This is a genomic window from Devosia submarina, from assembly GCF_003056345.1.
In the GTDB taxonomy this organism is placed as follows: Bacteria; Pseudomonadota; Alphaproteobacteria; order Rhizobiales; family Devosiaceae; genus Devosia; species Devosia submarina.
In genome coordinates this window covers 115,344-172,849 of record NZ_PYWB01000001.1, presented here as the reverse complement: position 1 = coordinate 172,849, position 57,506 = coordinate 115,344, and the positions used below count along the sequence as shown (strand labels likewise).

52 protein-coding genes (1 of these 52 only partly in view) are annotated in these 57,506 nt (G+C 59.3%); 29 read left to right on the top strand and 23 right to left on the bottom strand.

Annotation, left to right across the window (positions count from 1 at the left end; translation table 11 throughout):
- Nucleotides 1-183: 183 nt before the first annotated feature.
- From DDE77_RS00705 to DDE77_RS00695, 3 genes are read left to right on the top strand one after another with little or no spacing between them, the layout of a single operon-like run.
- Nucleotides 184-723, top strand: coding sequence for a putative pterin-binding protein (locus DDE77_RS00705; RefSeq protein ID WP_157959584.1), 540 nt, complete (start codon nt 184-186; stop codon nt 721-723).
- Nucleotides 720-2,093, top strand: coding sequence for a sensor histidine kinase (locus DDE77_RS00700; RefSeq protein WP_108395509.1), 1,374 nt, complete (start codon nt 720-722; stop codon nt 2,091-2,093). Before DDE77_RS00705 ends, DDE77_RS00700 begins: the two co-directional genes overlap by 4 nt.
- A gap of 2 nt (nt 2,094-2,095) precedes the next feature.
- Nucleotides 2,096-3,133, top strand: a complete 1,038-nt coding sequence (locus tag DDE77_RS00695) for a response regulator (RefSeq protein WP_108395508.1) — start codon at nt 2,096-2,098, stop codon at nt 3,131-3,133.
- On the opposite strand, the gene DDE77_RS00690 is transcribed toward DDE77_RS00695, so the two are convergent.
- Together DDE77_RS00690 and DDE77_RS00685 are read right to left on the bottom strand one after the other, a co-directional pair.
- Complete coding sequence (locus DDE77_RS00690) at nt 3,134-3,346, bottom strand: hypothetical protein (RefSeq protein WP_108395507.1); 213 nt, start codon at nt 3,344-3,346, stop codon at nt 3,134-3,136.
- Nucleotides 3,347-3,650: 304 nt separating this feature from the next.
- Nucleotides 3,651-5,051, bottom strand: coding sequence for an FAD-binding oxidoreductase (locus DDE77_RS00685; protein ID WP_210204315.1), 1,401 nt, complete (start codon nt 5,049-5,051; stop codon nt 3,651-3,653).
- Nucleotides 5,052-5,248: 197 nt separating this feature from the next.
- On the opposite strand from DDE77_RS00685, the gene DDE77_RS00680 reads away from it, so the two are divergent.
- Nucleotides 5,249-5,422, top strand: a complete 174-nt coding sequence (locus tag DDE77_RS00680; protein WP_157959583.1) for a hypothetical protein — start codon at nt 5,249-5,251, stop codon at nt 5,420-5,422.
- Between the two features lie 138 nt (nt 5,423-5,560).
- Here the strand turns inward: DDE77_RS00680 and DDE77_RS19320 are convergent, their stop codons facing one another.
- The 3 genes from DDE77_RS19320 to DDE77_RS00670 form a co-directional block, all read right to left on the bottom strand.
- Nucleotides 5,561-5,728, bottom strand: coding sequence for a hypothetical protein (locus DDE77_RS19320; protein WP_157959582.1), 168 nt, complete (start codon nt 5,726-5,728; stop codon nt 5,561-5,563).
- Nucleotides 5,729-5,742: 14 nt separating this feature from the next.
- Nucleotides 5,743-5,898 carry a YjiS-like domain-containing protein gene (locus DDE77_RS00675; protein WP_108395505.1) on the bottom strand — a complete coding sequence of 52 codons (156 nt, stop codon included), beginning with the start codon at nt 5,896-5,898 and terminating at the stop codon, nt 5,743-5,745.
- A 116-nt stretch (nt 5,899-6,014) separates the two neighbouring features.
- Nucleotides 6,015-7,673: a Na/Pi cotransporter family protein gene (locus DDE77_RS00670; RefSeq protein WP_170116453.1), complete on the bottom strand. Its 1,659-nt coding sequence runs from the start codon at nt 7,671-7,673 to the stop codon at nt 6,015-6,017.
- Nucleotides 7,674-7,957: 284 nt separating this feature from the next.
- On the opposite strand from DDE77_RS00670, the gene ugpB reads away from it, so the two are divergent.
- From ugpB to DDE77_RS00640, 6 genes are all read left to right on the top strand, one after another.
- Entirely contained in the window at nt 7,958-9,283 is a 1,326-nt protein-coding gene (gene ugpB, locus DDE77_RS00665; RefSeq protein ID WP_108395860.1) for a sn-glycerol-3-phosphate ABC transporter substrate-binding protein UgpB, read from the top strand.
- Nucleotides 9,284-9,354: 71 nt separating this feature from the next.
- On the top strand, nt 9,355-10,239 hold the full coding sequence (ugpA, locus tag DDE77_RS00660; protein ID WP_108395503.1) for a sn-glycerol-3-phosphate ABC transporter permease UgpA: 885 nt from the start codon (nt 9,355-9,357) through the stop codon (nt 10,237-10,239).
- A gap of 12 nt (nt 10,240-10,251) precedes the next feature.
- Nucleotides 10,252-11,100 carry a sn-glycerol-3-phosphate ABC transporter permease UgpE gene (ugpE, locus tag DDE77_RS00655; RefSeq protein WP_108395502.1) on the top strand — a complete coding sequence of 283 codons (849 nt, stop codon included), beginning with the start codon at nt 10,252-10,254 and terminating at the stop codon, nt 11,098-11,100.
- Nucleotides 11,101-11,103: 3 nt separating this feature from the next.
- On the top strand, nt 11,104-12,162 hold the full coding sequence (locus tag DDE77_RS00650) for a sn-glycerol-3-phosphate import ATP-binding protein UgpC (RefSeq protein ID WP_108395501.1): 1,059 nt from the start codon (nt 11,104-11,106) through the stop codon (nt 12,160-12,162).
- 42 nt (nt 12,163-12,204) lie between these two features.
- A complete protein-coding gene (locus DDE77_RS00645; RefSeq protein ID WP_108395500.1) occupies nt 12,205-12,951 on the top strand; it encodes a glycerophosphoryl diester phosphodiesterase in 747 nt (248 codons plus the stop codon).
- A 7-nt stretch (nt 12,952-12,958) separates the two neighbouring features.
- Nucleotides 12,959-13,741, top strand: a complete 783-nt coding sequence (locus tag DDE77_RS00640; protein ID WP_108395499.1) for a DeoR/GlpR family DNA-binding transcription regulator — start codon at nt 12,959-12,961, stop codon at nt 13,739-13,741.
- Nucleotides 13,742-13,756: 15 nt separating this feature from the next.
- Here DDE77_RS00640 and DDE77_RS00635 read toward each other — a convergent pair whose 3' ends face one another.
- From DDE77_RS00635 to DDE77_RS00615, 5 genes are all read right to left on the bottom strand, one after another.
- On the bottom strand, nt 13,757-13,999 hold the full coding sequence (locus DDE77_RS00635) for a hypothetical protein (RefSeq protein WP_157959581.1): 243 nt from the start codon (nt 13,997-13,999) through the stop codon (nt 13,757-13,759).
- Nucleotides 14,000-14,064: 65 nt separating this feature from the next.
- Nucleotides 14,065-14,538 (bottom strand): DUF2231 domain-containing protein, encoded by a 474-nt coding sequence (locus DDE77_RS00630; RefSeq protein WP_108395497.1) that lies wholly within the window; start codon nt 14,536-14,538, stop codon nt 14,065-14,067.
- A gap of 98 nt (nt 14,539-14,636) precedes the next feature.
- Nucleotides 14,637-15,245: a uracil-DNA glycosylase family protein gene (locus DDE77_RS00625; RefSeq protein WP_245895034.1), complete on the bottom strand. Its 609-nt coding sequence runs from the start codon at nt 15,243-15,245 to the stop codon at nt 14,637-14,639.
- 8 nt (nt 15,246-15,253) lie between these two features.
- Entirely contained in the window at nt 15,254-16,609 is a 1,356-nt protein-coding gene (gene gdhA / locus DDE77_RS00620) for an NADP-specific glutamate dehydrogenase (protein WP_108395496.1), read from the bottom strand.
- 131 nt (nt 16,610-16,740) lie between these two features.
- Nucleotides 16,741-17,088 (bottom strand): response regulator, encoded by a 348-nt coding sequence (locus tag DDE77_RS00615; RefSeq protein ID WP_108395495.1) that lies wholly within the window; start codon nt 17,086-17,088, stop codon nt 16,741-16,743.
- A gap of 147 nt (nt 17,089-17,235) precedes the next feature.
- Here DDE77_RS00615 and ligD point away from each other — a divergent pair, with 147 nt between their 5' ends.
- Complete coding sequence (ligD, locus tag DDE77_RS00610; RefSeq protein WP_108395494.1) at nt 17,236-19,167, top strand: DNA ligase D; 1,932 nt, start codon at nt 17,236-17,238, stop codon at nt 19,165-19,167.
- Between the two features lie 58 nt (nt 19,168-19,225).
- Nucleotides 19,226-20,044, top strand: a complete 819-nt coding sequence (gene ku / locus DDE77_RS00605; protein WP_108395858.1) for a non-homologous end joining protein Ku — start codon at nt 19,226-19,228, stop codon at nt 20,042-20,044.
- Here ku (DDE77_RS00605) and ku (DDE77_RS00600) read toward each other — a convergent pair.
- Genes ku (DDE77_RS00600) through DDE77_RS00585 form a run of 4 tightly spaced genes read right to left on the bottom strand, consistent with a single transcriptional unit; the run spans nt 20,041 to nt 25,767 of the window.
- Complete coding sequence (gene ku, locus DDE77_RS00600; RefSeq protein WP_108395493.1) at nt 20,041-20,916, bottom strand: non-homologous end joining protein Ku; 876 nt, start codon at nt 20,914-20,916, stop codon at nt 20,041-20,043. The genes ku (DDE77_RS00605) and ku (DDE77_RS00600) overlap by 4 nt on opposite strands.
- A gap of 55 nt (nt 20,917-20,971) precedes the next feature.
- Nucleotides 20,972-24,100: an efflux RND transporter permease subunit gene (locus DDE77_RS00595; protein ID WP_108395492.1), complete on the bottom strand. Its 3,129-nt coding sequence runs from the start codon at nt 24,098-24,100 to the stop codon at nt 20,972-20,974.
- Between the two features lie 3 nt (nt 24,101-24,103).
- Complete coding sequence (locus DDE77_RS00590; protein ID WP_108395491.1) at nt 24,104-25,303, bottom strand: efflux RND transporter periplasmic adaptor subunit; 1,200 nt, start codon at nt 25,301-25,303, stop codon at nt 24,104-24,106.
- Nucleotides 25,300-25,767, bottom strand: a complete 468-nt coding sequence (locus tag DDE77_RS00585; RefSeq protein ID WP_157959580.1) for a GbsR/MarR family transcriptional regulator — start codon at nt 25,765-25,767, stop codon at nt 25,300-25,302. Before DDE77_RS00585 ends, DDE77_RS00590 begins: the two co-directional genes overlap by 4 nt.
- Before the next feature lie 173 nt (nt 25,768-25,940).
- Between DDE77_RS00585 and DDE77_RS00580 the strand changes: the two genes are divergently transcribed.
- Both DDE77_RS00580 and DDE77_RS00575 read left to right on the top strand, forming a co-directional pair.
- On the top strand, nt 25,941-26,672 hold the full coding sequence (locus tag DDE77_RS00580; RefSeq protein ID WP_157959579.1) for an extensin-like domain-containing protein: 732 nt from the start codon (nt 25,941-25,943) through the stop codon (nt 26,670-26,672).
- 19 nt (nt 26,673-26,691) lie between these two features.
- Nucleotides 26,692-27,717, top strand: a complete 1,026-nt coding sequence (locus DDE77_RS00575) for a L,D-transpeptidase family protein (protein WP_425430721.1) — start codon at nt 26,692-26,694, stop codon at nt 27,715-27,717.
- 22 nt (nt 27,718-27,739) lie between these two features.
- Here the strand turns inward: DDE77_RS00575 and DDE77_RS00570 are convergent, their stop codons facing one another.
- The gene (locus tag DDE77_RS00570) at nt 27,740-28,429 is read right to left on the bottom strand and encodes a DUF2270 domain-containing protein (protein WP_108395487.1); all 690 of its coding nucleotides are present in this window, start codon (nt 28,427-28,429) and stop codon (nt 27,740-27,742) included.
- A gap of 208 nt (nt 28,430-28,637) precedes the next feature.
- On the opposite strand from DDE77_RS00570, the gene DDE77_RS00565 reads away from it, so the two are divergent.
- The 4 genes from DDE77_RS00565 (at nt 28,638) to DDE77_RS00550 (ending at nt 33,165) form a co-directional block, all read left to right on the top strand.
- On the top strand, nt 28,638-29,693 hold the full coding sequence (locus tag DDE77_RS00565) for an AI-2E family transporter (protein ID WP_108395486.1): 1,056 nt from the start codon (nt 28,638-28,640) through the stop codon (nt 29,691-29,693).
- A gap of 84 nt (nt 29,694-29,777) precedes the next feature.
- Nucleotides 29,778-30,611: an alpha/beta hydrolase gene (locus DDE77_RS00560; protein ID WP_108395485.1), complete on the top strand. Its 834-nt coding sequence runs from the start codon at nt 29,778-29,780 to the stop codon at nt 30,609-30,611.
- A 129-nt stretch (nt 30,612-30,740) separates the two neighbouring features.
- The gene (locus DDE77_RS00555) at nt 30,741-32,369 is read left to right on the top strand and encodes an alpha/beta hydrolase (RefSeq protein WP_108395484.1); all 1,629 of its coding nucleotides are present in this window, start codon (nt 30,741-30,743) and stop codon (nt 32,367-32,369) included.
- 85 nt (nt 32,370-32,454) lie between these two features.
- On the top strand, nt 32,455-33,165 hold the full coding sequence (locus DDE77_RS00550) for a DUF421 domain-containing protein (protein WP_108395483.1): 711 nt from the start codon (nt 32,455-32,457) through the stop codon (nt 33,163-33,165).
- A 4-nt stretch (nt 33,166-33,169) separates the two neighbouring features.
- Here the strand turns inward: DDE77_RS00550 and gntR are convergent, their stop codons facing one another.
- A complete protein-coding gene (gene gntR, locus DDE77_RS00545) occupies nt 33,170-34,183 on the bottom strand; it encodes an HTH-type transcriptional regulator GntR (RefSeq protein ID WP_108395857.1) in 1,014 nt (337 codons plus the stop codon).
- A 283-nt stretch (nt 34,184-34,466) separates the two neighbouring features.
- Between gntR and DDE77_RS00540 the strand changes: the two genes are divergently transcribed.
- From DDE77_RS00540 to DDE77_RS00530, 3 genes are read left to right on the top strand one after another with little or no spacing between them, the layout of a single operon-like run.
- Nucleotides 34,467-34,937 (top strand): TRAP transporter small permease, encoded by a 471-nt coding sequence (locus DDE77_RS00540; RefSeq protein WP_170116460.1) that lies wholly within the window; start codon nt 34,467-34,469, stop codon nt 34,935-34,937.
- Nucleotides 34,934-36,214, top strand: a complete 1,281-nt coding sequence (locus DDE77_RS00535; protein WP_108395481.1) for a TRAP transporter large permease — start codon at nt 34,934-34,936, stop codon at nt 36,212-36,214. Before DDE77_RS00540 ends, DDE77_RS00535 begins: the two co-directional genes overlap by 4 nt.
- Nucleotides 36,215-36,263: 49 nt before the next feature.
- A complete protein-coding gene (locus DDE77_RS00530; protein ID WP_108395856.1) occupies nt 36,264-37,277 on the top strand; it encodes a TRAP transporter substrate-binding protein in 1,014 nt (337 codons plus the stop codon).
- 74 nt (nt 37,278-37,351) lie between these two features.
- Here the strand turns inward: DDE77_RS00530 and dld are convergent, their stop codons facing one another.
- Nucleotides 37,352-39,034, bottom strand: a complete 1,683-nt coding sequence (gene dld, locus DDE77_RS00525) for a D-lactate dehydrogenase (protein ID WP_108395480.1) — start codon at nt 39,032-39,034, stop codon at nt 37,352-37,354.
- A 181-nt stretch (nt 39,035-39,215) separates the two neighbouring features.
- On the opposite strand from dld, the gene DDE77_RS00520 reads away from it, so the two are divergent.
- The 3 genes from DDE77_RS00520 to DDE77_RS00510 all read left to right on the top strand — a co-directional run bounded on the left by DDE77_RS00520 (nt 39,216) and on the right by DDE77_RS00510 (nt 42,659).
- The gene (locus DDE77_RS00520) at nt 39,216-39,599 is read left to right on the top strand and encodes a response regulator (protein ID WP_108395479.1); all 384 of its coding nucleotides are present in this window, start codon (nt 39,216-39,218) and stop codon (nt 39,597-39,599) included.
- 173 nt (nt 39,600-39,772) lie between these two features.
- Complete coding sequence (gene malQ, locus DDE77_RS00515; protein ID WP_108395478.1) at nt 39,773-41,623, top strand: 4-alpha-glucanotransferase; 1,851 nt, start codon at nt 39,773-39,775, stop codon at nt 41,621-41,623.
- A gap of 445 nt (nt 41,624-42,068) precedes the next feature.
- Nucleotides 42,069-42,659 carry a PilZ domain-containing protein gene (locus tag DDE77_RS00510; RefSeq protein ID WP_108395477.1) on the top strand — a complete coding sequence of 197 codons (591 nt, stop codon included), beginning with the start codon at nt 42,069-42,071 and terminating at the stop codon, nt 42,657-42,659.
- Nucleotides 42,660-42,723: 64 nt separating this feature from the next.
- Here DDE77_RS00510 and glgB read toward each other — a convergent pair whose 3' ends face one another.
- The 3 genes from glgB to DDE77_RS00495 are packed head-to-tail and all read right to left on the bottom strand — an operon-like array spanning nt 42,724 to nt 48,612.
- Nucleotides 42,724-44,931: a 1,4-alpha-glucan branching protein GlgB gene (gene glgB / locus DDE77_RS00505; RefSeq protein ID WP_108395476.1), complete on the bottom strand. Its 2,208-nt coding sequence runs from the start codon at nt 44,929-44,931 to the stop codon at nt 42,724-42,726.
- A 16-nt stretch (nt 44,932-44,947) separates the two neighbouring features.
- Nucleotides 44,948-46,555, bottom strand: a complete 1,608-nt coding sequence (locus DDE77_RS00500) for a putative maltokinase (protein WP_157959578.1) — start codon at nt 46,553-46,555, stop codon at nt 44,948-44,950.
- Entirely contained in the window at nt 46,552-48,612 is a 2,061-nt protein-coding gene (locus tag DDE77_RS00495; RefSeq protein WP_210204313.1) for an alpha-1,4-glucan--maltose-1-phosphate maltosyltransferase, read from the bottom strand. Before DDE77_RS00495 ends, DDE77_RS00500 begins: the two co-directional genes overlap by 4 nt.
- A gap of 187 nt (nt 48,613-48,799) precedes the next feature.
- Between DDE77_RS00495 and treS the strand changes: the two genes are divergently transcribed.
- The 5 genes from treS (at nt 48,800) to nadE (ending at nt 54,732) form a co-directional block, all read left to right on the top strand.
- Nucleotides 48,800-50,866, top strand: coding sequence for a maltose alpha-D-glucosyltransferase (treS, locus tag DDE77_RS00490; protein WP_108395475.1), 2,067 nt, complete (start codon nt 48,800-48,802; stop codon nt 50,864-50,866).
- Nucleotides 50,867-51,006: 140 nt separating this feature from the next.
- On the top strand, nt 51,007-52,812 hold the full coding sequence (treZ, locus tag DDE77_RS00485; RefSeq protein ID WP_108395474.1) for a malto-oligosyltrehalose trehalohydrolase: 1,806 nt from the start codon (nt 51,007-51,009) through the stop codon (nt 52,810-52,812).
- 76 nt (nt 52,813-52,888) lie between these two features.
- Nucleotides 52,889-53,074 carry a DUF2934 domain-containing protein gene (locus DDE77_RS00480; protein ID WP_108395473.1) on the top strand — a complete coding sequence of 62 codons (186 nt, stop codon included), beginning with the start codon at nt 52,889-52,891 and terminating at the stop codon, nt 53,072-53,074.
- 181 nt (nt 53,075-53,255) lie between these two features.
- Nucleotides 53,256-53,897, top strand: coding sequence for a cysteine hydrolase family protein (locus DDE77_RS00475; protein ID WP_245895031.1), 642 nt, complete (start codon nt 53,256-53,258; stop codon nt 53,895-53,897).
- 16 nt (nt 53,898-53,913) lie between these two features.
- On the top strand, nt 53,914-54,732 hold the full coding sequence (nadE, locus tag DDE77_RS00470; protein WP_108395471.1) for an ammonia-dependent NAD(+) synthetase: 819 nt from the start codon (nt 53,914-53,916) through the stop codon (nt 54,730-54,732).
- 32 nt (nt 54,733-54,764) lie between these two features.
- Here nadE and DDE77_RS00465 read toward each other — a convergent pair whose 3' ends face one another.
- The 3 genes from DDE77_RS00465 to DDE77_RS00455 all read right to left on the bottom strand — a co-directional run.
- Entirely contained in the window at nt 54,765-55,436 is a 672-nt protein-coding gene (locus tag DDE77_RS00465; RefSeq protein ID WP_108395470.1) for a sugar transferase, read from the bottom strand.
- A gap of 175 nt (nt 55,437-55,611) precedes the next feature.
- Nucleotides 55,612-56,814: a DegT/DnrJ/EryC1/StrS family aminotransferase gene (locus DDE77_RS00460; protein ID WP_108395469.1), complete on the bottom strand. Its 1,203-nt coding sequence runs from the start codon at nt 56,812-56,814 to the stop codon at nt 55,612-55,614.
- Between the two features lie 91 nt (nt 56,815-56,905).
- A protein-coding gene (locus DDE77_RS00455) for a DegT/DnrJ/EryC1/StrS family aminotransferase (RefSeq protein ID WP_108395468.1) crosses the window boundary here: on the bottom strand, nt 56,906-57,506 show its 3' portion. The gene runs 584 nt beyond the window's last position; the window shows 601 of its 1,185 coding nt (coding positions 585-1,185); its start codon lies off the right edge, out of view — the gene reads right to left on this strand; its stop codon occupies nt 56,906-56,908.

The window sequence follows — 57,506 nt, the reverse complement described above, 5'->3', positions numbered from 1 at the left end:
TCAGAAGGGCAAGCTAAGCGGCCGCCTAACATCGATGGAGCGTTCGGAAACTTTCACCAAAACACCCAAGCAGGTGTGAGCACCGCAGAATCTTGGTGCAGTTTGCGCAGGACCTGCGTAATAATGTTCGTGTCTTTTCTTGCTGCAGCAATGTTGAGCCGGAAAAAGATGGGGCCAACAACGATGACCACAAGCAGACTGCGGATAAAGGGCCGTGTATGGAGCGCTAGACTTGCCGGGGTCTTGCTTGCCCTGCTGAGCTGGACTGCTGCCCATTCGCTCGAGCCCCTGCCAGCTCCGAAAGGTCCGGTAATTCTTGTGGTCAGCGGCAATATCGAGGTCACCAATTCACCTCAGGGCGCGCTGTTTGACCGCGAGATGCTGTATTCCCTTGGCAAGAGCGTGGTGGAAACAACAACGTCCTGGACCGATGGCAAGCAGCATTTCGAAGGCGTGCTCGCCCGGGCTGTGATGGAACGCGTGGGGGCCTCGGGTACAACTTTGATCGCTTCGGCGCTTAATGATTTTGTTGCGCCCGTGCCCATGGCCGAAATTCGGGAATATGACGTGCTGCTCGCTACCGAAATGAATGGCAAGCAGATGGAGGTCAGCGACAAGGGTCCGATCTGGATCGTTTACCCCCGGAATGATCATAGGGAATTGCAGGACGCCAAGTTCAATGACCGCTGGGTCTGGCAACTCAAGGAATTACGGGTGGAATGAGCCTGGGGCCGTATCTGTCGCGACGTTTCCTTGTCGCCTTTACGGCCGTGATCATCCTGTTTGTCCTGCTGGTCGGCGCGTCGGTGCGCCTCCTCATGAGCGAAGCCGAAATAAAGGACGACATCGCCGAGGATATGGTTTGGCTCGCGAGCCAGGGCCAGTATGAGGCGATCCGCTTTGCCGAAGCGCTTTCGGGTTTTGCAGTGGGGACAGTGAACAATTCGGATCTGCAGCTGCGCTTTGATCTTCTTGTGAGCCGGGTCCTGGTGCTCGAACAAGGCGAGCCGCACCGGCAGATGCAGGCGCTCGGCCGTGACGACGATCTGGACGCTTATCGTGCGACGCTTGGCACAGTGCGGGAGCGGCTGCCGAGCCTGACGCCAGCAGATGCGGTGGATATTGCCAATTTCCGGCAGGCCGCGGCCGCCCTGGCGCAATCGTTGCGTGATGTGTCCAACAATGCGCTGCTAGCCAAGCGTGAACGCGAAGCTCTGCGGCGCGATACGCGTCGGCACACCTTGTTCGAGATCCTGACCATTATCGTGGCGACCATGGTTGCGGGGCTGTTTTTGGCGGGTGTGGTGATCCGTGATCAGCGGAACATGGCCAATGCGGAGGCAGCATTGGAGCGCGAACGCCAGATTTCCAAGCTGCACCGTGCCTTCACTTCCGTGGTGTCGCACCAGTTCCGCACGCCCCTGGCGATCATCGATGCGAGTGCGCAGCGCATGATCCGGCGCGGGTATGCAATGGATTACGAGGAGATTGCCGGGCGGGCAGAAAAGATACGCAATGCCTGCCTGCGCCTGACCCGGTTGATGGAAAGTACGCTCAATGCTGCGCGCCTTGAGGAAGGCGAGGTGAACTTCAATCCACGTCCGTGCAATTTGCGCACGCTGTTGCACGATATCTGCGACAACCAGTCCGAAGAGGACCAGGGCCGCATCGAGCTGTCATTCGGTGATCTTCCGCAATGGCTCGAGGCTGACACCACGCTGCTGGAGCAGGCCGTTCAGAACCTTTTGTCCAATGCGCTCAAATATTCGCCCCAAAGCACCAAGGTCAAAGTCATGGCCCATCGCAGTGGGCAGGAAATCCGCATCAACGTGACCGACCAAGGTGTCGGCATTCCGGCCGACGAAATGACGTCGCTGTTCCGGCGGTTCTACCGCGCGCGGACGGCCGAGGGCATACCCGGAACAGGGATCGGGCTAAGCTTTGTGTCGCAGATCATGGCGATGCACCACGGCGCCGTGGACGTATCGAGCGAAGAAGGAAAAGGCTCGACCTTCACGCTGCGCTTTCCCTATCTGGAGACCGAAATGCCCCGCACCGTCTCCCCCTTTGCCGCGCCACAGGCGACGAGTTGAACATGCCAGCTACGATTTTATGCGTTGAAGACGAACAGGATTTGCGCAGCGACATCTGCGAGGAGCTCGAAACGGCCGGGTATGCCGTCATGGAGGCAGACAATGGACGCGAAGCGCTCGAGTTGATGCGGGAAAGGCGGCCCGACCTGGTGCTGTGCGACATCACCATGCCGCTGATGTCGGGGCTCGACCTTTTAGGTCTTGTGCGCAAGGAGCCTGCGCTTGCCGATCTGCCGTTCGTGTTTTTGACGGCGCTGGCGGGGCGGCGCGACATCATCGCCGGCAAGGCGGCGGGTGTGGATGATTATCTGACCAAGCCGATCGATTTCGACCTCATGCTGATCACCATTGCGGCGCGGTTGGAACAGGTGGCGCGGGTGAAAGGCGCCGTCGTTCGGCAGGATAGCGACGGTGTGGGCGGCGGGGTGCGCTCGGCGCTTCTGGGGGCGAACGAGGCGCTGCATCATGTGGCGGTGGGCATTTTCCTGTTGGATGACCAGCGTAAGGTCGTGTTTCGCAACCGGCGGGCGGATGAATTGCTGGCCGAGGCCGATGGCATTTCCCTGTCGCGAGACGGAGTATTGCGCGGAGAAAAGCCGCAGCAAACCCAGGCCATGCGCAACATCATCGATGTGGCCATTAGTAGCGCCACCAGCGGAACACGGCAGGGGACAGAGGCAGTTGCCCTCTCGCGCAGTTCCGGGAGGCGGTCCCTTTTTGCGGTGGCCTGTCCGCTGGGACGCGGCCCGGCCCGGCCGGGGGAGCCTGTCGTGGGGCTTTTCGTGACCGATCCGGAGCGGCGGCTAAGTGCAGCGGCCGAAGCAGTTGCCCAGCTTTATGGCTTGTCCCCGGCGGAAACGCGTCTGGCCTTGGCGCTGGCACGGGGGCTGCGGCTGGACGAGATTGCCGATGAGTTCGGCATCTCGCGCAATACGGTCAGCTACACCATGAAAAATCTGTTTCGGAAAACCGAAACGGACCGGCAGGCGGACCTCATCAGTCTTTTCATCGCCAGCCCCGTGGCGCTGGAAAACGACTGATCAAGCTGCGGCGCGCTTGCTGTTGCGCGGGCGCCTGGAGGCCGGCGCACTTGCAGCATTGGTGCGGCTCCGGCGTTTGAGCGCTGGCTTGGGGCGGAAGGCTGGGTCGCTCGCAACGATAGCGGCGATGGCGGTGTCGATGTCTCGGAAGATTTCTCCGAGGCCAGGGAATTGAGCTTCATCGAAATGGATGTTGCGGGGCAGTTTGAGCATGGGAGAACTCCGTTCTAGAGCGAGAGCCCATAGGGCAGTGCGAGCATGGTGATGGCGATGGCGTAGAGGCCCGACAGAAGGATTGTGCGGTGCATTGGTCGTCCTGGAGAATGAAATGAGGCCGCGGAGCGAAGTGTCGAGCGGTCTTGATGGAGGGGCATAAACCACGCTGCGCTAAGGGATTCGCCCCCTAAACAGGTGGGCATTAACGCCTTGGTAATTTTTTCGGGACGCGGTGAACCCTCAAAACAAGAAAGCGCCGGAAGCATGTGGCTTCCGGCGCTTTGATGGATAACCGTACAGCTCAAGCGGGCGGGATGTTCTGGTTGAGCCGAAAGAGGTTTTCGGGGTCGTATTGCCGCTTGATCTGCCGCAAGCGCTCCCAAGTGGCGGCGGGATAGGCGGCCGAAAGCCGATCGCTTTCGGCGGCAAGAAAGTTCACATAGGCGCCGTCGATTGCCTGGGGTAACGCTTTGATGCAGCTGCTCACCCATGCGTCATGCCGAATGGCGGCGGCGGGACTGCCATCCATGGCAAGAAAGGCTGTCATTATCCGTTTGTCTCGGTGGGCATAGGCCGTTGCGTCATTGGGGATGCGGGCGGCGGCACCGCCAAGGACGCGGACCTGGGCCATACGCATCGGGGCTTCGCAATGCTCCAGCACGTCGAGCACCTTGCCGGCTTCTGCAACGCTCATCCCATCCATGAACAAGGTACGCACCGATACGGCCGGCTTGGGACCGGGAGGTTCGGGCAGGTACATGCTGCTGAAAGGCGCGGGGCCGACAAGATCGGCAAGCGGGGTGGCAAGGGCACGGAAAGGCGCTAGAGCCGCTTGCGCCGATGCGGCAGGGCCGGCATAGGCCATCATGGCCAGGATGATAGTTTTGCCGACAATTTCCGGCGGCAGGAAGGGCATGGGCAGGGCGGGCATGACCATGAGAATGGTCGAAAGTTCCTCGGGCGCCCATTCGGCAGCTGCCACAAAGCCGGCGAGGACTTCGGGTGTCGCCGGCATGATCATGGGTCCTCCGGTGAACTCAGGCAGCTGGTGGACACGATATTTGAAGCGGGTGACCACGCCGAAATTGCCGCCGCCACCGCGCAGGGCCCAGAAAAGCTCGGTGTTTTGCTTGTTGTCGGCAATCAGGATGTCGCCATTGGCGGTCACCAGTTCAGCCGCAAGGAGGGAGTCGATGGTGAGGCCATGCTTGCGCACGAAATAGCCGACGCCGCCGCCAAGGGTGAGACCGCCGACTCCGACCGTGGGGGAATCGCCGAAGCCGATGATGAGCTTGTGTTTCTCCAGAGCATTGGTGACCTCGCCGGCGCTAAGCCCAGTGCCGATCCAGGCGGTCATCTCGTCGCAATTGATGTCCAGCGTATTGAGTGCGCGCAGGTCGATGACGACCCCGCCTTCGCAGCCGCCGTGGCCGCAGGTGGAGTGACCGCCGCTGCGCACTGCAATCGGCAGATTGTTGGAGCGGGCGAAATCAAGCAAATCGGCAATGTCGGGCGCGTTGGCGACCCTTGCGACGAGGAGCGGACGGTGGTCGAACTGCCCAAGAGCCAGCGCGCGGCAATCGTCGTAGTCGGAATGGGTAGGCAGGGTGATTTTGCCCTTGAGGCGATTGGCGAGGGCGTCGATCTGCGCGGCGAAAGCGCCTTTGGCTCCCGCTGCGGGGTTCTGCATCATCAAATTCATTGGGTTTGCTCCATTCACGTCTGGCGCAATTGGCGCCGTGATGGCGGAGCGAAATAGGCCAGCCGATGCCCCCTGCCCCCACCCGTTAAGGTGGTGGACGCAGATCTCCCTTTGGGCGATCGCCCGCGCGTATGGGTGGGGCTGGGGTGGCAGAGCTTCGTTACCTCCTCGCTCCTCAAACAGAAGAGGAGCACATCATGTTGAAGGCAATCAGCGCCTGGCGACGCAAGCATCGTAGCCGACGTTCGAGTGAACCCGTGGCGATGTTCGACGAGCAATTGCTGGCCGATCTGGGCCTTACTTGGGAGGATGTGCGCGAGGCGCAGGCCAAGCGCAGTAACGCAAGCAGCGAGGGCGCTGTTTTCCCTTGAGGGAAACGGCGCTCCGCCAGGCTCTTCCATTCGCCCTTCCCGAAACGAAGATCCGCCCGTCGCGATCAGCATCGCCTTCCCAAGGGAAGGTTTTGCAGTCGCGAGAGGCGGATTTTTGCTGGGGCGGTTAGGCCGGGGCTAATGCGCGCCGAGGCTTTCGAGCGGCGCGAACAGCGTCACGACAAGCTGCGGGCTGGTGGGCCAGCTGTCGAGCTTGGGCGTGAACAGGACGGCGCTCGCAAGAACGAGCGCCAGGGCATTGAACACATGCGGCAAGCGCCGCCGGTAGCGGGAACGCATGATCATTGGCGTAGCCCCGATCAGCGGCTGCCACGCCGACGTCCGCGGCGAAGAGCTTCCATGTCCTCAGGCGTGACACCGATATCGGCCAGCAGATTTGGGCCGAGGCTGGACAGCTGATGGTAGGTGGCGCGCTGATGACGTTTTTCACGCCAGCTATCGAGAACCCTGAGCATTTTTCGATCTCCTTGTTTGACGGCGATCGAATTAGTGCTTCGGCTTCGGCACTTCCCCACTCATATGCGTGGGATCGGAAGGGAATAAAACGGCCGCCGTTCGCCGAGCTCTGCTTCTAGTTTGACTGCACCAATCGCGAGCTCAGCAGCTCGCCGCTGTCGCTCAGGATCGAATAAGCGATGCCGGTCATCAGCGAATTGATGCGGCGCAGGGCGTGGATAGTTTCAAGGTGCAGATCGCTCGATTCGATGCTGGTGGAATTGCCACCGCGAAGGCGCCCGAAATGCTGGTCCATGCTGCGGCGTTCAAGGATGCCGATCTCGTCCTTTTCGGCGATCAGTTGGCGGGCCGACTCAACGTCCTCGGAGACCAGGACATTGAAGGCCAGCTGCATGTTGGCCAGCACGCGGGAATGAAGATCGGTCAGTTCCTCCCAACCCTGGGGCGAGAAGGTGAGCCGCCGCTCCATCTTGTTTTCGGCCAAACGGAGCAATTGCTTGGAGATCACATCGCCCGCCTGCTCGAGGCTGATGGCGAAATTGGTGAGGTCCGAGACGCGGCGGGTTTGCTGTGCGTCCATGTCCTTCCAGTCAAGGCGCGTAAGGAAGAGCTTGATCTCGCGATTGGCCTGATCGACCTCCGCCTCGAGCGCCTTGATGCGCCGGATGGCGGCCTTGTCGCCGCTCTGGAAGATGGCCATCACCGGCTGCAGCATGACTTCAACCATTTCGCTCATGCGCAGCAGTTCGCGGGTGGCGCTGGCCAAGGCCGCATCGGCATTGCCGTAGGCGCTGGGCAAAAGCGCTGGTGTGCGCAGGCGTGCGACGTTGAGTTCGCCTTCAGAAACCTGCTCGGCAACAAACCGGTCGGTGAGCCGTGCCACCAAACCTGTGAGCGGCAGGCCAACCAGCAGGACCGCAAAATTGAAGACGATGTGGAGAAGGCTTGCCTGCACGCCGACACCAAAGGGCAGAGCCTCGGTGCGCAGCGGCACGAACTGAAGCAGCAGGAGGCACAGGATCGCGGCACCGCCACGGAACACCAGGGCACCAGCAGCAATGCGGCGCGCGCGCACATCAGCACCTCGCGTCATGCTCCAGGCTATCATCGTGCCCCCCAGGTTGGCGCCCAGCACGAAGGCTGCCGCTACTGGAAAAGGCACAAGGCCCGCGGCGCCAAAGGTGATGATGACAAGGACGCTCGCAACGGAGGAATAGGACATCCATGTGATGGCGGCAGCCGCAAGGAAACTGGTCCAGAGATCGCCCTGCAGATAGGTGATGACGCTGCCCAGAAGGTTGCTGTCGCGCCAGGGCGCAGTGGCCTCGCCAACCATTTCAAGCGAGAGGAGGACAAAGGCGATGCCTAATACCATCCGGCCCAATTGCTTGGTCTGCCGGCTGGTGCCACGCAGGAAAAGCACGCCGCCGGCGATGATCAGGGGCGGGGTCAATAGGCTGAGGTCAAAGGAAAGGATGCTCGCAACCATGGCCGAGCCGAGATAGGCGCCCAGCATAAGGGTGAGGCCCGTTGCGCCGCTCATCAAACCGCCTGCCGCAAAGCTCGAGGCTAATGCCGCCACGGCGGTGGAGCTTTGCAGCGCGATGGCCATGGCCGTGCCCACGGCTGCAGCGCCGAGGCGGCTTCTTTCAGCGTGTCCGAGCATGCGCTTGAGCTGGGCCGAATAGGCGCGCTCGACGGCCGTGCGCACCATGCGGACAGCCCAGAGCAGCAGCACAATGGCGGCCACAAGATGCACGGCGATGAAGTACAAGCACAGACTCCCTTGCGCGGCGCAGATGCGCCGGAGCACCATGATGTTCACATGAACCAAAGCGTTGCAACACGCTAGATTCATCGCTTGACCGGCCAAACGCCGGCACTGTCACAAAACTGCTAAGTGACTGACATAGAAGCCCCCTGGCTTGCGGCTATCGCAGCTTCCCTCAACAAAAATGTTCAAATGAACATTTGTTGTTTGCAAAGGAAAACATGGTGGTATCAACTGGAGCTAAGCTGGAGGCCAAAAGGTCCCAGCGCAAAAACAAGGGAGTGAGCATGTTCAAGAATGCATTGTTGCTATCGGCAGGACTGACCGCTGTGCTGGCGGCGACGCCTGTCCAGGCGCAGACCGAAATCACCTGGTGGCATGCCATGAGCGCGGAACTCGGCGAGAAGCTCGAGGAAGTGGCGCAGGGCTTCAACGACAGCCAGACCGAATACAAGGTCACCCCCGTCTTCAAGGGCACCTATCCCGAGACGCTGACGGCCGCTATTGCCGCGTTCCGCGCCAACGAGCAGCCCGCGATCGTGCAGGTCTATGAAGTGGGCACCGGGACCATGATGGCCGCACAGGGCGCCCATTATCCCGTGCACCAGCTGATGACCGACAAGGGCGAGCCTTGGGATCCGAGCGGGTTCCTGCAGCCAGTGGTCGGCTATTATTCGGACACGGAAGGCAACATCCTGTCCATGCCGTTCAACTCGTCCACGCCAATCTTCTACTACAACAAGGACGTGTTCGAAAAAGCCGGCCTTGATCCGGAAGTCGCGCCCAAGACCTGGGCCGAAGTGGAAGAATTCTCCCGCAAGATCGTTGACTCCGGCGCAGCCCGCTGCGGCTTCACTACAGCCTGGATCACCTGGATCCACACCGAAAACATGGCCGCGCTGCACGACCAGCCCTTTGGCACGCTGGAAAACGGCTTTGGTGGCATGGGTGCCGAGTTCACCTTCAACAATGAAGTGAACGTCAAGCATTGGGACAATCTCAAGCGGTGGTCCGACGAAGGCCTGTTCCAGTATGGCGGCCCGGTTGGAGGCAATGACGCACAGCCCAAGTTCGTGTCGCAGGAATGCGCCATGTTCATGAACTCTTCGGCTGGCCGCGCCGGCGTGATCCGCAACGCGACCGATTTCGAAGTCGGGTTTGCCCCCCTGCCCTATTATGACGATGTGATCGACGAGCCCAAGAACTCCATCATCGGTGGGGCAACGCTCTGGGTGCTGAACGGCAAGTCCGACGAAGTTTATGACGGCGTCGCCAAGTTCTTCACCTATCTCAGCTCTCCTGAAGTACAGGCCGACTGGCATCAGTTCACCGGCTATCTGCCGATCACCAATGCTGCCTATGAACTAGGCCAGGAACAGGGCTATTATGCCGAGAACCCAGGTTCCGACATTGCCATCGAGCAGATCATGCGTGGCACACCGAGCGAGAACTCCAAGGGCGTACGCTTCGGCAATCTGACCCAGGCCCGCGATGTGGTGGATTCGGAGTTCGAGGCCCTGCTCGCGGGCCAGAAGACTGCCCAGGAAGCGCTGGATAGTGCCGTTGAACGCGGCAACCAGATCCTGCGCGATTTCGAGGCTTCCAACAGCTAAGCCAATCCTCCCCGGGGATCCGCGCCATTGCGTGCGGGTCCTCTTTTCAGCTGTAGCCTCACGAGTCGGCGATGCAAACCAAACGCACGATCTTTCCAAACAAGTTGCTGCCCTATGCCCTGCTGGCGCCGCAGCTGATCATCACGATCATCTTCTTTCTCTGGCCAGCCGCGCAGGCGGTGAAAAGCTCGTTTGAGCGTGAGGACCCGTTTGGCTTCCGGACCACTTTCATCTGGTTCCAGAATTACACCCGGCTGTTCAACGATCCGGGTTATCTGAACGCCGCTGGGCGCACGGCCGTGTTTGCGGTGGGTGTGACGCTGCTGTCGATGGGCGTTTCCCTGTTGCTCGCAATCTGCGTCAACCGGCTTTTGCGCTCGGGACGGCTCTACACGACGCTCTTGGTCTGGCCCTATGCCGTGGCCCCGGTGGTGGCGGGCATTTTGTGGTGGTTCATGTTCAACCCCACCATCGGCATTGTTCCCTATCTGCTGGATGCATTCGGCTATCGCTGGAACCATCGCGTCAATGGCAATGACGCCATGATTCTTGTGATCATTGCGGCGAGCTGGAAGCAGATTTCCTATAATTTCCTGTTTTTCGTGGCGGGTCTGCAGTCCGTGCCCAAATCGCTGGTGGAAGCGGCAGCCATGGATGGCGCCGGCCCCTTCAAGCGGTTCTGGACCATCGTGTTCCCGCTGCTGTCACCGACGACGTTTTTCCTTTTGATCGTCAACATCAACTACGCCATGTTCGACACCTTCGGCATCATCGACGGCACCACAGGGGGCGGCCCAGCGGGGGCGACCAATACGCTGGTGTACAAGGTTTATGCCGACGGCTTCCTCGGGCTCAACATCGGCTCGTCCTCAGCCCAATCCGTGCTGCTGATGCTGATTGTTATCGTCCTTACGGTCGTCCAGTTCCGCTGGGTCGAGCGGCGCGTGCAGTACTAAGGGGGCCTTGCTATGGTTGAAAACAGGCCTGTCCTGAACATTCTGACCCATGTGGTTTTGATCGTGGGCGTCGCCATCGTGGCCTTCCCGGTCTACCTGGCGTTTATCGCGTCTACCCACGACGCCAATGCCTTTGCGCGGGGGCTCGCCCCCATGCTGCCGGGGCCACACATGATCGACAATTATGCGCAAATGCTGACCAGCGGCTTGTCTTCCGCCGGGGCGCCGCCGGTGTGGCTGATGCTGATCAACTCGACGATCATGGCGCTGACCATTGCCATCGGCAAGATCGCCATCTCGATCATCTCGGCCTACGCCATCGTTTATTTCAGGTTCCCCTTCCGCCTGCTGGCCTTCTGGATGATTTTCATCACCCTGATGCTGCCGGTGGAAGTGCGCATCATGCCGACCTTCAAGGTGGTGGCGGATTTGGGAATGCTGAACTCCTATGCTGGCCTGACCATTCCCTTGATCGCCTCGGCAACGGCGACCTTCTTGTTCCGTCAGTTCTTCCTCACCATCCCCGATGAGCTGATGGAAGCCGCGCGGGTGGACGGCGCAGGACCGCTCAAATTTTTCCGAGACATCCTCTTGCCGCTCAGTCGCACCAATATCGCGGCGCTGTTCGTGATCCTCTTTATCTATGGCTGGGTGCAGTACCTCTGGCCCCTGCTGGTGACCACCGATAGCCGCTATTACACCATTGTCATGGGCATCAAGCGGCTCGCCGCCAGCGCGGACGCTGATCCTTACTGGAACCTCGTCATGGCGGCGGTAATGCTGGCCATGCTGCCGCCGGTGCTCGTCATCATCCTCATGCAACGCCTTTTCGTCAAAGGCCTGGTCGAAACGGAAAAGTAGAACATGGCAACAATCAACCTGGTCGACCTGCAGAAGAGCTATGGCGGCAATGTGCTGGCCGTCAAAGGCGTCAACCTTTCGGTTGCCGATGGCGAGCTGATCGTGCTTGTGGGCCCTTCGGGGTGCGGGAAATCTACGCTGCTGCGCATGGTTGCGGGGCTTGAAAGCGTGACCTCGGGGCGCATCGAGATCAATGGCCGCGACGTGGCCAAGGCCGAGCCCGCAGAGCGGGACATCGCCATGGTGTTCCAGAACTATGCGCTCTACCCGCACATGACGGTGCGGGGGAACCTTGAATATGGGCTCAAGAACCGTGGCACGCCGCGGGCCGAAATCGATCGACGGGTAAAAGAGGCGGCCGAGATCCTTGAGATCGGGCCGATGCTGGACCGCAAGCCACGTGAGCTTTCGGGCGGGCAGCGCCAGCGTGTCGCCATGGGCCGGGCCATTGTGCGGGAGCCCTCGGCGTTCCTGTTTGATGAGCCCTTGTCCAACCTTGATGCCAAGCTGCGCGTGCAGATGCGGGTGGAGATCCGCAAGCTGCAGCGGCGGTTGAAGACCACAAGCCTTTACGTAACCCATGATCAGCTCGAAGCCATGACCCTGGCGGATCGGCTGGTGGTGATGAATGGCGGTCTGGTCGAACAGATCGGCACGCCGACGGAGGTCTATGACCGGCCGGCGACGTTGTTTGTGGCGAGCTTTATCGGCTCCCCGCCAATGAATTTGATCCCTGTCGACGTCATGGCGCAGGCCGAGGGTTTCAGTGCCCTGCCCTTGCCACCTGATACCGACATTATCGGCATGCGCGCTGACCAGCTGGTGATAGAGCCGCCGCAGGGGGAGAGCATCGTGCTCCATGGGCAGGTTGAGCTGCTTGAGCCGATCGGTAGCGAAAGCCATCTGCATGTTTCGCTGGCGGGGCAAACGCTGGTGCTGCGCGTGCCGGGGCGCCCTGACCTTGCCGACGGCGCAACGATCAAGCTCTACGCGCCACCTTCGGCCATGCACCCGTTTAATCGCGCGACCGGCCGCAGGACCGATAGCCCCCCGCAAGCATAAGGGCGTGGCCCTCAGGCTCGCCTCAGTTCGGAAAGAAGCGTCATGACTGCTAGCGTCAAGAACGGTCCCGCACGGGACGAAGTACAAGCTCATCGCGGCGCATCTGCCGTTGCGCCGGAGAACACCCTGGCAGCGTTCCGGGCTGCGGCGGAACAGGGCGCTAAATGGGTCGAGCTCGACGTGGCGCTGTTGGTTGATGGCACGCTAGTGGTGATCCACGATGTTACCGTTGATCGCACGAGTTCGGGGACGGGTTCGCTCGGCGGTCTGAACCGTGCTGATCTGGAACAGCTGGATGCCGGGTCGTGGTTCGGCACCGGCTTTGCCGGTGAACGGATTCCGACGCTTGAAGAAACGCTCAAGGTGCTGGGCGAGCTTGGGCTCAACGCCAATGTCGAGATCAAGCAGCACGAGCACCACCGATCGCTCGAGCAGCTCACCAGCGCTGTTCAAGCGGCCCTGCGCGCGCGCGCGGCGCATACGCAGATCATGATCTCAAGCTTTGACCCCCAGGCCCTTGCAGCGATGCACCGGCTGGAACCGGAACTCGAAATGGCCATGCTGTGGAGCCAGGTGCCGGCCGATTGGCAGGCGCAGCTGGAGGCTATTCCGGCCAAGACCATCCACCTACATTATAAGGCGCTCAGCATGGGGCTCCTGGAGGAAGCAAGCAAGCTGGGGATCAAGGTGCGCGCCTGGACCGTCAATGAACCAGCGATCCTCCTTTCATTCTGGCCCGCGGGGCTCACCGGCGTCATTACGGACAATCCCGCGGCGTTCCTGGGGTGAGGGTGAAATGGGCGAGAACCTGTTATCGGGCAGGCAGCGCGATATTCTGGCCCTGATCGAAACGGAAGGCGCGCAATATATCGAGGACCTTGCCGCCCGCTATCACCTGACCACCCAGACCATCCGGCGGGACATCAATGTGCTCTGTGATTTGGGCTTTGCGCGCCGATTTCATGGGGGCGTCAGCGTGCCCGTCGAGGGGCGTAACATCTCCATCAATGCGCGCGCCGTCCTCAACAGCGCCGCCAAGCAACGCATTGCACAGCGCGTTGCGGCAGCGATCGAGCCCGGCTCAACCGTGTTCATGGGGATTGGCAGCACGGTGCAGTTTGTCGCCGAGGCGCTGCGCAAGCACCCGGGGCTGACCATTGTCACCAACAATATTGATGTGGCGCTAACGCTCTGCGAGACGCCTCATATCGAGGTGCATATGACGGGCGGCTTGCTGCGCCATAATGACCGGGACGTGGTGGGCGCCGACGTGCTGCGCTTTTTCGAAAAATTCTATGCGTCATATGCCGTGATCGGCGCGGGCGCCTTGCACCCAGCCAATGGCGTTCTGGACTTCAGCTACAGTGAAGCGCAGATCACCGAAGCCCTGATCGCAAACTCGCGCACAACTATACTGGCTGCTGACAGCAGCAAATGGTCGCGAGGCGCATCGGTGAAGGTCGTGCCTTTCAGCAAGATCCATCGCCTTTATACCGATGAATATCCCGGCCAAGAGGCAGCAGATGCCTTGGCTGCTGCGGATACGGAAATCGTGCTTTGCGAAGAAGTTTTGGCGTAGCGCTCACTTTGGTATTCAGGGCGACGCCGCGTCTGTTTCTGCATCCCGTATCGCTATGCGGCCCATGACGACGTCGGCAGTGATGTTGGTGTCGGTGCCTGCCCATTGGAGATGGTATTCAGGGCGCCCCCACTGAATCTCTTCGCCAAGCTGAATGCCGAGTTCCTCGGAGTATCCGGCGTACTGACCGGCGGGGAGGTCGAGTTCGGCCACTTGTTGCTGTCCGTCGTGGTCAAAAGTGATAGGCAGCCTACGCACTGGGGTACTCAAGGGGCTCTCTTTGGCTTTGTTGGGGCAAAATTATGCACAGCCTGCTTGCAGGTTTAGTGGCCACGATCATCGGGCAACATGCCGACGCGGTGGCGGTAGGATAGTTCCCCGCCTTTCCAGCCGGTGTAAAGGATCAGGACCACAATGATGGTCGAGATCAACAGGCCCCAGGGCAGGATGAAGTCTAGGCCATTTCTGCTTCTCATCCATAGGCTCAGCAGAGCAAGGACTACGGCGACCAAATTGCCCGCCATGTGGCGCCAGGCGTCCTTGATGGCGCGGATCCGGCTATTGCCGAAAAAGTCCATGAAGCCCGCCATGGCAGCGATCAGGGCGGAAACAATGGCGCCGGCTAGCGCCCAATAAGCCGCGGAAGCCCAGAACTGATCCTGGCTGCCCCAGAACACCAGATCGCACACAAAAGTCGCAACCAGAAGGCCGATCGGCACCGGGATCAGCATGGGATGAAGCGGATGGCCGCCTATTTGTGCGGTAGTGGAGAGTCCCCTCAGATCATCATGCGCCACAGATCATTCCTCCAGGCATTAAATCTCCCGTGCCAATCAACGGAGAGGGCGCGATTGTGTTCCTGAACAGCAATAGGCGCTTAGGTGTGATATGGCGTTCAGCGCGCCCCAAGAGCTTGCTGCACACGTGAGCGAAGCCTTGGCAGCGTTTCGGTTTCAAACCAGAGGTTCTGCTTGATCCATCCGGCAACACGCCAACTTGGATGCGGCAGGGGCAGGAATGGACCCTCGGGATGAAGCCGCACGCGCTCGGAAAGCGTCATCCGGTCCTTGAGGTAGAGCTTTTGTGCATAAAGGCCAACAAGCAGGGTCAGGCGGACATGCTTGAGGAGTGGCAGGATGCGCGGGTGCCAGATGGCGGCGCATTGCCGTATCGGGGGATTATCGCCGCCGCCGGGTGCGGCGCCGGGATAGCACAGCCCGGCGGGCACGATGGCGACCTTTTCGGGATCGTAGAACTGCTCGTCGGACAGCCCGGTCCATTCTCGGAGCCGCTTGCCGCTTTGGTCATCCCAGGGGATGCCGCTCATATGGGCCTTGGTGCCCGGAGCCTGCCCGATGATCAGCAGCTTGGCCGAAAGGGCGCCTTGCAGGATCGGCTTGGGACCGAGGGGAAGCTGCGGTGCGGTGCACAAGGTGCAGACCCGGGCTTCCCCCATGGCTTGAGCAAGATCGGTGTTCACCGGATCTGGCGCGTGTCTTTCCACGCGCCTGCTTAGATGACGCCCAGGGCGCGCATGGCTTCGGCAACCCGGACAAAGCCGGCGATGTTGGCGCCAAGCACGTAATCGCCCGGGGAGCCAAATTCTTCGGCCGTGCCGGCGCAGGTGTCATGGATGTTGCGCATGATGCTGGCGAGACGCGTCTCGGTCTGCTCGAAAGTCCAGCTGTCGCGCGAAGCATTCTGCTGCATTTCGAGGGCCGATGTTGCCACGCCGCCGGCATTGGCGGCCTTGCCCGGCGCGAACATGACGCCGCTTTCTTGGAAGATGCGCACAGCCTCGGGCGTTGAGGGCATGTTGGCCCCTTCACCCACAGCCATGACGCCATTCTTCACCAAGGCGCTTGCGTCTGCACCCGTCAGTTCGTTCTGGGTGGCCGAGGGCATGGCAACGTCACATGGAACGCTCCAGATCGAGCTCTGACCAGCCTTGACGAAATAGGCGCCACGCCCTTCGCCGCGAAGGCTGAGATATTCCGAGATGCGAGCGCGCCGCACTTCCTTGACCTGCCGGAGCAGCTCAAGGTCGATCCCCTGCTCGTCCACGATGTAGCCCGAGCTGTCGGACACGGCGATGACCTTGCCGCCAAACTCCTGGACCTTCTCGACGCTATAGATAGCAACGTTGCCCGAGCCCGACACGACGACCTTCTTGCCTTCAAAGCTCTGCTTCTTGGTGGCGAGCATGGCCTGGACGAAATAGGTGTTGCCATAGCCGGTGGCTTCGGTGCGGGCACGCGAACCACCATAGAATAGGGCCTTGCCGGTCAGTACGCCCGCTTCGTAGCGGTTGGTGAGGCGCTTGTACTGGCCAAACATAAAGCCGATTTCGCGTCCGCCGACGCCAATATCGCCTGCTGGAACATCGGTGTATTCGCCGAGGTGGCGATAAAGTTCGGTCATGAAGGACTGGCAGAAGCGCATGATCTCGCCATCGGAGCGGCCGCGCGGATTGAAATCGGAGCCGCCCTTGCCGCCGCCGATCGGCATGCCGGTCAGCGCGTTCTTGAAGGTTTGTTCAAAGCCCAGGAACTTGATGATGCCGATGTTCACCGACGGATGGAAGCGCAGGCCACCCTTGTAGGGGCCCAGAGCGGAATTGAACTGCACGCGGAAGCCGCGATTGATCTGAACCTGGCCCTTATCGTCGACCCACGGCACACGGAAGATGATCTGGCGCTCGGGTTCACAGATGCGCTCGATCAGGGCCTGGTCGAGATAATCGGGATGCTTGGTAACAACCCGGCCAAGGCTTTCAAGAACTTCGCGCACGGCCTGGTGGAATTCGGGCTCGCCATGGTTGCGCTGAAGCACTTGGTTGAGAATGGGTTGCAGCTTTTCGTCGATCATCGCAGAGGTCACTCATGGCTCTTGTTTCGGCACTGCAGTACCCTAGCCATGACAGTCTTTGAACAGAAAATGACCACTACGCTCAAAAAACTTGCTCGTAGATGCTGATTGGAGGCCTGAGCGGATGATGCTCAGGCGCTTAGGCGGGCAATGGCGGCGTCCACCGCTACCACGGCCACAGGCTTGCCCACCCTGCCCCGGTCACCACAGAACAAGGGCACGGTGTCCACATCGATAGATGTGATGATGACCGGCACGTCCTGCAGGTCGCACTCGTCGAGAACGGCCTCGCAGGTTTCCGAACCGAGATGAGTATCAACGAAGGCGATGTCGGGGCGCTCGCGCCAGATCAGTTCCAGAGCTGCCGAACAATCGGGAGCTGGACCAAGCACGCGGTAGCCACGCCCCTCAAGCACTTGCTTGAGCTCCTGGCCATGATGCGCTTCATCTTCAACGATCAGGATTTTCGAGGCGGCCATGGACTACTCCAGCGTGTTGTTGGCACCTCAATGTGTTTTCGGCGCTGGTGGTTGCCGACCGACCTAAGTTGTTGAGCAAGATTCACTTTTCGCGCTGGAACGGAATCGGCGGCGCGGAATTGAGTCGGCGATGTATCCGAGTTCTCCATGGCGGCCGTAAGGGCTGCATCCCGCACAAAGCGGCCTCGCCGCAGAGACTCAGAATCTACCCTCCCCGTCCCCTCGTTCCGACCCTTCCAGCTCTGCACGCTGACGCAGACCATTCCTAGTGGAAGCGAGTGGCTGTTCGAGATGAAGTTCGATGGCTACCGCGCGCAGATCGCGATCTCGGGCAGTGATGTGCGGGTTTACACCAGAAACGGGCATGACTGGACCGAGCAGTTCCGAACGATCCTTGAGCCCCTTCGGAAGCTGACTGAGGGATCGGCCCTGCTGGATGGGGAGATCGTGGCGGTCGACAAGGCGGGACGCACCAATTTTTCCATGCTCAAGACCGGCATTGCTGCGGGTCTTCCACTCAAGTTCTTTGCGTTCGATCTGTTTGAGGTCAATGGAGAGGATTGGACTGCAAGGCCACTGGTGGAGCGCAAGGCGCGGCTGCAGGAACTGCTCGGGGACAGGGATGCGGATGATGCCCTTCAATATTCCTGGCATGTGGTGGACGGTGGGCAATCGCTGTTTGAGGCCATGAGCAGCGGCGGGCATGAAGGGATTATCGCTAAACAGGCTGATGGGCGGTATGTTGGCGAGCGCAGCAAGAGCTGGCTCAAGATCAAGTGCACTAAGCGCCAGGAATTTGTGATCGGCGGGTGGCGGCCCAGCGACACGGGACAGGGCATGGCCTCGCTGATCCTGGGCACCTATGAAAACGGGCAGTTCGTTTATCGTGGGCGGGTTGGCACCGGGTTTTCGGCCGCGATGCGCGACAAAATCCTCAAGCAACTTGAGCGTCGCCGGCTAGCCAAGCCGCCCTTTGCCCTCGTGCCGCGGGAGATTGCCCGTAAGGCACAATGGGTGCGGCCCGAGCTTGTGGCTGAAGTGAGCTATGCCGAGATTACGCCGGACGGATCGCTCCGCCATGCGAGCTTTCAAGGGCTTCGTGCCGACAAGCTGGCGAGCCAGGTGGTACTGGAACGGTCGGAGCAGCCGATCACGGCAAGCAGGCTAGATCCCGCGATAGGTTTGCAGGTGGCTTCTGCGGCGGGTGTGAAGCTTTCGCATCCGGAAAAGGTGCTCTATCCGGGCACCGGGATCACCAAGGCCCATCTTGCCGCCTATTACGCCTTGGTGGCCGAGCGCATGCTGCCGCACCTGCGGGACCGACCGCTTTCACTGGTGCGCGACACCGATGGCGATCTGACGAAGACTTTCTTCCAAAAGCACCATCTGCCCGGCATGCCTGATGCCATTGGGTCGGGGGAGCTGCAGAAGATGTCGGGGAAGAGCAATCGTATCCTTTGGATCGAGGATCTGGCTGGGCTCCTTGTCGGGGTGCAGATGAATACGCTGGAGTTCCATGTCTGGGGCGGCACCAGGCAGAAGGCTGAGCGACCCGAGCGCATGGTGTTTGATATCGATCCGGATGAGGATCTAGGCTTCGGCGAGGTTAAGCAGGCGGCGTTCGATATTCGTGACGTGCTTGGCGCACTGGGTTTGCAGTCCTGGCCATTGCTGTCAGGGGGCAAGGGTATTCATGTGGTGGTGCCCTTGGTCCCCCAAGCGGACTGGAACGAGGTCAAATCGTTTTGCCAAGCCTTTGCCGAGATGCTGGCGCGGACCGATCCGCACCGTTTCGTTGCCAATATGAGCAAGGTCCGGCGCAAGGGGCGCATGTTCCTCGACTATCTTCGCAATGGGCAAGGCGCCACGGCCATTTGCCCCTGGTCAACGCGTGCGCGTGCCGGCGGTACGGTGGCCGTCCCGGTGCGGTGGGATGAACTGGAGCAGCTCGAGCGCGCCAACGCGTTTGACGTTTTTGCCGCTGCCGAACGGGCCCAGGGTCCCGATGCGTGGGAGGGTTATTTCGAGGTGGAGCAAGCCCTTTCGGCGCAGGTGCAGGCAGTGGTCAGGAGCCACTGAGCAGGGGAACGCTGTTTGGGCTGGCTCGTTCTCCTTGATGTAGCGCATGGAGGCACGATTGGCTGTTCGACCCTATTGGAGAGGCTATCTAAAGCTCTCGCTGGTCACCTGCGCGGTGACGCTGACCCCGGCCACGACGCAGGGGGAGAAGCTGCGCTTCCACACCATCAATCGCAAAACCGGCGAGCGCATCCACACTCAATATGTCGATGCCGTTTCGGGCAAGCCGGTGGAGGACGACGATCAAGCGCGGGCTTACGAAAAGGGCGAGAACGATTATGTGATCCTTGAGGATGAGGAGCTTGACGCCGTTCACCTTGAAAGCGCGCGCACGATCGATATCGAAGAGTTCGTGGAGTCCGACACGATCGAGTGGGTTTATTATGACAGCCCCTATTTCGTAGTGCCGGCCGATGAGGTGGGCGAGGAAGCCTTTATCGTGATCCGCGAGGCCATGGCCGCTATGGATGTGGTGGGGATTTCGCGCCTTGTGATCGGTGGGCGGGAGCACGCCGTCATGCTGCAGCCCTGGGACAAGGGGATCGTGCTCTGGACGCTGCGCTATGGCGATGAGGTGCGCGACGAGGACGAGTACTGGAAGAGCGTGCGCGCCGATAAGCCCGATGCCAAGATGTTGTCCATGGTCGAGCAGATGATCGAAGATCGTACGACGAACTGGACCAGTGCCATGGTCAAGGACCCGGTGCAGGATCGGCTTAAGGATATTATCAAGTCCAAGCAATCGCCCAAGCGCAAAGCCAAGACCAAAAAGACCGAGGAAGCCGTAGCGCCGCAGAGCAATGTGATCGACCTGATGGCGGCGCTCAAGAAGAGCCTCGAAGCCAAGCCCAAAACAAAAGAGAAGGCCGGCAGCTAACTCGCCTTGCGGCGCGCTGGAGCCTGCTTTTCTGCTGTAGCAGTTTTCTTGGTGGAGGCCGCTTTCTTTGCTGTCGGCTTGCGAGCACCTGCCTTTGTTCCGCCGCCGGCGCTGAGGCGCAGGGCCTCAAGCAGGTCATTGGCTTTGGTGGGCTCGGGCTGGCGGAGCGGGACGATCTTGCGGCCTTCGATCTTGGCCTTCACCAGTTCCGCCAGCGCCTGCTCGTAGCGGTCGGTGAACTTTTCAGGCTCGAACTTGCCGGCCTTGGTCTTGAGAATGTGCCGGGCCAATTCAAGCATTTCGGGCTCAACCTTATGGCTTTCCAGATCGTGGAACGCTTCGCCGGCGGAGCGGACTTCGTAGTCGAAGTTCAGGGTCGTGGCGATGAGGCCTTTGCGATGGGCGCGGATCAGTACGGGCCTTAAGCGGCGGAACAGGACCGTGTGGGCGATGGCGGCCGCTTTCTGGCGGCGAAGGGCTTCGCGGATCAGGATGAAGCTGTCCTCGGTGGCGTCCGAGGCGGGCAGAAGGTAGTAGGGTTTGTCGAAAAAGGTCGGTTCAATGCGGTTGCAGGCGATGAACCGGTCAACTGCCAGGGTCTTGTCGCTATTGGGAACGGCAGCCTTTATTTCTTCAGGCTCAAGGATGACGTAGTTGCCTTGTGCGGTCTCATAGCCCTTGACCTGGTCGGCTGCTTCAACAGGTTTACCCGTCTTGTTGTCTACATAGATGCGGCGCAGCCGGTTACCGGTGCCGCGGTTGACCATATGGAGGGAGATGCGCTCGGACGTTGTGGCGGCGGTGTACATTTTGACGGGGCAAACAACCTCCGCAATCTTGATCACACCCGTCCAAACTGCTCGTGCTGCCATGATCCGCTCCGGTTTTCACCAGAACGGATCAAGCAAGTGCGGCGTTCCGTCGGCTCTATTCGGCCGGTGCGTGCTCGACGTCGTCAGGCGCCTTGGGCATGAACCGGCGGGTGAACGCACTGAAGCTGTCGATATAGGTCAGCAGCACGGGCACCACGAGCAAGGTCAGTGCCGTGGAGCTAATCAACCCGCCGATCACGGCGTGAGCCATGGGCGCGTTCTGCCCACTGCCGGCATGAAGGTTCAGCGCCAGAGGGAGCATGCCGAAGATCATGGCAAGCGTCGTCATGATGATGGGGCGGAAGCGCGTGGCGCCGGCCTCGACCAGGGCCTCATAGAGGTTCCAACCATCCCTGACGTGCTGGTTGGCATTGTCGACCAGAAGGATGGCGTTTTTCACCACAAGGCCCATCAACATGATGAAGCCAATGGCGGAGAACATGTTGAGGGTCGATCCACCTACCAGGAGACCCACCATCACCCCAATAAGGGCAAGGGGCAGCGAGCCCATGATGGCGATCGGCTGCAGGAAGCTGCCGAACTGCGATGCCAGAACCAGATAGATGAAGATCACAGCCAGCAGTAGGGCGGAGCCCACTGCGCCCATGGTTTCAGCGATCTGTTCCACGTCACCGCCAAACGAGCTGCTGTAGCCGGTGGGGAAAACAAGGCGATCAACTGCTGCCTGCAGCTGCGGGGTCACGGTGCCGAGTTCCACGCCTTCAAGATAGGCTTCGATGGTAACGCCGCGTTGCAGATCTTCCCGATTGATGGTGGCGGGCCCTGTGCTTTCGACCACTTCGGCGACCTGGCGCAGGGTGATCATCTGGCTCGAACCAGTGGCGCCGGATTGCGCAATTGGCAGATTGCCGATGGCGTCCACATCGTTGCGGAGTTCTTCAGGCAGGCGCACCACCACCGAATAGACCTGCCCGTTCTGGGCGGTCCAGTCAGCAACGTCCTCGCCGCTGATCAGGGGGCCAAGAGTGGCGGCGATCTGGTTCATGGAGACGCCCAGATTGTTGGCAAGGTCGCGGTTGACGCGAATGCCGACAACAGGCTGGGCGGCGTCGATGCTGGAGCTGATGTTGATCAGGCCCGGTATCTTCGCCATCTCGCTTTCGAGCTGATCCGACAAGCGGCCCAGCACAGCGAAGCTGTCGCCGTAAAGGGTGACCGCGACCGGAGCGCTGCTGCCGCCCATTCCCGATGCTGCCGAAACCTGGAAGTCTGCTCCAGGCACGGCCACAAGGGCCCGGCGGACCCGAGGCATGAGTTCCTCGGGGGTGACGTCGCGCTGGTCCTTGTCCACCAGTGTGACGGTCATGGTGCCGGTGTTATCGCCTTCGGCTGCCAGGCCGCCACCAACGGTGGAATAGGTCGTTTCCACTTCCGGAAATGCCCGGATCACGGTTTCGGCTTGCCGCAATTTGGCAGCTGTCGCTTGCTTGGCGGTGCCGGCAGGGGTTTCCACGGTGACTGTAAAGATGCCGGTGTCGGTGACGGGGATGAACTCCACGCCGACGCGCGGGAACAGCAGGAAGGATCCGACGAAGGACAGCAGGGCGATGAAGAGCACCGTCTTGCGGAATTTCAGGCCCCAGCGGATGACCCCGCGATAGCCACGCGTGATCCATTCGAAAAAGCGGTCGAATTGCTGCACGGCCTTGCCGATCGGGCCACGCTTGGCACCGGGGTGCGAGGCTGGGTCATACCAGACGCTGGACATCATCGGATCAAGCGTAAAAGCCACAAAGAGCGAGATCAGCACGGCGACGGATACGGTGACGCCAAACTGGAGGAAGAACCGGCCCATTATGCCTTCCATGAAGGCCACGGGCAGGAACACTGCGACGATGGACAGGGTGGTGGCCATCACGGCGAGGCCGATCTCGTTGGTGCCGTCGAACGCCGCCTGCCGGTGCGACTTGCCCATGTGAAGGTGGCGCGTGATGTTTTCGCGCACCACGATGGCGTCATCGATCAAGATACCGACAGCAAGCGAGAGTGCCAGCAACGTCATCATATTGAGCGTGAAGCCCAGCACATTAAGGGCCACCATGGTGCCGATGATAGAGATCGGCAGGGTAAGGCCCGTGATGATGGTCGAGCGCCAGGAGTTGAGGAAGAGGAAGACGATCACGACAGCAAGAAGGGCACCTTCCACCAGCATGTTCTGCACGGCGTGGAAGGAATCCTCGACAGGCTCGGCATTGTCGACCACGATCTCGATTTTGACCTGCCCCTCGGGCAGTTCATTGGCCAAAAGATCGCTGATCAGGTGCCGAATTTCCTCGGCGACGCCGACCGTGTTGGCGCCCTGCGTCTTGAGCACGTCAATAGCAATGGCACGCTCGCCATTGAGGATGGCAAGGCTTTGCGCCTCCCCTGTGCCATCAACGATTGTCGCTACGTCGCGCACCGTGACGGGCTGACCGCCCTGGTTGCCGACGGTGATGTCGTAGAAATCCTGCTCATCCTCCAGCCGGCCCAGCACCTGGATGGACTGGACGATGCTGTCCTGGGTAATGGAGCCAGCTGCCAGATCGCGATTGGCAGCCTGCAGGGCCTGTATAACGGCGCTAGGGCTGATGTTGAAGGCGGCGAGGCGATCGGGATCGATCTGGATATTGAGCTGGCGCGGCACACCACCGACCACCGTAGCGCTACCCACGCCATCGATGTTGGAAATACGCTTGGCAATAACGTCTTCGGTGAGAGCCGTAAGTTCGCGGTCCGAGAGCGAGTCCGAGCTGACGGCGAGCGACAGAACCGGCAAAGCACTTGGGTCGAACCGCAGCACCTGCGGATCGTTCGCGCCGTCGGGCAGCGTTGCCGCAACGGGATCGATCTTGTCGCGAACGTCCTGCGCCTTTTGCTGGGAGTCCGATTCAAGGTTGAAGATCATCAGCACCATGGCACGCCCGGCCTGGGCGGTGGAGCGGATGCTGTCGAGGCCCGCGATGGTGTTGACCGCTTCTTCGATGGGCTCGATGATATCGGTTTCAACAGCTTCGGGGGAAGCGCCGGGATAGCTCACGACCACGGCAACGACCGGAAAGTCGACGTCGGGCAATTGTTCGATCGGCAGGCGCTGATAGGAGTAGACGCCGAAAACCATAATTGCCACCATGATCATGGTGGCAAAAACGGGGTGATTTACGCTGATGCGAGTGAGAAACATGGATCAGCCCTCCACCAGCGAATAGGCTTCACCAGCTTCCAGATCGTCCAAGGGGGCAGCAACAACAACGTCGCCGTCGGCAAGCCCGCTGACCTCTACGAGGCGGCCGCGCTCCCACTCATTCACCACTTCTACGCCCTGGCGTGCCAGGGTGCCATCGGTGAGCTTGAGAACATATTGGCCTTCGGCGTCTTCGCGCAGTGCTGCGGCAGGAACCGCATGAGCTTCGGCCTTTTCCACCACAGTGATGTTGCCGGTGGCGAACATGCCGCCGCGCAGCCTGCCTTCGGCGTTTTCGAGCTCGATATAAATCGGAACAGTGCGTGTGCCGCTGACAGCAACCGGATTGACGCGTGTCACAACGCCAGTGAAGTTTTCGCCTTCAAGGCCCGTCACATCGACGCTTACAGCCTGGCCCGCATCGACCATGGCACTGCTGTTGACCGAAGCGGCTGCCTGGAACTCCATTTCTTCGAGGTTGACGATGGTGAAGAGCGGGGTGCCGGGCGAAATGGTCTGCCCTGGCTCTACCGAGCGGGAGGAAACAACACCGGTCAACGGCGACTTGACCGTGGCATTGCTAAGGGCAATTTCTGCGCTTTCGACAGCAGTTTCGAGTGCTGCAAGATTGGCCGACAATGCGGCCGTGGCGGAGCGCGCCTGCTCCAGGGTGGAAGGGCTGGCAAGACCTTGGCGGGCCAGTTCCTCGGTGCGCTCGAGTTGCTGCTGGGAGGATACCAGCTGAGCCCGGGTTGCCTCCGCCGTGGCCTGCTGCTGGCTGAGCTGGAGTTCAAGGGTTGCGCGATCGATCTGCGCAAGGACGTCGCCTTCGCGGACCGTATCGCCGGGGCGCTTCAGCACGGCAATGACGCGGCCGGAAGCTTGGGCGGAAACTTCAGATTGCTGGCCGGGCACAAGCGTGCCAGTGACCTTGACCATCTGGCGCAGCGTCGCGCTTTGGATGGTAACGGTTTCCGACTGGCGGATCTGCTTGGTTATCGGCGCTTCCTTGGCCACCTCCTGAACAGGTGCCGGTGGTGCTGGACGGAAGAACACAAAGCCGACGATGGCTGCAATAATCACGAGCAGGACCAACCACGGCAGAATGCGCCGTCTCGGCTTGAGGCCCTTGGCAACGCGTTCCGCGTTACGCTTCTCACGCCGGCTCTGGGCCCATTCTGGCTTCTCGTGCGCTGCGGTCATTCATGGCCTCTTTGGTTCGTCTGGTCGTTTCGCAATTTGGTGGCCCAGTCACCCAGCACTTCTGCAGCATGTCCGAAGGCGCGGGAGAGATCTTCTACGCGTTCCGCCGCTGGTTCGTTTTCCTGCCTGATCGGCTCTATAAACTCGCGCACGGCTTGAGCTTGCCTCGTCATGCGCTCGGCCATTTCCCCCAGCACATCGACAGACGGGAAATTGTTGAGCTCGTAGAAGTCCTGCCTATCGCCAGCATGGGCGGTGAGCCGGATTGCACCCCGCTTGGCTAATTGCCGCGCATTGGTGCTGACGCTGGCACGACTGACACCCAATCGCTCGCTGATCTGCTGCAGGCTTAACTCACGCCCCTCAATAATCAGCAAGCCAAATATGCGCCCAGCGATCCGGGGATCTCCCCCGTCCTGAAACATCAGCCCCATGATTTCGATAAAGCGATCAGATGATGACAAGCCGAACTCCGGCGCGGACAGTTCGTTCAGTACCTACTGAACGAACTAGCAACTGTAAAGGACAAGCTTGGGATTGCTTCCATGATGCACGCGCACGCGCAACAAGCTGGCTTCCGCTGCGTTCATCTACAATGCGCGCTCGTTTAATCGCAGCTTTCTTGATGATCTTGCCCATGTCTGCCTTGGGGCAGACCGTTCCGTTGCCGCGGGAGCGGCCTCCTTCTCTATCGACTGAGACGGGGCAGGACAATTCTCCTGAGGTGCCCGAGCCAAGCGAGGCTGCGCCTCTTTTGCCTGCCACCGTCGACGAGCCTGATGACACTGACGCCCCAGACAAAACTCCTCGCATCTACCAGACGCAATGCCCTGCAGTGATTGCGGGGCTTGTTGAAGCGCAGTTGCTTCCCTCGATCGAGGAAGAAGAGTGCGCAGAACGCACGCCATGGTCAGTCACGGGTGTGCGGGTTGGGGGGAGAATAGTCCCGCTTTCAGCACCAGCGACATTGTCGTGCGAGATGGCGACAAACCTGCCGTCCTGGGCCGAGATGGTCGATAGGTATCTGCAGGCGCAGCGGAATACCGGCTTGGCCGAGTTGAGTGTGGGCACGAGCTTTTCGTGCCGCGAGACCGTAGGTGGGGACGCCGAGCGGGTGTCCGAGCATGGGTTTGCCAATGCGCTTGATGTGGTCGGCTTCAAGCTGAATGACGGCGGCGATATCGTGGTCCAGTCAGACTGGCCAAAGAATGAAGCGCCGGAGGGCCGGCTTCTCCGGTTTGCCCATGACGCGGCATGTTCGTTGTTTGCAACGACGCTCGGGCCAGAGGCTAACGAAGAACACAGCGACCACTTCCACCTCGACATGGGATGTCACGGCGGCAGCTGCTTGGCGCGCCTATGCGAATGATCACTAAAGCGAAAGAAATATCGTGACCCCTGCCCCTTGGCTTGTTTCCGCCGCCCTTCTTGCCACACTGTCTCCGGCGCTTGCCCAGGAGGGAGACTTCGCTCTCACCATGGATGCCGTGAATGCGGCCCGGCTGGAGAGCCTTGCCCCGCCGTCGCTGCCTCAGTCGGCCGAGGAGCCTGAAGCCGGCGATATGGATAAGATGGATCAGCCTGATCCCAGCGTGGTGCGCCTTCAAATTCTGCTTGATTGGGCAGGAGCATCGCCGGGCGTCATCGATGGGTTTGATGGAGAAAATGTTCGCAAGGCAGTAGCCGTGATCGAAACGCTTAATGGCTTGGCAGCGGACGGGGAGCTTGATCCTGATGTCATCGGGATTTTGGAGAAAGGCGGACCGGTTCTATTTCCCTACACGATCAGCCCCGAGGACGAGGCTGCGGTGGTCGGGCCATTGCCGGAGGATTATGCCGAGCTTGCCGGATATGACCACCTTGGATTTACGAGCATTGAGGAGGGTCTGGCCGAAAAGTTCCACATGGACATCGATCTCTTCAGGGCGCTGAACCCGAGCTCTGCCTTAGTTGCTGGTGAGCAGGTGATCGTTGCCCAGCTCGCCGAACCCCTGGAGGGCAAAGTGGCGCGGATCGAGGCCGACAAGAAACTTGGTCAGCTCCGTGCCTATGACAGGGACAACAGGCTCATTGTCGCCTATCCCGCGACTGTAGGTAGCGACGACAATCCGTCGCCCGTCGGTACCCACACGGTAACCGCAATCGCCCCCGAACCAATCTATACCTATAATCCAGAGGTCAACTTCCAGCAGGGCAACAATGACGAGGTGCTGGAGCTTGCGCCGGGCCCGAACAATCCAGTTGGTACGGTCTGGATAGACCTTTCAGAGCCTACCTATGGCATCCACGGCACGCCCGAGCCATCCGAAATCGACAAGACAGCGTCGCATGGTTGCGTGCGACTGACCAACTGGGACGCAGAGGAACTTGCTGGGATGGTCGAGAAGGGCGTTAGCGTGGAGTTCCTCCAGTAAGACCCAGCGCGCCTCGCATGCGCTAGACATGCACCTCATCGCCGCCACGATCCTTGCCGCGCAAGCAGGCGGTTACAAGGGCGATGTAGAAGAAGACCACCACAGGAATAACCAGCCATCCGGGCAAGTGGCCGATCGCGGCATGGCCGATAATGGTTTCGATCCGGCGCGATGGGTCGAGGTGCGCTCCTGATTGCAGATCGGGTGACGCGATCTTCAAGGTCCAGGCAAGGAGCAGGATCAGGAACATCCAGATGTAGTTGCGCCTGAGCCGCCGCCGAAGGGCGCGTACAAGCGAAATGCGAAAGCGTGGGTGCCGAAGATCCTGGGCCAACATGACGAGCCACGGCTCGGGACCGCCTTGCGTATCTGCCTGGAAGAACTGCCCGAAATAATGGCGTTCGAACTGCCGGATGCGCATGCGGTAGACATCATAGAACCGGTATCGCCGCGCCTCCACAAAGAGCAGCAGCAGGATGATCAACATGGCAAAGAGCGCCAGGCCATGGTGGGCAGTGGGTGTGGAGAGAGACACCGAAAGCAATGCCGCGACTACGGTGATCGACCAATTGCTTGTGAGATCGAGCCGGCTGCGCCAGGCATTCATCCGGCTCATCTCTGCGCGGTAATAGTGAATCATGAGCGTGGTGGCTTCGCTCGAACTAACCGGCAAGCTCGGCGTCGCGACTTCAGTGGCAGCCTTGTCGGTCATTCATCGCCTCCCCCTTGGTTGATACAGCAACTAGCAGGGTGTTCAAGAACGCAGTCCGTGCAATGAACGTCCGGGTTTCCAACGGCTAGTTGTGGAGAGATCAACCTTTCGCGCCGGCTCGCGTTCAAATGCTGCTGAGCTATGGTGGTCCTGCTACGCACCTGGCCCGGCAGCTGCAGCATCCTGGCCTCTCAACCCCGGAACAAGCATGACCGATTCACCGTCTTTGAGCATGCGCGCAAGGCTTGCTTCGGTAGCGCTGACCACGCTGGTTGCCGCAAGCATTGTAGGCCTGGTGCTTCTCACCTGGACGCTGCGCTACATATTTGTGCTGTTCTTCGCCGCGGTTGTCCTGGCGGTGATCGTGTGGAGCGCGTCCGAACTGGTTCGCAAGGCGATTCCGCTCAGGCGTAAGGGCGCGGTGGCGGTCGCCTGTATCCTGATCGGAGCTATCATAGGCGTTCTGGTCATGGTGATGGGGACGCAGGTAGCGATGCAATTAACTACGCTCCGCGACGCCATTCCCGTTGCGAGCGCCGCCTTGAACGAGCGGTTCGGTATCGATGTCCAGCAATGGCTGAACGAAGCCCCTGACATGACATGGATCAGGGGAGCGCTGGGTTATGTGCCGGGGGTATTCAGCGTCGTGTCGTCCATTATCATGGTAATAGCCGGCGGATTGTTTCTGGCGCTGGATCCCGAGGGACACAGAGAAGGGTTCCTGCAACTCTTTCCGTTGCGGCAGCGGGATCGCTTACGGCAAACCCTCAACAATGCGGGCTCGGCGCTGCAGCGCTGGCTTGTTGGTCAGTTGATCGCCATGGCCGTTATTGGCGTTGCTACGGCGGTCGTCCTGACGATCCTTGGCGTGCCATCTGCCTTGGCTCTTGGCCTCATTGCAGGGCTGCTCGAGTTCATTCCCTATATTGGCGCGATTGTTGCCTATATTCCGCTGGGGATTGCGGCGCTCGGGCAGAGCCTAGAGACCTTCTGGTGGGTGTTGGGGGCCTATATCGTTATTCAACAAACCGAGGGCAATGTGCTCATGCCCCTGGTACAGAAGCGGACTGTTGAACTGCCGCCGGTGATTGCTCTGTTTTCGCTCGTCGCTATGGCCATGATCTTTGGTCCTCTCGGTATCGCCTTTGGCGTGCCCCTGACGGTGGTGCTGCTGGTGGGGCTTCGCGAGCTCTATATCGGGGAGGTGCTCGGCGATGCCGCCCACTTAGCGAACACGCCCGAACATGCCGACAACCAAGGCTGAGACGCTCTGCGGAGGATGCTGGGGGAGTTTTGGTGGCCGATCCGGATGACCATTACGAAAGGGCAATGACAACGCTTCGCTGTAGTGGAGGCACGGGAGAAAGAGCTTCCACTGCACAGGCGTTGCCGTTCAACACTACTGACCCATGGTAGAAGGGTGGAAAAAGCGGTCGTCTATTTCCATGGGTTCACGAGTTGCCCGGCCCAAGGTGGCTTGTTTGCGAGGCGCTTCCATGACCTTGGATTCAATGTTTACCTGCCCCGCATGTTCGGCCATTGCGGGCTCAATCCTCGGCGCCTGTCCATGGCGGAATTCAGCGTAGACAAGCTCATCGATCTGGCCAACGAGTCCGTGGACATTGCAGCTGGATTGGGCCAGCAGGTATTGGTTGTGGGCCTCTCTGCGGGGGGAACGATTGCATCATGGGTCGCCCAGAACCGCCCGGACGTGCGACAAGTGATAGGCATTTCTCCGTTTTTTGCGCCGTTCATGCTGCCGCAGCAGGCGGTTAAGGCCGCAAGCGAGCTGTTGCTGAAAATGCCCAATCTTGTGATTGGCTGGAACCCTCTCGCCAATGTTGCAGCCGAGCAGATCGACTACCCTTTTGCGCTGCCCGCTACCCATGCACTGGCTCAGATCATGGTGTTGGGCCAACACGTGCGCGCAGCAGCCAAACAAGATGCTCCCAGGGCCTGTAGTATCGGCTTTCTTCTTAATGCAGCTGACCGATCGGTCAGCAATAAGGTGACGCATACTTTGGTTGAAAGCTGGCAAGCGCATGGGAAGGATGTAGGGATCGAGGTGCTCCCCCTCGAGCACAGACTGCCACACGATATCATCAACCCCTTCGAGCGCGGCAATGACTTTGAGCGCGTTTACGTGACGCTCCTGGAGATGATCCTGCGTGCAAGCAGTTGAAGTTAAAGCCACTTCGTGGTGCGATAGCCGCTAGTTGTCGCCTCCCCTGCTGAAAGGACGAGGCGAATTGGAGTAGTGGTGCGTAGCAATCCCCTCGCTTCCCTTGCACGGTTTACGCCCACGGGCGCCATGGTCCTTGGGACTATGTTTTTCTGCCTGTCGCTCACTCCCTCGCTCCTGCCTAGGTCATATGTTCTGCAAGGAGTGCTGAGTGGGTTCGTGTTTGCCGTGGGTTTTGCAATCGGCGTATTCCTGACCTGGTTGTGGCACTTTCTGGAATTGCCGATCGTCGAGCGTCCTCACAAGCGAAAGGCGAGAGCGCTTGTCGCCGTTCTGTCCCTGGCTGCTGTGATCTGGTTTTTTACGAAAGCCCCAGGATGGCAGAACTCCATTGGGGCTGTGATGGGAATGGAGCCGGTGGCCCGCGCCCATTCGCTGCAGCTTGCCGCTATAGCCATTGTGGTGGCCTTCGTTCTGATCGGCGTTGGAACGCTGTTTACCCATGGCGTGCGGAGCGTTTCACGCCGTCTGGCGGCATTCCTGCCCCGCCGCATAGCCGTGATCGGCGGCATGGTGATTGTTGGCACGGTCACCGCCTTGCTGGTTAACGGTGTTCTCCTGCGCCTCTCCTTGCAGGCCGCCGACAATTTTTATGCAGAGCTTGATGCACTCGCTGGGCAGTATGAGGGGCCGCCAGTCAATCCGCTGCAATCGGGAAGCGCGGCTTCATTGGTGCCTTGGGATACGATTGGCCGCGACGCGCGCGTCTATGTTCGGGCAGGCCCCACGGCACCTGAAATAGAGGCGATTACCAGCAAGCCTGCCCAGCTTCCTTTGCGCATATATGTAGGGCTGCGCTCCGCCCCTTCGGTGGAGGAGCGGGCTCGGCTCGCGCTGGCCGAAATGATCCGGGTGGGCGCGTTCGAGCGCTCCGTTCTCGTGTTGATCATGCCAGTTGGCACAGGTTGGGTCGATCCGCCGGCGATCGACACGCTTGAAATGCTGCATGGTGGGGACGTGGCCAGTGTCGCCGTGCAGTATTCCTATCTGACGAGCTGGCTATCCCTGCTTGCGGAGCCAAATGTCGGCACCGAAACAGCGCAAGTCCTGTTTTCAACCGTGTATGAATATTGGACCCAGCTTCCCCGGGAGACTCGGCCAAAGCTTTATCTGCATGGCTTGAGCCTTGGGGCCTATGCGTCGCAAGAATCTATGTTGCTCTATGACGTGTTGGCCGACCCAATCCAGGGTGCACTATGGGCCGGACCGCCCTTTGCGAGCAGGCAGTGGCGCTCGGCTACCGACAACCGAGATCCCCACACCCCACGATGGCTCCCACGTTTCGGCAACAGCTCGACGATCCGATTCACCAACCAGCAGAACGCGCTCGAAATCCCTGGAGCTTTCTGGGGCCCGATCCGGATGGTGTATTTGCAGTATCCTAGCGACCCTATTGTTTTCTTTGAGCCAGCAGCGCTCTATCGACCACCCGAGTGGCTGGCGAACCGGGCGCCCGATGTCTCCCCGGAGCTGACCTGGTATCCCGTGGTTACCTTTCTGCAGCTGGCGCTCGACATGGCTTTGGCACAGACCGCTCCGGTGGGGTTCGGTCATGTCTACGCGCCGCCGAACTATCTTGATGCCTGGGTCGAGATCACCCAGCCCGCGGGTTGGACGGAGCAAGAACTGGCAGATCTCAGAACGCGGCTTACCCGCACTGGCGGAGTGGAATCGGTTATCGGAGGCTGGTTCCGCTAGGTTGGCGCATGAAACGGTTACCGCGCCGCTGGACTGTAGACCGCAGCAGCACTAAACCATTATCGCTGCATAGGAAGGGAACGCCTTGGATCCTGCTGCTATCGAGCTGTTCGACTGGGGACGCATATTTTTTGGCGACCAGTCGCCATTGTTCCTGGCGGAGATCCTGTTCCGAACAATTGTCATTTACTTCTACACGCTGGGATTGTTGCGCTGGCTAGGCAGCCGCGCGGTCGGGCAGTTGTCAAACCTTGAGTTCCTCCTGGTTATCGCCCTCGGCTCGGCCGTGGGTGACGCCATGTTCTATCCCGATGTGCCTTTAACTCATGCGTTGGCGGTGGTCACGCTGGTTGTTTTTGCCAACAAGGGTTTGGACACGCTCATGGCCCGGCGGCCGTCTGTCGAGCGAGCCCTGGACGGCGTGCCCGAGGAAGCAATTAATGCCGGGGTTATTTGTTTGTCTTTCTTTGAAAAAACAGCGCTGAGCGATGGTGAACTTTTCCAGCAACTCAGGGGACATGGCATTGAACACCTAGGGGAGGTGGAGCATGCCTATATCGAGACTAATGGCACACTGACGGTATTCAGGGCAAAGCAAGGTAGCCGGCCCGGGTTACCGATTGTTCCACCCTGGGAGATCAGCCCGCCTGTGGAGATTAGTCCAAAGGATACTGCACTGTCGCAGGATCTACTGGCTTGTTTTAGGTGTGGAACCACCAGGGATCCGAATACGCATCTCGCCGGCGATGAATGCCCGAACTGCAAGCACACAAAATGGACTATTGCACGAAGCTGATGCTTTACGCGCGAGCCGTGCTTTGTCGAGCCATGAGTTCAAATCCGAGATCCACTGTGGCTGGCTCCGGGCGCTCGCCTGAATTGGCAGCGACGATCATCTCGATGGCCCGACGGCCCATCTGGTAGCGGTGCGTTCGAATTGTCGACAGTGATGGCGCGATGGCGTCGGCATATTCGAGGTCATTAAAGCCCATGATGCCAAATTGCTCGGGCACCTTTATGCCCCGCCTTTGGCACTCAAACAGTGCTCCCATGGCGATGTCGTCATTGTTGCAGAACACAGCATCGGCGTCGGGCACTGCCGACAGAAATTCAGTGAGCATTCTGCCGCCAAGAGCGACAGATGAGGGCTGTGGCGTGGTCATCACCAGCTTGGGATCGGCCAGTCCTGCCTGTTCGAGGACCTTTGTGTAACCATTGAGTCGCCGGCGGGCGCGCGCATCCATGCGGGCGCCCAGAAACCCGATGCGGCGGTATCCCCTATCCAGTAGATGCTGTGTGGCGACCCGGCCGCCGCCCGTGTGATCAAAACCGATGCTCATGTCGACGGGCTCAGCATCAAGGTCCATGACCTGCACGATGGGGCAGCCAAACTGGCTGAGAATGGCACGTACCTCAGGTGTCTGGTCCCTTCCCGCGACAATCAAACCCGTCGGGCGTTGGGCAGCGAATACGCGCAGCAATTCCTCCTCCTTTCGCGCGGTGTAGCGGGAGTTGCCCAATTGCACCTGCAGATCTGTGCCCTCAATGGCGTCATAAACACCGCGCAGAACGTCGGTGAAGACCAGATTGCTGACGGAAGGCACGATGATGCCGATAATGGCGCTCCTTGCTGAAGCCAGCGCGCGGGCTGCTTGATTGGGCGCATAGCCAAGGAGGTTTATGGCCATAGCTACCCTCTCCCGCGTCTTGGCCGAGACCACTTCGGGTGTGCGCAATGCGCGCGAAGCGGTAATGAGGCTGACGCCTGCTTCAGCCGCTACGTCCTTCAGCGTTACGGCCCTGTAGGCCCTCATGTTGTCGTGCATGCAGCCCCTCAGCGCCCCCACTCACCACTGCCATCCCGTTGACAATGACATACGCTACCATTTAGATCGCCGTCTAGTTTGACGCACCCCAAAGGTCCGTTGGCTGGGAAGCATGCGGTGCCTTGTCCCAAGAACAGGCAACTGCGAGGGAGGAAATGCGCGTGTCACCTGTGGCCTTGCCGGTCATGGCCTGGAGTGTCAGGTCGTGAAGGTATTTACGTCAGCAATCGGCAAAGTCATCGAGGTTTCCATTGTCCTGCTCCTCGTGGGCATGACGGGCATGGTGTTCCTCAACGTCGTCCTTCGTTATGGCTTCAACTCCGGCCTCGTCATGTCCGAGGAGTTGAGCCGGTTCTTCTTTGTCTGGTTGACCTTTATCGGGGCGGTCTTGGCATTTGCCGAGCACGGGCACCTGGGGGTCGAGACCATGGTGCGCATGTTCGGGCGACGCGGCCGGATCATCTGCATGTTCCTGAGCAATCTCCTGATCCTGCTCTGTGTCGCCGTCCTGTTCTGGGGCAGCTGGTTGCAGGCACCGATCAACGCAACCATGCGCTCGCCCGTAGCAGGCATGCCGCTGGCCTATGTGTATGGAATAACCATGTTTACCGCGGTCGGGGTCGCCATCATTGCGATCTGGCGCTTGTTCAAGATCCTGACAGGACGCACCACCGAGGAAGAAATCGCACAGTTCGTTGGGGATTATGACAGTATCGATGCCCTGCTGGAGCGTGGCGAATGACCCTTGTCGTCTTTCTGTCGTCGCTGCTGGGCGCCATGGCAATCGGTGCGCCGATTGCGTTCGCGCTGATTTTCTGCGGCATCGTGCTGATGAGCTACATGGGCATGTTCATGCCCCAGATCGTGGCTCAAAACATGGTCGATGGCGCCAACAGCTTCGTGCTTCTGGCCATCCCATTCTTTATCTTGGCTGGCGAGCTGATGAATGCGGGCGGACTATCCAAGCGCATTATTGAATTCGCCATCACCTTTGTAGGTCACCTCCGGGGCGGTCTGGGTTTTGTAGCCATCATCGCGGCCCTGATCATGGCCGCGCTTTCGGGCTCGGCTGCTGCTGATACGGCCGCCTTAGCTGCCATCCTGATCCCCATGATGAGCAAGGCTGGCTACAACGTGCCCCGTTCGGCCGGCCTGATCGCTGCGGGTGGCGTGATCGCGCCAGTGATCCCGCCCTCGATCGCGTTCATCATCTTCGGCGTGGCAGCCAATGTTTCCATCACTCAGCTGTTCCTCGCCGGCATCGTACCGGGTCTGATGATGGCCGTGGCTTTGCTGGTCACCTGGGGCTTTGTTTCGCGGCGCGATGGCGTTGAATCCCTTCCAAAGGCGAGCTGGAGCGATCGCGGCCGTGCTACCCTGCGAGCCGGTTGGGCCCTTATGATGCCGGTGATCATCCTGGGCGGTATTCGCTTCGGCATCTTCACCCCGACCGAAGCTGGTGTTGTGGCCGCCGTTTACGCGATGTTCGTCGGGCTCTTTGTCTACCGCGAACTCAAGTTCAGCGAGCTTTATGGCGTCTTCCTGCGTGCTGCCAAGACTACTGCGGTGGTCTTGTTCCTGGTGGCGGGAGCGCTTGTTTCGGCCTGGCTTATCACCAGTGCCAACATTCCAGGCGAGATCACACGCATCCTTGAGCCAGTCATGGGCAACCAGCTCTTGCTCATGCTGATGATCATGGTGCTGGTGTTCGTTGTGGGTACCGCGCTCGATCTGACGCCGACGATCCTCATCCTTACGCCCGTCCTAATGCCGATTGTTCGTCAGGCGGGGATCGATCCGGTCTATTTCGGCGTGATGTTCATCATGAACAATTGCATCGGCCTTCTGACTCCGCCAGTGGGTGTTGTGCTCAACGTCGTCAGCGGCGTGGCACGCGTGCCCCTAGGCCGGGTCATCAAGGGAGTCACACCGTTTCTTGTTGCGCACCTTCTGGTGTTGCTGCTGCTTACGCTTTTCCCTCAGTTGGTACTCGTGCCGCTGAGCTGGATGCGCCACTAGGGCGGCGTTCGCCCTAAGAACTATAATGTCTTCAAGGAGGAGAATGATCATGAATACCAAATCCCTCGTCGCCGCTGGCCTTGCCGCCACGCTTCTGGCCAGTTCCGTCATACCGGCCCATGCGCAGGTTTCCGAGCGCACCATCCGTATCGCCAACGGCATCGCGGAAGACCATCCGGTCGGTGATGGCGTGGATGCCATGAAGGAATGCGTCGCCGAGCGTACCGGTGGCGCCTGGACCATCAACGCGTTCTGGAGCTCGGCTCTGGGTGACGATCTGCAGTCGGCTCAGGCACTGCGCTCGGGCACGCTGGAGATGGTGATTTCCTCGTCATCGCCATTGGTTGCCATTGAGCCAGCCCTTGGCGTGTTCGATCTGCCGTTCCTGATTTCCAACGAACAGGAAGCAGATGCCCTGCTTGACGGCGAGTTCGGCAAGTACATGGCCGACATGATGCCCAAGCACAATCTGGTCAATCTCTCGTTCTGGGAAAACGGCTTCCGCAATCTTTCCAACTCGGTTCGCCCGGTGGAAAGCCTGGAAGACTTCCAGGGCATGCGCGTGCGCGTGATGCAGAACAACATCTTCCTCGACACCTTCCAGACCTTGGGCACCAACGCGCAGCCCATGGCTTTCGGTGAAGTGTTTACGGCGCTGGAAACTGGCGCGATCGACGCACAGGAAAACCCCTATGTGACGATCGACACCTCGCGCTTCTTTGAAGTGCAGGACTATGTGTCCAATACCCGCCACGCCTACACGCCTTTCATGGTGCTGTTCTCCAAACCGATCTTTGACACCTACTCGGCCGAAGAGCAGCAAATCCTGGTTGATTGCACGGCCGTTGGTCGTGATGTGCAGCGCCAGGCGAGCCGCGAACTATCCGAGCAGTCGCTGCAGCGCATCAAGGATGCGGGCCTCGAGGTCAACGACATCTCCGAAGAGAACATGGCCGAGATCCGCGCTGCGGTGGCTCCCGTCTACGAACGCAGTGCCGCATCGATCGGCGCTGACGTGATCGAACGCGTCAACGCTGAACTGGCCAAGATCCGCGGCCAGTAAGAGCCGGGAAATAGAATAAGGGCGGGTTTTCGATCCCGCCCTTATTCATTTGAACTTCCCGCCTGCGAGCACCCTTAGGCCCACATCTTCTTGCGCGATGTCTTGCCTATGCCCGGATTGAAGCTATTGGTCGGGTCGAGCTCCCGGTAAAACGCCTCCAGCTGTGGCTGGGCTGTGTAAAGGTGACCAACATTGTGTTCGGCTGGGTATTGCGCGCCACGCAGGTCGAGCGTTGCCAGGATGTCCTCTTCCAGTTGATGGCAGTCGACGCCTTTTTTCGCGAGATATTCCTGATGCAGCACGTGGCAGAAGAAATGTCCGCAATAGATCGTACGCTCAATCCGGTCGGTGATGGAAGCAGGTAGGGCTTCAAACCAGTCGTGCATGTTTCGCGGCAAGGCAATGTCGAGCGCCACGATATTCTCGACGGTCTTGCGGTGCGTGGCCCGATACCGCACCACCGCGCCGCCGACGGCAAAGCGCTGCAGAAATGCGGCGTCGCCCTCTTCCCTGGTGCACTCAAAATAGGCCGTATGGTCGGATGGCTTGCGGGAGCGCAGATATTCGCGCGCCTCGGCGACACCGTCCCCGCCCATCTTGAGCAGCAGATGATGGGCGAACCGATCGCGGAATTGGTTCATGCGCTGCGGCAGGTGCTCGGGAAACAAGCGCGCGAGGCCGGTGAGCAGATGGTCGGAGACGGTAGCGCCGAGGCCAAGCTTTTCGGTGATGCCATCGAACCAGCTTTTCGCAGCAAAGGCTTTGGGCACGTTGTCTGTGCCGAAGGTGCGAATAAAGAGATAGAGATCCTTGCCGTAGATCCGCGCCGTCTCATAGGCGTCCCGGTGAATGTATTCGCCTGCGATCGGCAGATTGTGGAAGCTCGAGAGGATATCACGTCGGATTTCCCCAAGTTCGGCCGGATCGTTGGTGCCGATATAGAAAACGGTTGCGTCTTTGTCCGCCTCGAAGGTGTCGAGCCGCACGGCGAAAACCCCGATGCGGCCGGCAGAGCCGGATGCTTCATAATGGCGCCGCGGATCTGCGTTGAAGCGCGCCGGCGTGGCGGCTGAAACGTCGCGGATATGCGTGCCGTATTCCCGGTCCGAGGCCCATTGGTTTGTTGCGTAGGATATGTCGTTTTCGCTGTAGCTCTTGTTGTCCATCCCCGAGAGGATGGTCACCGGATCCTCGCCAAGTTCCACACCAAGATGGTTGACCAAGTGGAGGCGCCCGCCGGCGTCGATCTGTGCGAAGATGGCAAACTGGGTGAAGGCTGGGCCGCGTCGGATCAGCGAACCACCCGAATTGTTGCACACCCCGCCTGTAACCGAAGCACCAATGCAACTTGAGCCGATGACCGAATGAGGCTCGCGTCCGATCGGGCGGAGCGTCTTTTCCAGTTTGTCGAGGGTCGCACCGGGAAGAGCAATGACTTGCCGCCCTTCGTCAACGAGGTCGATGCGGTCGATCCGCATGACGTTAATGATGACAATCGGACGATCATAGCCTTCGCCAAACGGAGTTGAGCCGCCCGTCAGGCCGGTATTCGCGGCCTGGAAGATCACGATCAAATCGGCTGCAACGCAAGCTTGCAGCACCCGCCATTGCTCAACCAAAGTTCCTGGCCGCACTGCGGCAAGAATCTCTCCATCGCCATAGCGATAGCCCTTGCGAAAACGGCGCGTTGCCTGATCACCGACATAGACATGTTTGCGCCCAACAATGGCGCTGAAGGTTTCGATAATCTGGTCCATGGGTAGTTCTCCGGCTCGGCCCGACCTAGCATAAGCAAAACCGCTATTCAGCAGCAGATATCGCCCATCGCCGACGTTTGATGAGCCGCATGCTCTCGTCGGATCGATGGCAGCACGAGAGGCGACTTACACACGTTGCGGGCGGCAACTGACATACGGCACCACCCGTTGCTTGTGACAAATGACAACAGCCAAACACACGCCGCGCAAAGCATTTCTGATTGTTGATGACGAGCCGCTCGCTCGCATGGAGTTGACGCAGATTGTACGAGACTGCGGCTACGCGGTGAGGGAGGCATCCAACACTGTGGAGGCGCTCTCCATTCTAGAAGCCGACAGTGACCAGTTCATGGGCCTCATCACAGACATCAACATGCCCGGCACACGCAGCGGCATTGTTCTGGCCAATCACGTCAGGTGCATTTGGCCGCACATCGAAATCATCGTCGTATCTGCAGCACGGACCCCGCTGAACGGAGAACTGCCAGAGCGCGTCGAGTTCCTGAACAAGCCTGTACCGCCCAGCAGGTTGGTTTCGGCCATCCAGTCGTCGTCACAGCATTGATGATGTCCGAGAGCCAATATGGCAGCACTGCTGCCCTCATCCGGGCAATGCCGGAGAGCTAGGCCATTGAAGGCTGGGAACAACGTGGGCGAGCTGCACTAATGAGGAACTGCAAGTGACAAGAGATTTAACGACGCTCATGCATATATTCCTAGTGGATCGGTGAGCGCAGCATGTCCAAGCACCTCGACAACCTAGCCAGAAGTCATGGCATCCAGATTCAGTACACCTCGCAAATTGGCGAAACCGTAGACATCTCCGATGAAGCGAAGCGGGCTCTTTTGAAGGTGCTGCGCGTGGATCCAGATGATGACCAGCTTGGATCTTTCAAGGACAAGGCTCCGGATGCTCCCCTCTCCTGCGCCTTACCCTCGCAAGTTCTGGGAAAGCGCCTCTGGGGTGTTACTTGTCAGCTTTACGCCCTTCGTTCGTCCCGGAACTTGGGCATCGGGGATTTTGAAGATCTGGCAAGGCTTGCAGAACTGGTGGGCGGAGTGGGCGCCGATTTCCTGGGGGTCAACCCGCTTCATGCGCTGTTCTTGTCGGACCCAGAGCGGACCAGCCCCTATTCTCCATCCACTAGGCGGTATTTGAACCCGCTATATATCGCGGTGGACAGGATTGAAGGGGGTGATGAGGCGCAACAGCGTCTTCGTAAGACGCACCCCAAACTGTTCGAGATGTTGGGCGGGGAGCTAGTCGACTATGCTGCCTCCAACGTGGTCAAGGTGAAGCTGCTGCGCCAGCTTTTTAAGTCACTAGCTCCTTCATTGAGCGGCGAATTCGAGAAGTTTTGCCAAGAGGGCGGAGACGGTCTGCGGTCCTTTGCGTTGTTTGAAGCAATTTCGGAGCACGAAGTTGCGTTTGGCGGCGGCGCGGGTTGGAACCGGTGGCCCGGCGACATGCAGCAGCGGGACAGCGATGCCGTAAAGCGTTTCGAAGACGAACATGAAGAGGATGTTCGCTTTCACCTGTGGCTGCAGTTCGTAGCGGAAACCCAACTTGCCCAGGCACAAGCCCGCGCCAAGCAGGCAGGCATGCAGGTCGGTCTTTACTTAGATTTCGCGGTGGGGGTGGCGCCCGATGGAGCAGAAACCTGGGCGGACCCGGAACTAGCCGTACGCGACGCTCGGGTAGGCTCCCCGCCTGACCTGCTGAATTCCGAAGGGCAGGATTGGGGCTTGGCGCCCCTTGCACCACAGGTGCTGGCTTCCCGCGGCTTCAAGCCGCTTGCCGACGCCTATGTTGCCCTGATGAAAAACGCGGGCGCGGTCCGGATCGACCATGCGATGGGGCTTGCCCGGCTGTGGTGGGTTCCGGCCAGCGGAAAGCCGAAACAAGGCGGATTTATCCGCTACCCGTTTGGCGCAATGCTGGACACTGTGGCCAAGGCATCCCAACAAACTAATACAGTGGTAATTGGCGAAGACCTCGGCACGGTTCCGAAGGGATTCCGCGAGGTGACAAAGAAGGCTAGGATATTCTCCTATCGAGTGCTTTACTTCGAAAAGGACGAGGACGGCGCTTTCATTCCGCCCGAAGCCTATCCTGAGCTGGCGCTGGCGACCATTTCAACCCACGACCTGGCAACATTGGCGGGCTGGTGGAAAGCGGCCGACATCCACTTGCGCGCCGAAACGGGGCGGCAATCCGAGAAGGACACCAAAGCTGCGCTGGAAGAGCGCACCCAGGATCGGATGGCCTTGCTGCAGGCTTTAGGTCGGGCAGGTCTTTTAGACGAGCAGTATGCGGCGGTCGTTTCGGGCGGACAAGAACTCCCTCAGGAGTTGGGTGAGGTGCTGTTTCGAGCTATCCATCGGTATGCTGCACGCAGCAGTTCGGCTCTGTTTGCGGTTCAGCTGGATGACATGTTGATGTCCCAAACGCAGGCCAACCTGCCCGGCACGACAACTGAATATCCAAACTGGCGCATCCGCACCGGGTGTTCTCTTGAGGAGCTCGGCGCCAATCCCGCCTTCATAAGCCTTGCAGAAGTGCTGCGTGAGGAAAGGCCTAGGGCATAAACGAAGTGCATAATGGCAGCGGGTGATCGCCTGTGCCGTGGAGGGCCGGGCGGACCATTTCGCATTCACGACCGGAGATTGCCCGGCTGCTCTTTGCGAACTCTAGTGGGCCGATGAAGAACTTATCGATCTGCTTACATGACGGCGTCACCGCCGGCCGTGCCAGCTTCTGGCAGCCTGTTGACGCACGGTGACGCCGGAGACCGATTTCACTCCAAGAAAAGGTCTCCGCTGGCGTCCGCCCACCAAGCCTTAGCCAATCGTTAAGGACTTCTGTCGTTAGCTAGCCATTGCAGTACCGGGCCTGCACTCCTCCTCTGTCGCCCTAGCGACACGGCGCTGCGTAATCTACGACAATACCGGGACAATGCTCATGCATTGTCAGGACGTGGCGTTCAGAAGTCCGCCGTACGAGCGGCAGCGAAATGGCAGGTGACGCAGTTCTATGGAACAAGTCCGCTTTATCGGTGGTATTGCAAGCCGGATCACATTGTTGGACGAAGCAGGTCGCCCTGTCACAGATACCGCGCGATCTTGTTGGGCTCGCTCTCTAACCCCTGTCCAAGTTGTGGTTTCATGCGGCAAACGCCTGCCACGAGGCGAGAACCTTGTTGTTCAGCTTGCCGAAATCGGTGGGTTCTTCGGACGAGTCGACAGAGCGATCGACGGTGGCGGCGTCATACGTTTGCAGCTGGAGGAGGCTGCACGTGAAAAACTCGCAGCAAAGATCAGCTGGTACCGCAAACGCGTCCTGCATGGCGCACCTGAGCATCGCAGCTACAAGCGGTGGAAGCCGACCTCCCGGCAAAGTACGGTCTTGATGGCAGATGGCAGTACAGTCGACTGCACACTGATAGATGTTTCAGCAACGGGTGTTGCCGTTTCAACTCCGCTCAAGCCCAATATTGGCCTGCCTTTGGCAGTGGGCCAGCTCGTCGGCAAGGTGGTCAGGCACCTTGATGAAGGCGGCTTTGCCGTTCAGTTCTTGTCCGTGCAAGACGAGAGCACCGTGGAAAAGCTGCTTCAGCCATTGTGAGAGCCTGATATCCAAGCGGGACAGTAGGCCAGCCTTACAAGAAAGGCTGACTTCGCTGGCTAATCTATTTAGGGCTGAGAATAATCACAGCGAGTGGTGGAAGGGTGAGGCGTAACGAGGCCGGGCGTCCGTGCCAGCTCACATCCTCGGCATTGATGTGCCCGCCATTGCCCACATTGGAGCCGCCGTAGATTTCGGCGTCCGAGTTGAGGATTTCGCCCCAGGAACCGCCTTGCGGTACGCCCACCCTATAATCCGAGCGGACCGTCGGCGTCATGTTGCAGGCGATAACCAGTGGAGGTGATCCGTCACTTGCCTTGCGCATGAACAGGAATACGCTTCCATCCGCATCGCTTGCGTCGATCCACTCAAACCCTTCAGGGTCGCAATCGAGTTGATGCAGTGCCGGGTTCTCCCGGTAAACGCGATTGAGGTCACGCACCAGGGTTCGGACGCCATCATGCAACGGATCCTCAAGCAGGTGCCAATCGAGAGACTGATCGTGATTCCACTCGCGTTCCTGGCCGAACTCGCAGCCCATGAAGAGCAGTTTCTTGCCCGGGTGGGTCCACATGAAGGTGAGGTAGGCTCGCAGGTTTGCGAATTTCTGCCAGCGGTCTCCCGGCATCTTGCCAAGCAGCGAGCCTTTGCCATGAACTACTTCATCATGGGAGATCGGAAGGACGAAGTTTTCCGAGAAGGCGTAGTGGATGCCGAAGGTCATCTGACCCTGATGGTGGCGTCGATAGATCGGATCAAGGCTCATATAGCTGAGCGTGTCGTGCATCCAGCCCATGTTCCACTTGTAACCGAAGCCCAGACCACCTGAGTAGATCGGGCGGCTGACACCCGGCCAAGCCGTTGACTCCTCGGCAATGGTCTGCGTGCCGGGATAGAGTTCATAGGCTCGTGTGTTGGTTTCCTTGAGGAAGGCTATGGCATCGAGGTTCTCGTTGCCGCCGTTCTTGTTGGGAATCCACTCGCCGGGTTTGCGGGAATAATCGAGGTAGAGCATGGACGCCACAGCATCCACGCGCAGACCGTCAACGTGGTAGCGGTCCAGCCAGAACAGGGCACTGGCTTCAAGAAAGTTGGCAACTTCGGTGCGGCCAAAATTGTAGATCAGCGTGTTCCAGTCGCGGTGAAAACCGAGGCGGGGATCCTCGTGCTCGTAAAGGGCTGTCCCGTCGAAGTGAGACAGGCCATGGGCATCGGACGGAAAGTGCGCAGGGACCCAATCGATCAGCACACCGACGCCGGCGCTATGAAGCCGATCCACAAAGGCGGCAAACTGATCCGGGGTGCCGAAACGGCTAGTCGGTGCAAACAGCCCAATCGGCTGGTAGCCCCATGAGCCGCTAAAAGGGTGCTCGGTGATGGGGAGCAATTCGACATGGGTGAATCCCATATCCTTGACATAGTCGGCGAGCTGATCGGCAAGTTCCTCGTAGCTCAGCATTTGATTGTCGAGGCTACGGCGCCATGAGCCGAGGTGAACTTCGTAGATTGACATGGGCGCGGAGAGATCCTGCGCTTGGCCACGCACATTCATCCATTCGGCGTCTTGCCAGCTATGCTCGGGCAGGCCATTGACGATGGATGCGGTTGCTGGAGGCTGCTCCTGAGCGAATGACATCGGGTCAGCCTTGAGCGGCAGGCGCTCGCCATGTGCTCCCAGGATTTCGTATTTGTATACCGCGCCTTTGGTAAGGCCGGGGATGAAAATCTCCCATATGCCGACCCCGATACGCTTTCGCATGGGGTGACGCCGGCCGTCCCATGCATTGAACTCACCAACAACGCTGACGCGCGCGGCATTGGGAGCCCATACGGCGAAGGAGACGCCATCCACCCCTTCCATTGTGATGGGATGGGCGCCCAGGCGCTCATATAGGCGGAAGTGCCGACCCTCCCCCAGCAGATATTCGTCCAACTCCCCCAATACAGGCGGAAAGCGGTATGGGTCTTCTGTTTCCCAGTTGTACTCGCCGGCAGACATTGCCAGATGGTAGGTGAAACGCTCCGTGCGGCCGGGGATAAAGCCCGAGAAGAAACCTTCGGGGTGAATGCGTGCAAGACTGCCTACCCGTTCGCCCGACTGACTATCGATTACCTCGACCTGAGCTGCCTGTGGGGCAAAAACGTTCACGGCGACTGGCTCCCCATTGCCGCCTTGCATTCCCAAGGACGCAAAGGGGTTACCATGCCTTCCTCGGACAATGGCTTCCACATCGGATGGGTACGCAGATGGGCGCTCGGCTTGTTCATTCATGGGTTGGTTCACCGGTTCAGCCCTCATTCAGCAAATCAAGTACCCCGCTAAGGGGGATTTCGACCCAGTCGGGCCTGTTGGAGAGTTCGTAACCGACCTCGTAGATGGCTTTTTGCAGCAGAAACATTTCCGTCAGGGCACGCGCAAAAACCGGGTCCTGAGGGTAGCTCGGAGCGCCCGCGATGTGTTCTTCATAGGCGCGGACGAAGTCTGCGCTGACCTGTTTGCGCCAAGCCTCGGCACGCTCGCGAACATCTTCAGCGCCGGTCAGCCGCTGGTAGCGGTCGATGGCAGTCCAGGCTGCATAGTGGAATGAGCGCAACATGCCGGCGACGTCGCGCAAGGGCGAGGACTTGGCTTGTCGCTCTTTGAGGGTACGGCGGGGCTCGCCTTCAAAATCAATGATCATGAAGTCGTCGGCGGTCGCCAGCACCTGGCCAAGGTGGTAGTCCCCGTGGATGCGGGAACGTCCGCCCGAGGGCGTCATCCCGGCGCCAGCGCCAAGACGCTCGATCAATTGGTTCCGCTTGGCCAAGATCTTGGTGGCCAGCTCGCGCGCTCCGGCAGGAAGGCTCGCCTGCACCTCGAGTAATTGATCCAGCGCCGCTTGTGCCTCCACGATTGCCTCGCTCGACCAAACAAGCACATCGGCCGAACTAAGTGGCTCCACGGCAAAGGCGGGGTCATCAGTTTCAACGGCAAGGGCCTTGTGCAGCTCCGCCGTGCGACGGCCCAGCAATTCGCCAACCCTCAAGCTCTGATTGAATTGGGTCTTGCCCGTAGCCCCCTCGCTCGTGCTCGCGTCGAGCAGCCCTTTATCGTTTAGGTCCTGGTAAAGCGCTTCTGTGATCACGGTCCAGGCATCACCCTGGTTGGGAACGAAAGCGAAAGCCGCCGCAAGCGTAGTTCTTTCCCCCTGTTGCGTTTCGTGCCTGATCTGGCCCATGAACTGGGGGGTATTGGCGAAGTGGCCGATTTTGGTCAGGAAGCGCGCGACTTCCACATCAGGCTGATCTCCTGCGCGTAGGCGACGATAGAGCTTCAGGATTACCTTGCTGCCAAACGCGATGGAAACGTTGCTTTGTTCGGCACCCAGGTGGCGCGGCTCACCAATCTCGGCAAGAGCCACAAGACCGTCCGCCGCCTCGAAAACGACATTACCGAGGTCCGAAGCAATGGTCCGTCTTGCGCGCATTGCGTCCAGCAAGGTTGTTGCGAGGTGCGGCTCCAAGGCACTGTCGATCAGAACACCCGAGCGAGCGTCGGAGCGCAGGCGGGCCAAAACGGGCGTGAAGCGCGAAGCGCTCCTTGTGGTACCCTCGTCCCACAGAGCCGAAAGGGGCAGCAGATAGCGCTGGGTTTCTGTTGCGAGTGCAACATCGGCAGCCACGAGAGCGTGCCTGCCAGCCTCCAACTCACCCAGCGGAAGCAGCACGACGCTCTTGATGGCGCTGTCCTTGGCGCCAAACCAGCGCTGACGGGGCAAGAAGTTCGGTAGTGTGTACGCTTGGATCTGCTGCGCCTCTGGTCCATCGAGCACAGCAAGGATGCTGTTGCCTGATAGCTCAATTGTTGCCAGTTCAACCGCAGGCTCGGCTGCTGCCCCGCTTGACGCGCCCGTCACCGCGGTGCGCCCGGGGGGATCAGGCGCCAGATTGCGTAAGGCTTGTAGAATGGGTCGAGGTGAATGTGCTGGTACTTGCCGTGCCAAGTAAAATGGTGGCCCGTAACCATGTCCTCGACTTCGATCGAGGCATCATCAGGAAGTCCAAGCTCCCATAGCGGCACTTCGAAGTCGGCGCCCTGCTGATTATGGGGATCAAGGCAAACATGGAACAGCAGGAAGTCGGAGAAATCGGCCGTCCGCTTGCCGTAGTAAATGATGTTGTCATTCCAGGCGTTGTAGAAGGTGAGATTGGTGAAATCCTGCAGGGCCTTGTGTTCACGCCGCAAACGGTTGATGAACTCAATGTCCCACTTGACGTTCTCCGGCTTGTCGAAATCCCAGGTGCGGATCTCATATTTTTCGGAGTTGAGATATTCCTCCTTGCCGGGGACGGGTTCGGACTCGCAAATTTCAAAACCATTATAGACGCCGTAACTGCCAGCAAGCGTGGCGCCCAGTATCAGCCGCGTCTGAAAGCCGGGTCGGCCACTGTTTTGCAGGTAGCGTGGATTGATGTCGTGCGTGGTCAGGAAGAAGTTTGGCCGCATGTAGTGCCGGCATTCTTCCTGGGTGAGCTCAGTCAGATATTGTTCAAGCTCCCACTTGGCGTTACGCCAGGTGAAGTATGAATAGCTCTGATTGAAGCCGACCTTGGCCAGGCGCTTCATCACCTTGGGACGGGTAAAAGCTTCCGAAAGGAAGATGGCGTCGGGATGTTGCGCTCGCACTTCCCCGATCAGCCACTCCCAAAACGGGAAGGGCTTGGTATGCGGATTGTCGACGCGGAAGATCTTCACGCCGTGATTGATCCATAGCAAAACGATGTCGCGCAACGTGTACCAAAGGCTGGGTATCGCCTGGCGGTAGAAGTGGACGTTGACGATGTCCTCGTATTTCTTTGGCGGATTCTCCGCGTATTTGATGGACCCATCTGGTCGCCAGTCGAACCATTCCGGATGTGACTTGATCCAGGGGTGGTCGGGCGAGCACTGGATGGCGAAGTCCAGCGCTATTTCAAGATTATGCTCCCGCGCCGCCTGCACCAGCCGGTCAAAATCGGCAAAGGTGCCGAGCTTGGGCTCGATTGCCTCGTGTCCACCATGTTCCGAGCCAATAGCATAAGGGCTGCCCGGATCGGCGGGCGATGGGGTCAGCGAGTTGTTCTTACCCTTCTTGTTGGTCTGGCCGATTGGGTGGATGGGCGGGAAATAGAGCACATCGAAGCCAAGGTCGCGGATATAGGGCAAGCGCTTGATCACGTCGTCGAAGGTGCCGTGACGCGAGGCATCATTAGTCTGCGAGCGTGGAAAAAGCTCGTACCAGGCCCCGATTGCAGCCAGCTTTCGATCAACGAACACCTCCAGCACGTGATCGTACTGGCTGAAATTGGTGCGCACCGCAGCGCGCTTCATCAGTGCTGCCACAGCATCGGAACTTAGAAGACCAAGGCGCTCGACATCGTTTTGCAGCAGCGAAAAGGCTTGCAGCACCTGCTTGATCTCAGCCGCGTCGGCCTTGGACGCTCTTTCGGAAAACTGCGCCGCGTCCAGGAGGCGCCGACCTTCTTCGAGTTCAAGGACGATTGGAATGCCGGCCGCATGCTTTTTGGCGATTTCCTTGCGCCAGGTTCCAAAAAGGTCGCGCCAGCCAGCCAATGTATATTCGTAGAGGCGGTTTTCGGGAAAGACGATGGTGGTGCGCCACCGGTCATTCTCGAGGAACTCCATTGGCTGTTCCGACCAGGCTTGCGTCCCCGCCGGGCGGAACAGCAAGCACGCATCGATGCTCTCGTGACCATCACCAAAGATGTCCGCCTCAATTGTGAAAGGATGGTGAACCACGGCTTTGGCCGGAAAGCGGCCGCCGTCGATTTCTGGCTCGACGCCCTCGATGGCGATACGCTTGGATGCGAGTTGCATCAGCCGGTCGGGCTGCTCGGCTGAACCAGGTCCTTGCGGCGGTGCAGCGCGAGACTGCTGTTCATTGCCCTTGCCTGCGCCAGCACCAGTCAGCATCTTGGACGCCCCTTGATTACCTCAGAAGCCACAGCAATGCTTGAACGGGGAGGTTGGTTTCCCCAACGGCAAAAGCGCAGATCTGTAATGCGCCGATGCAGGCACAAGGCAACGCAGGCTGATGTCAGGCGTTGAGGGGCCAGCCACCGCTTCTCACGTCCAAACCATCAGATCGAACGGGCCAAGTATGGACAAACCTGATCCTCAGTATGTTGAATGGCTTCTTGGCCAGTCGATGCTCGCTAATGCGCGCAAGCTCGCTAGCCGGTATTCCGGCCAGGGGCGTTTCTGGCGCCATCCCTATGCCGAGGCCCGGCCCCGCGCAGCCTCGGCCCAGGCTTCGGTGTGGTTTACTGCCTATCCTGCCTCCATTGTGACTCGTGAGGGTGAAAGCGTTCTGGCAACGCTTGGAGACCCGGAGCTTTGGCGCAACCTTGCTGCCGTCGGCGTTCAGGCCGTGCACACCGGCCCCATGAAGGAAGCCGGCGGCATTCGTGATGGGGTGAAAACGCCTACGGTTGACGGCAATTTCGACCGCATCAGCTTCGAGATCGACCCCAATTTTGGCACGCTTGACGAATTCGTCGCCATGAGCCGCGTGGCAGCTGCCTATAATGCCATCGTGATCGACGATGTTATACCGGCTCATACCGGCAAGGGCGCCGACTTCCGGCTCGCCGAGATGTTCTATGCGGACTATCCCGGCCTCTACCACATGGTTGAAATTCCCGAAGAGGACTGGAACTTGTTGCCCGAGATTCCCGAGGGGCGTCGGGCTGCAAACGTTCCGCCGGCATGCGTGGATGCCCTCAAGGAGAAGGGCTACATTGTTGGCCAGCTTCGGCGCGTGATCTTTTTCGAGCCCGGCGTCAAGGAAACGGACTGGAGCGCCACCGACGTTGTCGTAGGCGTCGATGGCATCGCGCGGCGCTGGGTATATCTCCATTACTTCAAGGAGGGGCAGCCGTCCCTCAACTGGCTCGACCCATCCTTCGCCGCTGCGCAAATGGTTGTAGGCGATGCGCTTCACTCCATCGATGTGCTGGGCGCGCGCGGTGTCCGGCTCGATGCCAATGGTTTCCTTGGCGTTGAAGTGCAGCAAAACTCTACCGCCTGGTCCGAGGGGCACCCGCTATCCATGGTCGGCAACCAGGTCATTGCGGGCATGATCCGCAAGGCCGGCGGGTTCTCCTTTCAGGAGCTCAACCTGACCGTGGATGATATCGCCGATATGTCCAAGGGTGGCGCGGACTTATCGTATGACTTCATCAACCGGCCTGCCTATCATCATGCGCTTCTGACAGGAAAAACAGAATTTCTGCGCCTGATGCTCAAACAGGTGCATGATTTCGGGATTGATCCGGCCTCGCTGGTTCATGCGATGCAGAACCATGACGAGCTAACACTCGAGCTCGTGCATTTCTGGACCAAGCACGCGCACGACACCTATAGTTTCGAAGGCCAGACTTGGCCGGGCAGCCTTTTGCGCGAGCATTTGCGCGACACCATGTATCTCAAGCTGACCGGCGATGCGGCCCCATACAATCTGCGTTTCGTGGCCAATGGCGTTGCTTGCACAACCATCAGCGTCATCACCGCAGCGCTTGGCATACGCGACCTTGATGCGATTACCCCTGAGCAGGCCGAGCTCATCAAACGCATCCACCTTCTGTTGGCAATGTTCAATGCCTACCAGCCAGGGGTTTTTGCCCTTTCGGGGTGGGACTTGGTCGGCGCCCTTCCCTTGCCTTCCGAGACCGTGGGCGAGTTGATAAAGGAAGGAGACACGCGCTGGATCGAGCGCGGCGCTTATGATCTGGTTGATGTGAATCCGGACGCACAGCAATCCAGCGCTGGTCTGCCGAAGGCCAAGGTGCTCTATGGGCCGCTTAACCAGCAACTGCAGGATCCGCAATCCTTTGCTAGCCAGCTCAAGCATCTTCTTTCGGTGCGGCAGGCTTATAGCCTTTACGCCGCCAAGCAGACGGCCATTCCCGAGGTGCAAAATCCAAGCTTGCTGGTGATGGTGCATGAACTTCCCGACAATCGCGGGATGCAGATCACGGCTCTGAACTTCGGCCCCGATCCGATTGAGGAGACTGTGAGCCTGCCCCAGGCTGAGCCGGGCCCAGTCGTGGATATGCTGCAGGAAACTATTATTGGCGACCTGTCGGACGATCGGGAACTCACCATTCGGCTGGAAGGCTATTCGGGGCAATCCTTGCGGATCGTGGGTACGCTGCGGCCGGCCTGATAAGGAAAGCAATTGCGGCGGATCTCGAAGGCGAGAGTCTCTAAACCGGGTTCCCCCACGGAAACAGCAGCATCGGTTAAATCAGCAACTGAGAGCCCGCGAGGAACGTTGCCGGAACTCCTCCTCTAGACGAGTTCTTCATGCTTTCCGCCGAATTGCAGTCTCCTTCAGAACAGTCCTTCTCCTTTGGTCCAGTCCTTTCGGACGATGGCGTCGAGTTTAGGCTGTGGGCGCCTCTCCATCGGAAAATTTTGCTGCAGCTGGACGATGAAGAGCCCAAGGACATGCAGCCTGCTGCTGATGGGTGGCATATGTTCAAGGCGAGCGGTGCACAAGCTGGTGCCCTTTATAAATTCGTGTTGCCCGACGGGCTCGAAGTTCCCGATCCGGGGTCGCGTTTCCAGCCCCAAGATGTGCACGGCCCGAGCGAGGTCATCGATCTCGGCGACTACGCCTGGCGCACGGATGACTGGCAGGGGCGACCGTGGGAGGAGATGGTCATATACGAGATGCACGTGGGCTCCTTCACAAAGGAAGGGACGTATCGTGCAGCCATAGATCGCTTGGACCATCTGCAGCAGCTTGGCGTCACGGCCCTCCAGATCATGCCGCTTAGCGATTTTCCAGGGCGATACAATTGGGGCTATGACGGCGTGTTACCCTATGCTCCAGACAGCAGCTATGGGCGACCCGAGGACCTGATGGCCCTGGTGGATGAGGCCCATGCACGTGGTATCAGCGTGTTCCTTGATGTGGTCTATAACCACTTCGGGCCGGACGGTAATTACATGCCGAACTATGCGCCGCTGTTCACAGACAAGCACCAGTCAAGCTGGGGTCAGGGCATCAATTACGATGCTGAAAACTCCAAATGGGTGCGCGAGTTCGTTATTCAAAATGCCCTCTACTGGATCACCCAGTTCAGGATCGATGGGCTGCGTTTCGATGCCGTTCAAGCCATTGTCGACACAAGCGAGGAGCACTTGCTCCATGAGATGGCCCGACGCTTGAGGGCTGCAACTGCCGGTCGGCCGCTCCACCTCATCGTTGAGAACGAAGAAAACAACAGCGACCTGCTGCGCCGCAATCTGGACGGCACTCCAAAGCTCTACACGGCGCAGTGGAACGATGATCTGCACCACGTTCTGCACACCGCGGCCACAGGCGAAGACTTTGGCTATTATGCGGACTATGCCCACGACAGCAAGAAGTTGGCGCGCTCCCTAGCCGAGGGTTTTGTTTTTCAGGGAGAGGAGATGCCCTACCGCGGCAGCACTCGGGGCAAGCCCAGTGCCGAACTTCCGCCGACTGCCTTTGTTTCCTTCACCCAGAACCACGACCAGATCGGGAACAGGGCACTTGGCGATAGGATGGTGAGCTATCGCGGTCCCGACGAACTCAAAGCCATCGCTGCGATTTGCCTGCTCGCGCCGGAAATTCCTATGCTGTTCATGGGAGAGGAATGGGGGGCGCCGGAGCCGTTCCCCTATTTCTGTGATTTCGACGAGGAGTTGAACGAAAAGGTTCGGCAGGGCCGGCGCAAGGAGCTTTCGCGGCTCCCCGGCTTTGATGCCGATGACCTGCTTGACCCAACCGCCTACTCTACCTTTGCTTCGGCCAAGTTGGACTGGAGCAAACCTGCAACTGGACGCCATTCCGAGATGCTGGCTTTCTACAGCGAGCTCCTCAGTATCCGTGCCAAGAACATCGTGCCCCTGCTCCGCGGACTTTCTGGCAATCGGAACTCAGTTCGGCTCGATCGGAATGCGATTGCCGTCGACTGGTCGTTTCCCGGGGGAACAAGGCTCCAACTGCTTGCAAATCTCAGCGATAAACCGATCGAGATCGACGTGGAATACGAGGCGCAGCCCATATTCTCCTTGGGGAAGCTAGAAGGCCAGACCCTGGCGCCATGGACGGTGCTCTGGGGAACTAGCTCGGAGTGAGAACCACATACACGACCTCTGTCCGGCAGGGCAATCTGCCGGCGAAATCGTTCCGGCGCCATGTAGGGAGAAACTGATGTACGAGGATACGGAAAAATTCGTCGATCTCGATTTCGAGCAGCGGGTTCGTCAGGCCGCCTATCACTTGTGGGAGAATGATGGACGCCCAAATGGCAGGGAGACCGAATATTGGTTCCAAGCTCTTGAACAACTGCTTGCCGAGCGCGAACAAGAGAAAACAAGCAAAAAGATAACGCCCTGACGCGGATGAGAATGAATCCCGAAAGGGATTGTGGGGCCTCAAGTCTCGCCAATTGCAGTGCCGCGATTGCTTTGCCTGCTTGTTGGAACGGTAAGGTCTGGTTCCAGTTTATCCCCCGCCCGTATGCCACACACAAATCCCGAACGCCTATTGCTGCCGACAACGAAAAGGTGAGCGCGCCGTGACAGACCATGCAAAACAAGACCAGCCCGAAGGTGGCCTGCGGTTCGGTCCACTTGGACGCTCTTGGGTTCATCTCTGCATAGACATGCAGCGTATGTTTGCCGAACAGACGGAATGGCATACCCCCTGGCTGGCGCGTGTGCTTCCGAATGTCGTTAGCCTTGTGGAGCTTGATCCATCCCGGACGGTTTTTACCCGCTTCATCCCGGCGCACTCTGCAGATCAGGCGCAGGGCACGTGGCAACGCTACTATAGTCGCTGGGCCAGCATGACGCAGGAGCGCCTAGATCCCGAGCTTGTCAACCTTGTACCGGATCTCGCCAGGTTCGTTCCACCGGCTCAAATAGAGGACAAGACTTTGCTTTCCCCATGGGCTGGAACGCTCCATCATCGTTTAAGGGCTTCTGGAATTGATACCCTGATCGTTTCTGGGGCGGAAACCGAGATTTGCGTGCTGGCTGCAGTGATGGGCGCTATCGACCGGGGTTACAGGGTCATCATTGTTTGGGACGCGGTTTGTTCAGGAGCCGATGCAACGCATGATGCCATGCTGGAAATCTACAGCAGCCGCTTTGGCATGCAGGTTGAAACAGTTACCACAGCCGAGCTGATCGCAGCCAAGCTGGACGGAATGTTGTGAGCGTCAGGAGCATTTCATGAGTGAGCAGGAAGCAATCATCAAGGCACTCGGTGTCACCAGCGAGTTTGATCCAGGGATTGAAGCACGGCAGCGCATCGATTTTCTGAGCAATTACCTCCGAGGATCTGGCCTGAACACCTATGTGCTGGGGATCAGCGGAGGTGTGGATTCGACCGCCGCGGCTCTCCTTACGCAGAATGCAGTTTCCGATCTGCGCTCATCGGGCTATGACGCGCGTTTCATTGCGGTGCGCCTGCCCTATGGCGTGCAGGCTGATGAGCATGATGCGCAACGTGCCCTTGATGTGATCGGTCCCGACGAGGTGCAACGCGTTGACATCAAGCCTGCGGCTGATGCCATGCTCGCGTCCCTCGACGCGGGTGGACTGCAGTTCAAGGATGCGGCGCAACAGGATTTTATCCTAGGCAACATCAAGGCCCGCCAGCGCATGATCGCGCAATTCGCCATAGCCGGCGCCACAAGAGGACTGGTAATCGGGACGGACCAGGCCGCCGAGGCGCTTATGGGCTTTTTCACCAAGTTCGGTGACGGCGCTGCAGACATTCTGCCGCTCGCCGGCCTCAACAAGCGCCGCGTTCGGGCGCTAGCCGCTCATTTGGGTGCACCAAAGGAATTGGTCTACAAAGTCCCGACGGCGGATCTCGAGAACTTGGCGCCTCTTCGGCCAGACGAGGACGCTTATGGCGTCAGCTATGAGCAGATCGATGACTTCCTCGAAGGCAAGGAAATTGATGCTGCCGCAGCCACGCGCATTCTGTCGGTTTATAAAGGCACCGCTCACAAGCGAGCCCTGCCCGTCTCGCCAAGTTTATAAGTGCTGGAGAGCACGGCGCTTATCTCTACTGTTCAGCAGCCTGTGCCGCGCAGCACGACCCACATGGTCTTGAATATGATCGATAGTTCAAGGCGAAGGCTGAGGTTCACGGCATAGTATTCGTCATAGCTGGCGCGCTCGGCGAATGATGACGCATTGCGTTCGGACACTTGCCACAGCCCGGTTATTCCCGGCCGAACCCTGAAACACGCGTCACCCGGATAAAGCGCGCGTTGTTCAGGAAGCATGGGCCGAGGACCGACCAAGCTCATGTCTCCACGCAGCACATTCCAGAGTTGAGGCAACTCGTCTATCGAGTACTTGCGGATGAAGCGCCCGACAGGCGTGATTCGGGGATCGCGGACAAGCTTCTGCGTGCGATCCCATTCCTCCCGGGCAACGGGATCGCGCAAATGCATCTCAAGGCACCGATCCGCGTCGGCTACCATAGAGCGCAGTTTCCAGAGCCGGAACTCCCTCCCGCCCACGCCAAGCCGCGTCTGGCAGTAAAAGGCTGGATGACGATCCAGCCGGATCATCAGTACCAGCAGGGTGATCAGCGGCAGGAAGAAGATGAGCAGAGCGAGAGAAATCGAAACATCCAGCGCGCGCTTGGCGGCGGCAAATAGGTTCCGCCGCAACGCGTCGCCGTGCAGGTCACCTGGTGTGGAAACAGATTTCTGAACTTGAACGGAAAGGTCCACAACTACCCCCAGCCGAGACAATCGACGGTTTGTTGAGGTCCAATTCAAAGGTAAAACACAATTAATACAACGCGCGCAAACTAAACATTATTCGCTAACACTTTGTAGTTAGCTCGCGTACAAGCGCAAAATATTGCCCTTATTTATATAATATTAGAATAGCGAAATATATGTTTCAAGCGCCGTAGGAAGAACGTTTATGGGCGCGGCCCCTTGCGGCATCCATCGCCAATCCAAGAGTTGCGCAAACTACGTCAATTTCGGGCTGTTTCATTTGCGCATAGATGGGCAGCATAATGCATTGATCCTGAGCTTTCTCCGAATTGGGCAAGGCAAGTTCGGCAGCTTGCTCTTCGGGAAGCTCATAAGCGGGCTCGCGGTGTGCATTCATGACACCACGCTGCGTGGAAATACCGTTATCGAGCATGAACTGCATTACCCCGAGCTGATCCACGCTTTCGGGAAGTCGGACGCAATAGCCCTGCCAATTGCTGCGCGCCCAGTCGGGTGCGGTTGGAACAATCACCCCGTGGAGTTGCGCCAGCTTTTCGGCATATTGGTCCGCCACCTTCCCCCGTGCTTTGAGTAGCTCCGGCAATCGCTTGAGCTGTTCTCGTCCTAGCGCGGCTTGAATGTCGGTCATGCGATAATTAAAACCGATTTCATCGTGGCGTTCGAAGATTACCTTGGACGAATGATGGCGGGCAGAGTCGGGCAGATTGACGCCGTGCCAGCGCCATCGACGGAACACGTCGTCGAGAGCGCTGTCCGACGTTGTGATTGCGCCACCATCTTCCGTTGTGATGACCTTGCTCGTGTGGAAAGAAAAACAGGCAATATCCCCGTGCGGCTTGCCGATGCGCTCCCACCGGCCGCGCCAGTTGATTTCACTGCCGATGGCACAACCGGCGTCCTCGATCACGATCAGATTGTGCCGATGCGCAATCTCGATAATGCGCTCGAGATCACATGGCATACCCAATTGGTGCACGCAGATGATGGCCTTTGTGCGTGGAGTAATCGCTTGTTCGAGCTTGGCCGGATCCATGTTGAAGCCATCATCGGCGATGTCCACAAAGACCGGTGTTGCGCCGGTATAGACAATGGCATTTGCCGTAGCGATGAAGCTGTGACTGACCGTGATGATTTCGTCGTCCGTCTCTGCCCCGATTCCAAGAAGGGCCAGGTGAAGGGCGCTAGTGCCATTGGATACAGCGCAGACATTGGAGGCGCCGACATATTCGGCGAGTTCGTTCTCGAAAGCCGTAACTTCCGCGCCCTGCCCCACCCATCCAGACTCGATCACGCGGCGGGTAGCCTCGGCTTCTTCGGATCCGAGCACGGGTTTAGCCAGGGGGATGGTCAGCCGCCCGCTCATTTGTAAGCGACCTGAGCAAAAGTCCTATTCCACTCCGGTCCATTTTTGTCGCAACAATCCGCATCACCGACGATCAGTATGAGTTTGCTTTTCACGCCGCCTGCTCCGATTGTTCTTGAGCCGGTCGAGCTAGGTCCCGAGTGGATTTCACACCTAGGTTCGCTGTAGCAGCTCTAGGCCGCCATGCGTCACTCCAAACGGCCGCTGCGATGTAGTCGATTTGGCTATCGGTCAGCTCCGGAGAGATGGGGAGCGATAGCATTTCGGCAGCTGCCCGTTCAGCCTCGGGGAAATCACCTTCCATATACCCCAAGCCAGCGTAGGCCTGCTGGAGGTGAACCGGGCGTGGATAATGCACACCGGAGTCTACCCCACGCGTAGCAATAGCAGCTCGCAAGAGGTCACGTGACGCTGAACGGACGGCATAGACTTGATAGACATGGCGGCAGCAATGGGGCTCTGGTGGTGTTGTGACGGCACTATTCTTGAGTTGGCAGGTCAAGCGGCGTGCGTGAGCGCGGCGCAGTTCCGTCCAATGTTCCAGATGCCGCAACTTCACGTTGAGTATGGCTGCTTGCATTGTATCCATACAGTAGCCAAAGCCTTGGTGGACATGGTTGTAGCGCCCGTCCTGCCCCCAATCGCGTAGGCGACGAAGAAATTGCGCCTGCTCATCGTCATTGGTCACGACC

Coding starts and splice junctions, on each gene's coding strand:
- DDE77_RS00705 (WP_157959584.1), top strand. CDS start 184: ATGACCACAAGCAGACTGCGGATAAAGGGCCGTGTATGGAGCGCTAGA.
- DDE77_RS00700 (WP_108395509.1), top strand. CDS start 720: ATGAGCCTGGGGCCGTATCTGTCGCGACGTTTCCTTGTCGCCTTTACG.
- DDE77_RS00695 (WP_108395508.1), top strand. CDS start 2,096: ATGCCAGCTACGATTTTATGCGTTGAAGACGAACAGGATTTGCGCAGC.
- DDE77_RS00690 (WP_108395507.1), bottom strand. CDS start 3,346: ATGCTCAAACTGCCCCGCAACATCCATTTCGATGAAGCTCAATTCCCT.
- DDE77_RS00685 (WP_210204315.1), bottom strand. CDS start 5,051: ATGAATTTGATGATGCAGAACCCCGCAGCGGGAGCCAAAGGCGCTTTC.
- DDE77_RS00680 (WP_157959583.1), top strand. CDS start 5,249: ATGTTGAAGGCAATCAGCGCCTGGCGACGCAAGCATCGTAGCCGACGT.
- DDE77_RS19320 (WP_157959582.1), bottom strand. CDS start 5,728: ATGATCATGCGTTCCCGCTACCGGCGGCGCTTGCCGCATGTGTTCAAT.
- DDE77_RS00675 (WP_108395505.1), bottom strand. CDS start 5,898: ATGCTCAGGGTTCTCGATAGCTGGCGTGAAAAACGTCATCAGCGCGCC.
- ugpB (WP_108395860.1), top strand. CDS start 7,958: ATGTTCAAGAATGCATTGTTGCTATCGGCAGGACTGACCGCTGTGCTG.
- ugpA (WP_108395503.1), top strand. CDS start 9,355: ATGCAAACCAAACGCACGATCTTTCCAAACAAGTTGCTGCCCTATGCC.
- ugpE (WP_108395502.1), top strand. CDS start 10,252: ATGGTTGAAAACAGGCCTGTCCTGAACATTCTGACCCATGTGGTTTTG.
- DDE77_RS00650 (WP_108395501.1), top strand. CDS start 11,104: ATGGCAACAATCAACCTGGTCGACCTGCAGAAGAGCTATGGCGGCAAT.
- DDE77_RS00645 (WP_108395500.1), top strand. CDS start 12,205: ATGACTGCTAGCGTCAAGAACGGTCCCGCACGGGACGAAGTACAAGCT.
- DDE77_RS00640 (WP_108395499.1), top strand. CDS start 12,959: ATGGGCGAGAACCTGTTATCGGGCAGGCAGCGCGATATTCTGGCCCTG.
- gdhA (WP_108395496.1), bottom strand. CDS start 16,609: ATGATCGACGAAAAGCTGCAACCCATTCTCAACCAAGTGCTTCAGCGC.
- DDE77_RS00615 (WP_108395495.1), bottom strand. CDS start 17,088: ATGGCCGCCTCGAAAATCCTGATCGTTGAAGATGAAGCGCATCATGGC.
- ligD (WP_108395494.1), top strand. CDS start 17,236: ATGGCGGCCGTAAGGGCTGCATCCCGCACAAAGCGGCCTCGCCGCAGA.
- ku (WP_108395493.1), bottom strand. CDS start 20,916: ATGGCAGCACGAGCAGTTTGGACGGGTGTGATCAAGATTGCGGAGGTT.
- DDE77_RS00595 (WP_108395492.1), bottom strand. CDS start 24,100: ATGTTTCTCACTCGCATCAGCGTAAATCACCCCGTTTTTGCCACCATG.
- DDE77_RS00590 (WP_108395491.1), bottom strand. CDS start 25,303: ATGACCGCAGCGCACGAGAAGCCAGAATGGGCCCAGAGCCGGCGTGAG.
- DDE77_RS00580 (WP_157959579.1), top strand. CDS start 25,941: ATGTCTGCCTTGGGGCAGACCGTTCCGTTGCCGCGGGAGCGGCCTCCT.
- DDE77_RS00570 (WP_108395487.1), bottom strand. CDS start 28,429: ATGACCGACAAGGCTGCCACTGAAGTCGCGACGCCGAGCTTGCCGGTT.
- DDE77_RS00565 (WP_108395486.1), top strand. CDS start 28,638: ATGACCGATTCACCGTCTTTGAGCATGCGCGCAAGGCTTGCTTCGGTA.
- DDE77_RS00555 (WP_108395484.1), top strand. CDS start 30,741: ATGGTCCTTGGGACTATGTTTTTCTGCCTGTCGCTCACTCCCTCGCTC.
- gntR (WP_108395857.1), bottom strand. CDS start 34,183: ATGAGGGCCTACAGGGCCGTAACGCTGAAGGACGTAGCGGCTGAAGCA.
- DDE77_RS00540 (WP_170116460.1), top strand. CDS start 34,467: ATGACGGGCATGGTGTTCCTCAACGTCGTCCTTCGTTATGGCTTCAAC.
- DDE77_RS00535 (WP_108395481.1), top strand. CDS start 34,934: ATGACCCTTGTCGTCTTTCTGTCGTCGCTGCTGGGCGCCATGGCAATC.
- DDE77_RS00530 (WP_108395856.1), top strand. CDS start 36,264: ATGAATACCAAATCCCTCGTCGCCGCTGGCCTTGCCGCCACGCTTCTG.
- dld (WP_108395480.1), bottom strand. CDS start 39,034: ATGGACCAGATTATCGAAACCTTCAGCGCCATTGTTGGGCGCAAACAT.
- DDE77_RS00520 (WP_108395479.1), top strand. CDS start 39,216: ATGACAACAGCCAAACACACGCCGCGCAAAGCATTTCTGATTGTTGAT.
- malQ (WP_108395478.1), top strand. CDS start 39,773: ATGTCCAAGCACCTCGACAACCTAGCCAGAAGTCATGGCATCCAGATT.
- DDE77_RS00510 (WP_108395477.1), top strand. CDS start 42,069: ATGGAACAAGTCCGCTTTATCGGTGGTATTGCAAGCCGGATCACATTG.
- glgB (WP_108395476.1), bottom strand. CDS start 44,931: ATGAATGAACAAGCCGAGCGCCCATCTGCGTACCCATCCGATGTGGAA.
- DDE77_RS00495 (WP_210204313.1), bottom strand. CDS start 48,612: ATGCTGACTGGTGCTGGCGCAGGCAAGGGCAATGAACAGCAGTCTCGC.
- treS (WP_108395475.1), top strand. CDS start 48,800: ATGGACAAACCTGATCCTCAGTATGTTGAATGGCTTCTTGGCCAGTCG.
- treZ (WP_108395474.1), top strand. CDS start 51,007: ATGCTTTCCGCCGAATTGCAGTCTCCTTCAGAACAGTCCTTCTCCTTT.
- DDE77_RS00480 (WP_108395473.1), top strand. CDS start 52,889: ATGTACGAGGATACGGAAAAATTCGTCGATCTCGATTTCGAGCAGCGG.
- nadE (WP_108395471.1), top strand. CDS start 53,914: ATGAGTGAGCAGGAAGCAATCATCAAGGCACTCGGTGTCACCAGCGAG.
- DDE77_RS00460 (WP_108395469.1), bottom strand. CDS start 56,814: ATGAGCGGGCGGCTGACCATCCCCCTGGCTAAACCCGTGCTCGGATCC.